This window comes from Hylemonella gracilis str. Niagara R, assembly GCF_000600295.1.
GTDB lineage: Bacteria > Pseudomonadota > Gammaproteobacteria > Burkholderiales > Burkholderiaceae_C > Hylemonella > Hylemonella gracilis_A.
Genome location: NZ_JEMG01000001.1, coordinates 194,882 through 251,104, shown reverse-complemented (window position 1 = coordinate 251,104; position 56,223 = coordinate 194,882). Strand labels below are relative to the sequence as shown.

At 66.3% G+C, this 56,223-nt stretch carries 52 protein-coding genes, 1 pseudogene and 2 riboswitches (1 of these 55 running past the window's edge); of the genes and pseudogenes, 38 read left to right on the top strand and 15 right to left on the bottom strand.

From position 1 onward, the window contains the following. Positions 1-565, bottom strand: partial view of a LysR family transcriptional regulator gene (locus AZ34_RS01225; RefSeq protein ID WP_035603923.1) — the 5' portion only. It extends 413 nt beyond the left edge of the window; 565 of the gene's 978 nt are visible here — the first part of the coding sequence; it begins with the start codon at positions 563-565; its stop codon lies off the left edge, out of view. 134 nt (positions 566-699) lie between these two features. Here AZ34_RS01225 and AZ34_RS18490 point away from each other — a divergent pair, with 134 nt between their 5' ends. Both AZ34_RS18490 and AZ34_RS01215 read left to right on the top strand, forming a co-directional pair. Continuing rightward, a complete protein-coding gene (locus AZ34_RS18490) occupies positions 700-1,359 on the top strand; it encodes a hypothetical protein (protein WP_051509433.1) in 660 nt (219 codons plus the stop codon). Positions 1,360-1,642: 283 nt separating this feature from the next. After that, positions 1,643-2,308 (top strand): hypothetical protein, encoded by a 666-nt coding sequence (locus AZ34_RS01215; protein WP_155831688.1) that lies wholly within the window; start codon positions 1,643-1,645, stop codon positions 2,306-2,308. 107 nt (positions 2,309-2,415) lie between these two features. Here AZ34_RS01215 and AZ34_RS18860 read toward each other — a convergent pair whose 3' ends face one another. Further along, positions 2,416-2,547 (bottom strand): hypothetical protein, encoded by a 132-nt coding sequence (locus tag AZ34_RS18860; protein WP_269320436.1) that lies wholly within the window; start codon positions 2,545-2,547, stop codon positions 2,416-2,418. Between the two features lie 161 nt (positions 2,548-2,708). Beyond that, complete coding sequence (recQ, locus tag AZ34_RS01210; RefSeq protein WP_419670187.1) at positions 2,709-4,649, bottom strand: DNA helicase RecQ; 1,941 nt, start codon at positions 4,647-4,649, stop codon at positions 2,709-2,711. On the opposite strand from recQ, the gene AZ34_RS01205 reads away from it, so the two are divergent. The 17 genes from AZ34_RS01205 (at position 4,648) to hutG (ending at position 25,276) form a co-directional block, all read left to right on the top strand. Next, positions 4,648-5,721 carry a homocysteine S-methyltransferase family protein gene (locus AZ34_RS01205; protein ID WP_035610554.1) on the top strand — a complete coding sequence of 358 codons (1,074 nt, stop codon included), beginning with the start codon at positions 4,648-4,650 and terminating at the stop codon, positions 5,719-5,721. The two genes, recQ and AZ34_RS01205, sit on opposite strands and share 2 nt — an antisense overlap. A 214-nt stretch (positions 5,722-5,935) precedes the next feature. Beyond that, complete coding sequence (locus tag AZ34_RS01200; protein ID WP_035603913.1) at positions 5,936-6,907, top strand: TerC family protein; 972 nt, start codon at positions 5,936-5,938, stop codon at positions 6,905-6,907. Positions 6,908-6,943: 36 nt separating this feature from the next. After that, positions 6,944-8,017 (top strand): RNA methyltransferase, encoded by a 1,074-nt coding sequence (locus tag AZ34_RS01195; protein ID WP_035603910.1) that lies wholly within the window; start codon positions 6,944-6,946, stop codon positions 8,015-8,017. A gap of 19 nt (positions 8,018-8,036) precedes the next feature. Continuing rightward, positions 8,037-8,459: a PACE efflux transporter gene (locus tag AZ34_RS01190; protein ID WP_035603907.1), complete on the top strand. Its 423-nt coding sequence runs from the start codon at positions 8,037-8,039 to the stop codon at positions 8,457-8,459. A 9-nt stretch (positions 8,460-8,468) separates the two neighbouring features. After that, positions 8,469-8,544, top strand: a riboswitch (S-adenosyl-L-homocysteine riboswitch). A 22-nt stretch (positions 8,545-8,566) separates the two neighbouring features. Further along, positions 8,567-11,290, top strand: coding sequence for a methionine synthase (gene metH, locus AZ34_RS01185; RefSeq protein ID WP_081767022.1), 2,724 nt, complete (start codon positions 8,567-8,569; stop codon positions 11,288-11,290). Between the two features lie 344 nt (positions 11,291-11,634). Further along, complete coding sequence (locus AZ34_RS01180; protein WP_035603904.1) at positions 11,635-12,591, top strand: ABC transporter substrate-binding protein; 957 nt, start codon at positions 11,635-11,637, stop codon at positions 12,589-12,591. Between the two features lie 4 nt (positions 12,592-12,595). After that, a complete protein-coding gene (locus AZ34_RS01175) occupies positions 12,596-13,423 on the top strand; it encodes an ABC transporter permease (protein ID WP_051509432.1) in 828 nt (275 codons plus the stop codon). A 5-nt stretch (positions 13,424-13,428) separates the two neighbouring features. Next, on the top strand, positions 13,429-14,232 hold the full coding sequence (locus AZ34_RS01170) for an ABC transporter ATP-binding protein (protein ID WP_231495563.1): 804 nt from the start codon (positions 13,429-13,431) through the stop codon (positions 14,230-14,232). Positions 14,233-14,244: 12 nt separating this feature from the next. Further along, entirely contained in the window at positions 14,245-15,015 is a 771-nt protein-coding gene (gene hutC / locus AZ34_RS01165) for a histidine utilization repressor (protein ID WP_035603901.1), read from the top strand. A gap of 56 nt (positions 15,016-15,071) precedes the next feature. After that, a complete protein-coding gene (hutH, locus tag AZ34_RS01160) occupies positions 15,072-16,628 on the top strand; it encodes a histidine ammonia-lyase (protein ID WP_035603897.1) in 1,557 nt (518 codons plus the stop codon). 62 nt (positions 16,629-16,690) lie between these two features. Continuing rightward, a complete protein-coding gene (gene hutU / locus AZ34_RS01155; RefSeq protein ID WP_035603894.1) occupies positions 16,691-18,397 on the top strand; it encodes a urocanate hydratase in 1,707 nt (568 codons plus the stop codon). A 79-nt stretch (positions 18,398-18,476) separates the two neighbouring features. Next, entirely contained in the window at positions 18,477-19,124 is a 648-nt protein-coding gene (locus AZ34_RS01150; protein WP_035603891.1) for a HutD family protein, read from the top strand. Then, positions 19,121-20,368, top strand: coding sequence for an imidazolonepropionase (gene hutI / locus AZ34_RS01145; RefSeq protein WP_035603888.1), 1,248 nt, complete (start codon positions 19,121-19,123; stop codon positions 20,366-20,368). The genes AZ34_RS01150 and hutI overlap by 4 nt, the downstream gene beginning before the upstream one ends. 31 nt (positions 20,369-20,399) lie before the next feature. Next, positions 20,400-21,788, top strand: a complete 1,389-nt coding sequence (locus AZ34_RS01140) for an FAD-binding oxidoreductase (RefSeq protein WP_035603886.1) — start codon at positions 20,400-20,402, stop codon at positions 21,786-21,788. After that, the gene (locus AZ34_RS01135; protein WP_051509431.1) at positions 21,785-23,029 is read left to right on the top strand and encodes an aminotransferase class I/II-fold pyridoxal phosphate-dependent enzyme; all 1,245 of its coding nucleotides are present in this window, start codon (positions 21,785-21,787) and stop codon (positions 23,027-23,029) included. Before AZ34_RS01140 ends, AZ34_RS01135 begins: the two co-directional genes overlap by 4 nt. Beyond that, positions 23,007-24,458 (top strand): formimidoylglutamate deiminase, encoded by a 1,452-nt coding sequence (locus AZ34_RS01130; RefSeq protein WP_051509430.1) that lies wholly within the window; start codon positions 23,007-23,009, stop codon positions 24,456-24,458. The genes AZ34_RS01135 and AZ34_RS01130 overlap by 23 nt, the downstream gene beginning before the upstream one ends. Next, the gene (gene hutG / locus AZ34_RS01125) at positions 24,455-25,276 is read left to right on the top strand and encodes an N-formylglutamate deformylase (protein WP_035603883.1); all 822 of its coding nucleotides are present in this window, start codon (positions 24,455-24,457) and stop codon (positions 25,274-25,276) included. Before AZ34_RS01130 ends, hutG begins: the two co-directional genes overlap by 4 nt. A gap of 16 nt (positions 25,277-25,292) precedes the next feature. Here hutG and AZ34_RS01120 read toward each other — a convergent pair whose 3' ends face one another. The 4 genes from AZ34_RS01120 to AZ34_RS01110 all read right to left on the bottom strand — a co-directional run bounded on the left by AZ34_RS01120 (position 25,293) and on the right by AZ34_RS01110 (position 28,369). Continuing rightward, positions 25,293-25,829, bottom strand: a complete 537-nt coding sequence (locus AZ34_RS01120; protein ID WP_035603881.1) for a 6,7-dimethyl-8-ribityllumazine synthase — start codon at positions 25,827-25,829, stop codon at positions 25,293-25,295. 83 nt (positions 25,830-25,912) lie between these two features. Further along, positions 25,913-26,071, bottom strand: a riboswitch (FMN riboswitch). Between the two features lie 38 nt (positions 26,072-26,109). Further along, entirely contained in the window at positions 26,110-26,517 is a 408-nt protein-coding gene (locus AZ34_RS01115) for a hypothetical protein (RefSeq protein ID WP_035603878.1), read from the bottom strand. Between the two features lie 317 nt (positions 26,518-26,834). Beyond that, positions 26,835-26,981 carry a hypothetical protein gene (locus AZ34_RS18485; protein WP_006299124.1) on the bottom strand — a complete coding sequence of 49 codons (147 nt, stop codon included), beginning with the start codon at positions 26,979-26,981 and terminating at the stop codon, positions 26,835-26,837. 59 nt (positions 26,982-27,040) lie between these two features. Continuing rightward, complete coding sequence (locus AZ34_RS01110; protein WP_231495431.1) at positions 27,041-28,369, bottom strand: MFS transporter; 1,329 nt, start codon at positions 28,367-28,369, stop codon at positions 27,041-27,043. 109 nt (positions 28,370-28,478) lie between these two features. Between AZ34_RS01110 and AZ34_RS01105 the strand changes: the two genes are divergently transcribed. Then, positions 28,479-29,702, top strand: coding sequence for an MFS transporter (locus AZ34_RS01105; RefSeq protein WP_035610541.1), 1,224 nt, complete (start codon positions 28,479-28,481; stop codon positions 29,700-29,702). A 148-nt stretch (positions 29,703-29,850) separates the two neighbouring features. After that, positions 29,851-31,098, top strand: coding sequence for an ammonium transporter (locus tag AZ34_RS01100; RefSeq protein ID WP_035603870.1), 1,248 nt, complete (start codon positions 29,851-29,853; stop codon positions 31,096-31,098). A gap of 186 nt (positions 31,099-31,284) precedes the next feature. Here AZ34_RS01100 and AZ34_RS01095 read toward each other — a convergent pair whose 3' ends face one another. Next, on the bottom strand, positions 31,285-32,811 hold the full coding sequence (locus AZ34_RS01095) for a YifB family Mg chelatase-like AAA ATPase (protein WP_035603867.1): 1,527 nt from the start codon (positions 32,809-32,811) through the stop codon (positions 31,285-31,287). Positions 32,812-33,175: 364 nt separating this feature from the next. On the opposite strand from AZ34_RS01095, the gene glnK reads away from it, so the two are divergent. From glnK to glcF, 4 genes are all read left to right on the top strand, one after another. Beyond that, positions 33,176-33,514 carry a P-II family nitrogen regulator gene (gene glnK, locus AZ34_RS01090; RefSeq protein WP_006298241.1) on the top strand — a complete coding sequence of 113 codons (339 nt, stop codon included), beginning with the start codon at positions 33,176-33,178 and terminating at the stop codon, positions 33,512-33,514. Positions 33,515-33,548: 34 nt separating this feature from the next. Further along, complete coding sequence (locus AZ34_RS01085) at positions 33,549-35,012, top strand: ammonium transporter (RefSeq protein ID WP_051509429.1); 1,464 nt, start codon at positions 33,549-33,551, stop codon at positions 35,010-35,012. A 188-nt stretch (positions 35,013-35,200) separates the two neighbouring features. Beyond that, on the top strand, positions 35,201-36,313 hold the full coding sequence (gene glcE / locus AZ34_RS01080; RefSeq protein WP_035603864.1) for a glycolate oxidase subunit GlcE: 1,113 nt from the start codon (positions 35,201-35,203) through the stop codon (positions 36,311-36,313). An 8-nt stretch (positions 36,314-36,321) separates the two neighbouring features. Then, positions 36,322-37,590: a glycolate oxidase subunit GlcF gene (glcF, locus tag AZ34_RS01075; RefSeq protein ID WP_035603862.1), complete on the top strand. Its 1,269-nt coding sequence runs from the start codon at positions 36,322-36,324 to the stop codon at positions 37,588-37,590. 27 nt (positions 37,591-37,617) lie between these two features. Here glcF and AZ34_RS01070 read toward each other — a convergent pair whose 3' ends face one another. Then, a complete protein-coding gene (locus AZ34_RS01070; RefSeq protein WP_035603860.1) occupies positions 37,618-38,511 on the bottom strand; it encodes a LytTR family DNA-binding domain-containing protein in 894 nt (297 codons plus the stop codon). 144 nt (positions 38,512-38,655) lie between these two features. On the opposite strand from AZ34_RS01070, the gene AZ34_RS01065 reads away from it, so the two are divergent. From AZ34_RS01065 to AZ34_RS01055, 3 genes are all read left to right on the top strand, one after another. Then, entirely contained in the window at positions 38,656-39,852 is a 1,197-nt protein-coding gene (locus AZ34_RS01065) for an acyltransferase family protein (protein ID WP_035603857.1), read from the top strand. 16 nt (positions 39,853-39,868) lie between these two features. Beyond that, positions 39,869-40,771 carry a hypothetical protein gene (locus AZ34_RS17450; RefSeq protein ID WP_155831687.1) on the top strand — a complete coding sequence of 301 codons (903 nt, stop codon included), beginning with the start codon at positions 39,869-39,871 and terminating at the stop codon, positions 40,769-40,771. A 78-nt stretch (positions 40,772-40,849) separates the two neighbouring features. Next, complete coding sequence (locus AZ34_RS01055; protein WP_081767021.1) at positions 40,850-41,479, top strand: acyloxyacyl hydrolase; 630 nt, start codon at positions 40,850-40,852, stop codon at positions 41,477-41,479. 57 nt (positions 41,480-41,536) lie between these two features. Here the strand turns inward: AZ34_RS01055 and AZ34_RS01050 are convergent, their stop codons facing one another. Both AZ34_RS01050 and AZ34_RS01045 read right to left on the bottom strand, forming a co-directional pair. Further along, positions 41,537-42,529, bottom strand: coding sequence for a Bug family tripartite tricarboxylate transporter substrate binding protein (locus AZ34_RS01050; protein ID WP_035603851.1), 993 nt, complete (start codon positions 42,527-42,529; stop codon positions 41,537-41,539). A 53-nt stretch (positions 42,530-42,582) separates the two neighbouring features. Continuing rightward, on the bottom strand, positions 42,583-43,047 hold the full coding sequence (locus AZ34_RS01045; RefSeq protein WP_035603848.1) for a DUF3237 domain-containing protein: 465 nt from the start codon (positions 43,045-43,047) through the stop codon (positions 42,583-42,585). Between the two features lie 80 nt (positions 43,048-43,127). Here AZ34_RS01045 and AZ34_RS01040 point away from each other — a divergent pair, with 80 nt between their 5' ends. Then, on the top strand, positions 43,128-43,934 hold the full coding sequence (locus AZ34_RS01040) for a helix-turn-helix transcriptional regulator (RefSeq protein ID WP_081767020.1): 807 nt from the start codon (positions 43,128-43,130) through the stop codon (positions 43,932-43,934). An 81-nt stretch (positions 43,935-44,015) separates the two neighbouring features. On the opposite strand, the gene AZ34_RS01035 is transcribed toward AZ34_RS01040, so the two are convergent. Together AZ34_RS01035 and AZ34_RS01030 are read right to left on the bottom strand one after the other, a co-directional pair. Continuing rightward, a complete protein-coding gene (locus AZ34_RS01035) occupies positions 44,016-44,918 on the bottom strand; it encodes a DMT family transporter (RefSeq protein WP_035603845.1) in 903 nt (300 codons plus the stop codon). Beyond that, entirely contained in the window at positions 44,915-45,511 is a 597-nt protein-coding gene (locus AZ34_RS01030; protein ID WP_231495430.1) for a DedA family protein, read from the bottom strand. Before AZ34_RS01030 ends, AZ34_RS01035 begins: the two co-directional genes overlap by 4 nt. 129 nt (positions 45,512-45,640) lie before the next feature. Here AZ34_RS01030 and alr point away from each other — a divergent pair, with 129 nt between their 5' ends. Continuing rightward, on the top strand, positions 45,641-46,750 hold the full coding sequence (alr, locus tag AZ34_RS01025; RefSeq protein WP_035603839.1) for an alanine racemase: 1,110 nt from the start codon (positions 45,641-45,643) through the stop codon (positions 46,748-46,750). Positions 46,751-46,794: 44 nt separating this feature from the next. Here alr and AZ34_RS01020 read toward each other — a convergent pair whose 3' ends face one another. Further along, positions 46,795-47,778 (bottom strand): 2-dehydropantoate 2-reductase, encoded by a 984-nt coding sequence (locus AZ34_RS01020; protein WP_035603836.1) that lies wholly within the window; start codon positions 47,776-47,778, stop codon positions 46,795-46,797. Between the two features lie 51 nt (positions 47,779-47,829). Between AZ34_RS01020 and radA the strand changes: the two genes are divergently transcribed. The 8 genes and pseudogenes from radA (at position 47,830) to AZ34_RS00980 (ending at position 54,481) form a co-directional block, all read left to right on the top strand. After that, on the top strand, positions 47,830-49,311 hold the full coding sequence (gene radA, locus AZ34_RS01015; RefSeq protein ID WP_035603833.1) for a DNA repair protein RadA: 1,482 nt from the start codon (positions 47,830-47,832) through the stop codon (positions 49,309-49,311). A 130-nt stretch (positions 49,312-49,441) separates the two neighbouring features. Further along, entirely contained in the window at positions 49,442-49,744 is a 303-nt protein-coding gene (locus AZ34_RS01010) for a FeoA family protein (protein ID WP_197026478.1), read from the top strand. Continuing rightward, positions 49,741-51,600 (top strand): ferrous iron transporter B, encoded by a 1,860-nt coding sequence (gene feoB / locus AZ34_RS01005; protein WP_035603830.1) that lies wholly within the window; start codon positions 49,741-49,743, stop codon positions 51,598-51,600. The genes AZ34_RS01010 and feoB overlap by 4 nt, the downstream gene beginning before the upstream one ends. A 16-nt stretch (positions 51,601-51,616) precedes the next feature. Then, a complete protein-coding gene (locus AZ34_RS01000) occupies positions 51,617-51,880 on the top strand; it encodes a DUF6587 family protein (protein ID WP_035603827.1) in 264 nt (87 codons plus the stop codon). After that, positions 51,877-52,710, top strand: a pseudogene (locus tag AZ34_RS00995) (aldo/keto reductase). The gene AZ34_RS01000 and the pseudogene AZ34_RS00995 overlap by 4 nt, the downstream one beginning before the upstream one ends. A gap of 20 nt (positions 52,711-52,730) precedes the next feature. Beyond that, entirely contained in the window at positions 52,731-53,171 is a 441-nt protein-coding gene (locus AZ34_RS00990) for a hypothetical protein (protein ID WP_035603824.1), read from the top strand. An 87-nt stretch (positions 53,172-53,258) separates the two neighbouring features. Beyond that, positions 53,259-54,197: a branched-chain amino acid transaminase gene (locus AZ34_RS00985; protein WP_035603821.1), complete on the top strand. Its 939-nt coding sequence runs from the start codon at positions 53,259-53,261 to the stop codon at positions 54,195-54,197. A 77-nt stretch (positions 54,198-54,274) separates the two neighbouring features. After that, entirely contained in the window at positions 54,275-54,481 is a 207-nt protein-coding gene (locus AZ34_RS00980; protein ID WP_035603818.1) for a zinc-finger domain-containing protein, read from the top strand. A gap of 313 nt (positions 54,482-54,794) precedes the next feature. Here the strand turns inward: AZ34_RS00980 and AZ34_RS00975 are convergent, their stop codons facing one another. After that, entirely contained in the window at positions 54,795-56,192 is a 1,398-nt protein-coding gene (locus AZ34_RS00975; protein WP_051510021.1) for an ATP-binding protein, read from the bottom strand. Between the last annotated feature and the right edge of the window lie 31 nt (positions 56,193-56,223).

Below are 56,223 nucleotides of genomic sequence, written 5' to 3'. Positions count from 1 at the left end.
CGCAGACGTAGTGGCTGAGGTAGAGGCGCCGATGTTCGTAGGGCACGGTTTCGCCAGCCTGGGCTTGCGCCGTGAGCCCGGCCATCACGGCGGGGAAATACCCGACTGCCAGGTCGGCGGCCTCTTCGTCTAGCAGCCGGCGTGGGTCGCGCGTGGTCAGTGGCACCACGCGGATGGAGACGCCAGGCGCTTCCTGGTCCAGGATCTGGACCAGTCCGGGAATCAATTCGGCGGCGGTCGCGTCAGCCATCGCCAGGACGAAGCTGGTGTTGGCCTCGGCCGGATCGAAATGGCCCGGGGCAAGGGTTTCCTGTAGCTGGCGCAAAGCCTGTTGCACCGTGGGCCACAAGGCCATGGCGCGTGGTGTGGGCTCCAAACCCTGGCCGCTGCGACGCAGCAGCTCATCCCCCAAAGCCTCGCGCAGGCGACGCAGTGCATTGCTCACGGCTGGCTGAGTGAGCGCTAGCTTGGCGGCAGCTTTTGTGAGGCTGCGCTCCGTCATGACTTCGTTGAACACGCGCAGCAGATTGAGATCCAGTGTGCGGAAGTTGAGTTGTTCAGGCATTTGGGGGCAGAACGAATACATCACGAAAATCAATATCCAATATCAACAATATAAAGTTGAGTCGCATCAGAGAAAACCCTAGTATTGCGGCCATACCAGCACAAGCCATACCCAGTTACCACCAAGGAACCACCATGACCACCAACAGCTTCATCCATCTGGACTATCCCCGCAGCCATCCGGGTGCAGACCGTCTTGAGCGCACGGTGGAAGTCGCAGGCCGTTTGGTCACCCGCGTGCGCAAGAACCTGAGCGCATCGCGCGGTCTGGCCGCGGTGCTGTTGGCTGCCATGGTGGCCACCTTGCTGGTGGTGATGGACCAATGGGTGGATATCTGGACCGACGGCCACCTGCTTGCCACGTGGACCCTGACCTGGGCCATCGGTTTCTTCACCCTGGCCCTGCTGGCGCCCGCCGCCCGCAGCTTGGCAGCGCGCACCGTCCAGGGGCTGGACAGCTGGTCGCGCAACGTCGCGCGCCGTCAGGCCGATGAACGGCTGCTGGCCTTGGCGCGCAAGGATCCGCGCGTGCTGGCCGACATTCGTGCGGCGATGCTGCGCGAGGAAATCGCATTGGACGCTGGCAAGGGCCAGATCAACCTGGCGAATCCCGCCAGCGGTACCGGTTTTGGTGGCGGCCAAGGCCCCGAATTGGGGCAAGGCACCAAGAACAGCCATGCCGGCATGGACATCAACGCGGCGGAGTTTGTTTCCGCACTGGCCGCCAGCCGTGGCCTGCGCCCCGAAGTGGCGGCCCGCCTGTCGCGTCTGAGCCGCCGCATCTGGAACGAGTGAACGCCTAGGGGCGGATGCCCCGTGGGGTCCGCCGCCAGAAAGCCCTTGGGGTATGAACCGTGAGGGCGGGCTGTCGCCGGACAGCCGGCCGTCAGCTGGAGCCACCGCGAGTCGGTGGCTTTTGTTTTTTACGCTTGTTTACTAGACCTCACGACCTTCTCTGCGTGAGAATAAGGGCGTCGTTGGATTCAGGGGTCGAATTGTCTTGGGCTTACCCCCCGGCGCCAAAACTATCAATGTATGAATCCGGCGGACGAGCCCAGCCATCGAAAGTTTCAACAGCGTGTCTTCTTCATCCAAGCGCACCATTTTTTCCGAGATGACGCCTAGCATCGTCATCACAGACCCCATTCCGCTCTGGAAAGCCTGGGCCAAGTCTGCCTTCAAGCTTGGTCTTGTCGCGGCGCTGTGTGCCGCCAGTTTTTATGCAGGGCGCTACTACCAGCCTGGCTTGGCGGGCGGCGGTGAACTGGCCTACTCTACCCAACTCGAAGTCGATGGCGTGCCGCAAGCAGTTGCTGCACCGGACAAGCCTGTTGCTGCCACCGCAACGCCGCAGGCTCGGGAGGCCGATGGCACTCAGCCCCTGGCCGACGTGCTGGCTTCGCATTCTCTGGAAGGCTTGCAGGTTCAGTCCCTGCAGGTTGCCCGCAATGGCGCGGTGCCTGGGCAGCTGAATTACACCTTCGAACTGGCCAACAATGGGCGGCTGTTTGAGGGGCGTTACGAGTTTCTGGTGCTGGGGCTCAAGGACGGGCGGCCCGAGCAGCAGGTCATCACCTCTGAAAATGCGTCCGATCCCAACTATCGCCTGCGGGTGGCGCGGTACATCAAGATGGACGGGAAGTTGATCCTGCCCGCCGGCTTGCAGGCGCAAGCCGTGGTGCTCAGCTTGCACGAATCCACAGGCGTGCGCGCCAGCCGGGGCATGGAACTGGCGGCTCGCTGACCATTCCGCCAGGAAAAACAAAGGGGACCCGCAGGTCCCCTTTTCCATTTCATCGGTCCGCCATGGCTGCTGGTGGACAGATCCGTGCCCAGGTCACGGACGCTTGCTCAGGCCATGAACACGGCAATGAAAGCCAGCAAGAAGATCAGCAGGCCGCCCAGCAGGGGAATGACCACCGGCGCTGTGTGCGCGATTTGCTCGATCGGATCGTTGGTGGCAGGGGACTGATGCTCGGACATGTGTTTCCTCGTGTTTACTCGTAGGGTACGCGAAACATTCTACCCGAGCAAAAAAGCACGGAGCCAGTCCGCAAGAACCCGCAAGCCGTGGGTGCGGATCGGGTGGATCGGCCCCCTGGGCCGGGCCCGTGTCACTCATCCGCCGCGTCATGTCACCACACTCAGCCCTCGGCGCAGACTCGCAGCACTTCAGCGCCGTAAGCCTCGAGCTTGCGCGCGCCGATGCCTCCAATGTCCTGTAAGGCATCCAGGTTGCGGGGTTGGCGGCGGGCGATTTCCGCCAGTGTGGCGTCGTGGAAGATCACGTAGGCTGGCAAGTTGTGTGCGCGCGCCACTTCGGCTCGCCATGCCTTGAGGTTGATGAAACGTGCTTGCGCGTCCACGTCCAGATCCTGCGCCACCGGGGCCGTGACGGCCGCACGCCGGCGGTTGCGCGACGGTGCCGGGTCTGACGCCGATTCACGCAGTCGCACCGGCACTTCGCCCTTGAGAACCGCGCGCGAGGCCTCGGTCAGGCGCAGGGTGTTGTAGGCCTGTGCATCCACGGCCACCGCGCCGATGGCGATCAACTGGCGCAGCACGGCGCGCAACTCGCTCTCGCTGGCGTCCCGTGCGATGCCATAGGTGCTCAGGTGTTCGTGGCCGTATTGCCGCACCTTGTCCGTGTCTTTCCCGCGCAGAATGTCCATCAGGTGACCGGCGCCGAAGCTGATGCCGTTGGCTTGCTGGACACGGTAGATGCAGGACAGCAGCTTGCGCGCCAGCTCCGTGCCGTCACGCACGGCCGGCGGGTTCAGGCAGTTGTCGCAATTTCCGCAAGGTTCGGAGTGCTCGCCAAAATAATGCAGCAGCCGCACGCGCCGACAGTCGGTGGCCTCTGCCAGGGCCAGCAGGGCATCGAGCTTGCCGCGCAAGACCTGCTTGAATTCCTCGGCGGCCGGGCTTTCGTCGATCATGCGGCGCTGGTTCACCACGTCCTGCAGGCCGTAGACCATCCAGGCGTCGGCGCGCTCACCATCACGGCCCGCGCGACCCGTCTCCTGGTAGTAGCCCTCGATGTTCTTGGGCATGTCCAGGTGAGCGACAAAACGCACGTCGGGCTTGTCGATGCCCATGCCGAAGGCGATGGTCGCCACCATCACCAGACCTTCCTCGCGCAGGAAACGGTCTTGATGGCGCTGGCGCACCGAGGCATCCAGGCCCGCGTGGTAGGGCAGGGCATGGACGCCTGCGTCCACCAACTGCCGTGCCACTTCCTCCACGCGCTTGCGCGATTGGCAGTAGACGATGCCCGCGTCGCCCTCGTGTTCGCGTTCGATGAAGCGAAGCAGCTGCGTCAGACCGTCCTTCTTTTCGACGATGGTGTAGCGGATGTTGGGGCGATCGAAGCTGCTGACGAATTGCCGCGCCTCCTGCAACTGCAGGCGCTCCACGATGTCCTCGCGCGTCAGAGCATCGGCCGTGGCGGTCAATGCGATGCGCGGCACGTTGGCAAAGCGTTCGTGCAGCACGCTCAGCGCGCGGTACTCGGGGCGGAAATCGTGGCCCCACTGGCTGACGCAATGCGCCTCGTCGATGGCGAACAAGGCCAACTGCCCGCGTTCGCGCAGTGCATCCAACAGGGCCAGGAAGCGTGGCGTGGTCAGGCGCTCGGGTGCTGCGTAGAGCAGGGTGAACTCGCCGCGCAAGAGCTGTTTTTCCACCTGCGCGGCCTCGTCGCCGCCCAGGCTGGAGTTCAGGAATGCCGCCTCGACGCCTGCTTCGTGCAGCGCGCCCACCTGGTCGTGCATCAGGGCGATCAGGGGCGAGACCACGATGGTCACGCCCAGCCCGGCCTGCTGGCGCGCGATGGCGGGGATCTGGTAACAAAGCGACTTGCCGCCACCCGTGGGCATGAGCACCAAGGCGTCGCCCCCGCGGGTGACGTGGTCCACGATGGCCTGCTGCGGGCCGCGGAAAGCCGGGTAGCCGAACACATCGTGCAGGATGCGCCTGGCAGGCGTGTCGTTCAAGGGAGGATGCGGTGCGTTCAAGAGGGGTCCAGGGCTGTGGCCCGATTGTCGCCTGCTCGCAAATGACTGCTTCCCTACAATGCGTGCCATGAAACCGCTCGCCTACACCCGCGCCCGTGAACTGCCAGCCACGCTCAAGCAGCGCATCGCCATCCTTGATGGCGCCATGGGCACCATGATCCAGCGGTTCAAGCTGAGCGAGATGCAGTACCGCGGCGAGGGCGGTCCTGCCGAGGCGCTGGCACGTTTCCGCGACTTTCCACGTGATCTCAAGGGCAATAATGAGCTGCTATCGCTTACCCGGCCGGACGTGATTTCCGCCATCCACGAAAAATACCTTGCCGCCGGCGCCGACCTGGTCGAGACCAACACCTTCGGCGCAACGCGCATCGCCCAGTCCGATTACGACATGGCCGGCTTGGCACGTGAGATGAACCTGGTATCCGCTCGGCTGGCGCGCGCGGCCTGCGACAAGTTCAGTAATCCGGAGCAGCCGCGTTATGTCGCGGGTGCCCTGGGCCCCACGCCACGCACCGCCAGCATCAGCCCGGATGTGAACGATCCCGGCGCGCGCAACGTCGACTTCGAAGAACTGCGCGCGGCGTACTTTGAACAAACTGTCGCCTTGATCGAGGGTGGCTCGGACGTGCTGCTGGTGGAGACCATCTTCGACACGCTCAATGCCAAGGCCGCGCTGTTCGCCATCGACGAGGCTTTCGAGGCCACGGGGGAATGCCTGCCCATCCTCATCAGCGGCACGGTGACCGATGCTTCGGGTCGCATCCTCAGCGGCCAGACCGTCACCGCCTTCTGGCACAGCGTGCGCCACGCCCGCCCCTTGGCCGTGGGCCTGAACTGTGCGCTCGGCGCGACGCTGATGCGGCCTTACATCCAGGAACTGGCCAAGGCCGCGCCCGACACCTTCATCAGCTGCTACCCGAACGCCGGCTTGCCCAACCCCATGAGCGACACTGGCTTCGACGAAACCCCCGACGTGACCAGCCGCCTGCTGCACGAGTTCGCGGCCGAGGGGCTGGTCAACATCGTGGGCGGCTGTTGCGGCACCACACCCGAGCACATCGGCGCGATCCGTGAGGCCGTGCTGCCCGTGGCCACGCGCGCACTGGGTGCCGCCAGCCCCTTCTATCGGGAAGCTGCCTGACCCCAAGAAAATTAGGGGTATGTGGGCGCCGGCATAATGGCCACTCCCATCAAGGGGAGTAGTCGAGTGACAGGTCCGGCGCCACGCCGGTTCAGGTCAACGGAATTCCGTCAGTACGCCGCTTCATCGCGGTCGGGATTCCGGCCCGGGCACCACGCCCGGGTCCGGCAAGACCTTGCGGGTGTTCTTCAACACTGCAAGCGAGGTTTATCTCATGCAAAGCATTGCGCCACTTTGGCTGTGGATGGTTTTTGTCGCCTTCGTTTTGGCGGCGCTCTTCGTCGATTTCGTCGTTCTCAGAAAGCAGGGCGCCCATGAGGTGAGCGTCAAGGAAGCCCTGAACTGGTCCTTGATCTGGATCGCCCTGAGCTTTCTTTTCAACGCCCTGCTCTGGTGGGCTGTGTTCGACACCTCGGGCTCACACGCACTGGCCCATGAGAAATCGCTGGAGTTCCTCACGGGTTACCTGATCGAGAAGAGCCTGGCGGTCGACAATATCTTTGTCTTCCTGATGATCTTCACCTACTTCGCGGTGCCTCCGGCCTACCAGAAGCGGGTGCTGATGATCGGCATCATTGGCGCCATCGTGCTGCGCACCGTGATGATCCTTGCCGGCAGCTGGCTGCTGTCGCAGTTCCACTGGATTCTGTACGTCTTCGGTGGTTTCCTCGTGCTGACCGGCCTCAAGATGTGGTGGGCCGCAGGCAAGGAGGGCAGTCTGGAGGGCAACCCCGCCTTGAAGTTGCTGCGCCGCGTGATGCCGGTGAGCCAGGGCTTTGACGGCGAGAAGTTCTGGACCGTCGAAAACGGCAAACGCATCGCCACGCCACTGCTCATGGTGGTGGCCTTGGTCGGCCTGACGGACGTGATCTTTGCGGTTGACTCGATTCCCGCCATCTTCGCGATCACCCAGGACCCTTTCATCGTGCTCACCAGCAATGTGTTCGCCATCCTGGGTCTGCGCGCCATGTTCTTCCTGCTCCAGGCTGTGGCCAGCCGCTTCCATCTGCTGAACTACGGGCTGGCCGTGATCCTGGTCTTCATCGGCACGAAGATGATGCTGATCGACATCTACAAGATCCCTGTCGCCGTTTCCCTGGCGGTGGTGGTGGGCATCCTGGCCGTGACCATGTTCTGGAGCGTGCGCACTTCGTCCAGCCGGTCGAGCGCTAAAAGGGTAAGCTAAGGGGCCGGGCTCCCTTTGGGGCCCTGTTTCCTTCCCATGCAGATTGACACCCTGCGCAAGCGCCTGCGGGCGCTGGGCGCTCATCCTCGTCACGAACACCGCGTCCTTCGCCTTTGGTCCCAGGCCAAGCCTCAGGACGATGGTCCGCGCCCGATCGAGAATTTCCTGCCGGCCACCCTGCGTGCAGCCTTGCCCGAGATCACGCGCGATCTGGCCGCCCTGGCGACCTTGCATGCCGAGCATCCCGGCGAGGATGGGTCGCGGCGCCTGGTTGTGGCCCTGGTCGACGGGCAGCTGGTGGAAAGCGTGCTCATGCCCACAGGCGCGTCGCGCCAACGCATGCCCACCCTCTGCGTATCCACCCAGGTCGGTTGCGCCGTGGGCTGCGTCTTCTGCATGACGGGGCGCACGGGCCTGATCCGTCAGCTCGGCAGCGCCGAGATCGTCGCCCAGGTGGCCCTGGCCCGTGCGTCCGCCACCGTGCGCCGCGTGGTTTTCATGGGCATGGGCGAGCCGGCCCACAACCTGGACAACGTGCTCGAGTCCATCGACCTGTTGGGCACGGCGGGTGACATCGGGCACAAGAACCTGGTGTTTTCCACGGTCGGTGACCCGAGGGTGTTCGAGGCCTTGCAAAGCCGGGGCGCGGACCAGGTGCGCCCCGCCCTGGCCTTGTCCCTGCATACCACGCGGGCCGATCTGCGCGCGCAGCTGCTGCCGCGCGCGCCACGCATGACGCCCGAGGAACTGGTGGAAGCAGGGGAACGTTACGCGCGTCTCACCGCCTACCCCATCCAGTACCAATGGACCTTGCTCGAGGGCATCAATGACACGGACGAGGAAATTGACGGTCTGGTGCGCCTGCTCCATGGCAAGTACGCCATACTCAATTTCATTCCCTACAACGCGGTGGACGACCTGCCGTATCGACGGCCCGCGCACGAGGCTGCGGTGGCCATGGCGCGTCGCTTGCACCAGCGGGGCATCCTGACCAAGCTGCGGCAATCGGCCGGCCAGGACGTGGACGGCGGCTGCGGGCAACTGCGCGCGCGAGCCGTCCAGGCGCTGCCGCGTGACGGTCGCCGCGTGATCGCGGTTGCCGCCGCCTGAACCGAACCAGAGAGCATCCATGCAAGGCATCCGACGCAAGATCGTCTACGTCACCCTTTACGAGGCCATCGCCATCGCCATCTGCACCGTGGGTTTTGCCCTCGCATCGGGTCAGGGGCTGGGTCTGGCCAGTGCACTCTCGGTGATCTGTTCGCTCACGGCCGTGCTCTGGAATCTGGTCTTCAACCACGCTTTCGAGCGTTGGGAAGCCCGTCAGCCTGTGCGCGGTCGCAATTTCAAGCGACGCGCGGCCCATGCGCTGATGTTCGAAGGCGGTCTGGTGCTGCTGCTGGTGCCGCTGATCGCCTGGTGGTTGGACGTGGGTCTGTGGCACGCGCTGGTGATGGACTTGGGATTGGTGTTGTTCTTCCTGATTTACACCTTCGCTTTCACCTGGGCCTTCGACAAATTGTTTGGCCTGCCGACCACCGCTACCCCTTAAAATCGCGCCGGTTCCAAGGAGCGTTGCAGCGCACGGCCGTGCGTCAGGCTTGGGACTCTCTTTTTTGCAACGACGCTCACCTGACTCCGTTTTCTTGCAGGTGAGCCGTGTCTGAAGTCTCTCTTCCCCCTCTGAAGCTGTCCGGCCTGGAACCCTTGGCCATCGGGCCGGGTTCGCTGTTCGTCAACATCGGTGAGCGCACCAACGTCACGGGCTCCAAGGCTTTTGCTCGCATGATCCTGAATGGCCAGTTCGAGGAGGCCTTGGCCGTGGCGCGCCAGCAGGTCGAGAACGGCGCCCAGGTCATTGACGTCAACATGGACGAGGCCATGCTCGATAGCCAGGCCGCCATGGTGCGTTTCCTGAACCTGATTGCCAGCGAACCCGACATCGCCCGCGTGCCGGTGATGATCGACAGCTCGAAGTGGAGCGTGATCGAGGCCGGCCTGCGCTGCATCCAGGGCAAGGGCATCGTCAACTCGATTTCCATGAAGGAAGGCGTGGACGAGTTCAAGCGCCAGGCTCGGCTGATCAAGCGTTATGGGGCCGCCACCGTGGTGATGGCTTTCGACGAAAAAGGGCAGGCCGACACCTACGAACGCAAGGTCGAGATCTGCGAGCGGGCGTACCGCATCCTGGTGGACGAGGTCGATTTCCCGGCCGAGGACATCATCTTCGACCCCAACATCTTCGCCATCGCCACCGGCATCGAGGAACACAACAACTACGCGGTGGATTTCATCGAGGCCACGCGCTGGATCAAACACCACTTGCCGGGCGCCAAGGTCAGCGGGGGCGTGTCCAATGTGTCTTTCAGTTTCCGAGGCAACGAGCCGGTGCGCGAGGCCATCCACACGGTGTTCCTCTACCATGCCATCAAGGCCGGCATGGACATGGGCATCGTCAACGCGGGCATGGTGGGTGTCTACGATGACCTGGACCCGGTCCTGCGCGAGCGGGTGGAAGACGTGGTCCTCAACCGCCGCGAGGACGCCGGCGAGCGCTTGGTTGAGATCGCCGAGAGTGCCAAGGGCGCGGCCAAGGACGAAGGCAAGAAGAACGAATGGCGTGCCTTGCCCGTGGCGCAGCGTCTGAGCCACGCCCTGGTGCACGGCATCACGGAGCACATCACCGAGGACACCGAGGAGGTCTACCGCGAAATCCTGGCCAAGGGTGGCCGGCCGCTGCACGTGATCGAAGGGCCGCTGATGGACGGCATGAACATCGTGGGCGACCTGTTTGGTGCCGGAAAGATGTTCCTGCCCCAGGTGGTCAAGAGCGCGCGTGTGATGAAGCAAGCCGTGGCGCACCTGGTGCCCTACATCGAGGAAGAAAAGCGCCAACAGGAGGCCGCGGGCCAGGACGTGACTGCACGCGGCAAGATCGTGATCGCCACGGTCAAGGGCGACGTGCACGACATCGGCAAGAACATCGTCACCGTCGTGCTCCAGTGCAACAACTACGATGTGGTCAACATGGGCGTGATGGTGCCCGCGCATGAAATCCTGGCCAAGGCCAAGGCCGAGTCGGCGGACATCATCGGTCTGTCGGGCCTGATCACACCCAGCCTGGAGGAAATGCAATACGTCGCGGCCGAGATGCAGAAGGACGAGCATTTCCGCAGCCGCAAGACGCCGTTGCTGATCGGTGGCGCCACCACCAGCCGTGTGCACACCGCCGTCAAGATCGCGCCGCACTACGAAGGCCCGGTGGTCTATGTGCCAGACGCCTCGCGCAGCGTGAGCGTTGCCCAAGGGCTGCTGGGCGAGCAAGCCGCGCACTACATCGCCGAAGTGCAAGCCGACTATGAACAGGTGCGACGACTGCACGCTGGCAAGAAGCAAACACCGCTGTGGCCGCTGGAGCAGGCCCGAGCCAACAAAACCCCCATCGCCTGGAGCGACTACAAGCCGATGAAGCCCAAGTTCATTGGTCGCCGTGTCTTCAAGAACTTCGACTTGGCCGAGTTGGCGCGCTACATCGACTGGGGGCCTTTCTTCCAGACCTGGGATCTGGCGGGCGCCTACCCGGCCATCCTGGACGACGAGGTGGTGGGTGAGCAGGCCCGCAAGGTCTACGCCGACGGGCAGGCCATGCTGCAGAAGATCATCACGGGCCATTGGCTGACCGCCAGCGCGGTGTTGGGCTTGTACCCCGCGCAGAGCGTCAACGAAGACGACATCGCGCTCTACACCGATGAAAGCCGCGCACACGAGGCGCTGGTCTGGTACGGCCTGCGTCAGCAGACCGAGAAGCAGGAAGTCGACGGGGTGATGCGTCCCAGCCGCGCATTGGCCGACTTCGTCGCGCCGCGTGACAGCGGCGTGGCCGACTACGTGGGCCTGTTCGCCGTCACGGCCGGCCTGAACATCGAAAAGAAGGAGCAGGCCTTCATGGCCGCCCACGACGATTACAGCGCCATCATGCTCAAGGCCCTGGCCGACCGCTTGGCCGAGGCCTTCGCCGAATGCCTGCACCAGCGCGTGCGCACCGACCTCTGGGGTTATGCCGCGCAGGAGACGCTGAGCAACGAGGACATGATCGCCGAGAAGTACCAGGGCATCCGCCCCGCGCCGGGTTATCCAGCCTGCCCGGACCACAGCGTCAAGCGCGAGATGTTCGAGCTGCTTCAATGCGAGGAGATTGGCATGGGCCTGACCGAAAGCTTGGCCATGACGCCCGCCGCCAGCGTGTCGGGCTTTTACCTCGCGCACCCCGAGGCCCAATACTTCAACGTGGGACGCATCGGCGAGGACCAGCTGCAGGATCAGGCTCGCCGACGGGGCCTGAGCGAGCAGACCTTGCAAAGGCTGCTGGCCCCGAATCTCTGAGCCCGAGGCTTGCCCGCTTGCACGAGCCCGCACGCAAGGTGGCCAGGTCCGCGCCAGGGTCTGAAGCCCTGAGCCTGGCACGGCTTGTGCTGAATTGAGCGCACCTTTCCTAGCACAGGCTTGTCTATACAGCAAGATGGTGCAGGTCCGCATGGAAACCGCCCCAGGCTGGGGCAACATACACCGGACCGGTGCTAAGTCCTGACGTATGAGCGTCTGGGGACGATGGGGTGAACGTTGCAGTACGCCCCATCTTGTATAGACAGGTTGGGTCGGCGTGACCTCTGGGCCGGGTTTCCGTGCCGCGCAAGCGGTCCTTCATTTCTTTGGCAAAGGAAGTTTGTATGCGCAAGTCCCTCGTGAAATCCGCGGCCCTGCTGGCCTCAACCCTGTTGGTCGCTGGCGCCGTCCAGGCGCAGGACACCAAGATCGCCCTCGGCATGTCGGGCTGGACGGGTTTTGCCCCGCTGACCCTGGCCGACAAGGCAGGCATCTTCAAGAAGAACGGCTTGGACGTGGAAATCAAGATGATTCCGCAGAAGGACCGTCACCTGGCCCTGGCCGCCAAGGCCATCCAGTGCGCAGCCACCACCGTGGAAACCCACGTGGCCTGGAACACCAATGGCGTGCCCATCGTGCAAATCTTCCAGATGGACAAGTCCTACGGCGCCGACGGTCTGGCCGTGCGCAACGACATCAAGAGCATTGCCGACCTCAAGGGCAAGACCGTGGGTGTCGACGCACCCGGCACCGCGCCGTACTTCGGCCTGGCTTGGATGTTGAGCAAGAACGGCATGACCATGAAGGACGTGAAAACCGTGACGCTGTCGCCCCAGGCTTCGGCGCAGGCTTTTGTCACCGGCCAGAACGATGCCGCGATGACCTACGAGCCCTACCTCTCGACGGTGCGCGCCAACCCGCAGGCCGGCAAGATCCTCGCCACCACGCTGGACTACCCCATGGTGATGGACACGGTCGGCTGCGCTCCGGACTGGCTCAAGGCCAACCCCAAGGCTGCCCAGGCCCTGACCAACTCCTACTTCGAAGCGCTGGAGATGATCAAGGCCGACCCGGCCAAGGCCAACGAGATCATGGGCTCGGCCGTCAAGCAGACTGGCGAGGCCTTCGCCAACTCCTCCAAGTACCTGCGCTGGCAGGACAAGGCGGCGAACCAGAAGTTCTTCGCGGGTGAATTGCAGGCCTTCATGAAGGACGCCGCAGCCATCCTGCTGGAAGCGGGCGTGATCCGCAAGCTGCCGGACAACTACGACGCCATGGTCGACACCCGTTTCATCAAGTAAAGCCATGACCCTGCCTCCCGTCATGCCCGCCTTGCCCACGCGGCCCCAGCGCAGTGGCCTGGCTCCCTTGCAGCCCGTCAGCGCGCGCGCGCGCTGGCTGCTGGGCCTGGGTTTCTTCGTCGTGTTCTTCGGTGTCTGGGCGTTCTTCACGCTCGGCGGTTATGTCTCGTCCACCTTCCTGGCCAGTCCTCTGACCATGGTGCGAGAAGGTTGGTTGCTGTTCACCGAGTTCAACTTCATCCACGACATCGGCATGACGGTGTGGCGGGTCTTCGGCGGCTTCTTGATGGCCGCCGTGGTCGCCGTGCCGCTGGGCATCGCGATGGGCGCGCACAAGGGGGTCGAGGCCTTTCTCGAACCCTTTGTCTCCTTCTGCCGATACCTGCCGGCCTCGGCCTTCATTCCGCTGTTGATACTCTGGGCGGGCATCGGCGAGCTGCAGAAGGTGCTGGTCATCTTCATCGGCTCGGTGTTCCAGATCGTGCTCATGGTCGCGGTCACGGTGGGCGCGGCCCGCAAGGACCTGGTCGAGGCGGCCTACACCCTGGGTGCCAGCAACAGCGGCGTCGTTAAACGCGTGCTGATCCCGGGCGCCGCACCCGAGATCGCCGAGACCCTGCGCCTGGTGCTGGGCTGGGCCTGGACCTACGTCATCGTCGCCGAGCTGATCGGCTCGTCTTCAGGCATCGGCCACATGATCACCGACAGCCAGGCCTTGCTCAACACCGGCCAGATCATCTTCGGCATCATCGTCATCGGCCTGATCGGGCTGGTTTCCGATTTCGCCTTCAAGGCGCTCAACCGCCGCCTGTTCGCCTGGAGTTCGCTGTGAGTGTCTTGGCCCCTGCATCCCACAAGCCGTCGCTGAAGCTGTCCATCCAGGGCGTCTCGCGCGTCTTCACCAGCCCCAAGGGCCACCAGACCCAGGCGCTCACGCCCATCCAATTCGAGGTGCGCGAGAACGACTTCGTCACCATCCTCGGCCCCTCGGGCTGCGGCAAGTCCACATTGCTGCGCATCGTCGCGGGACTGGACCAGCCGAGCACCGGTCAGGTCTTGCTGGACGGCCAACCGGTCGAAGGGCCGGGCGCCGATCGTGGCATGGTGTTCCAGAGCTACACCCTGTTCCCCTGGCTCACCATCGAGCAGAACATCCGTTTTGGCCTGCGCGAGCGCGGTCTGCCCGAGGCGCAGCAGAAGGAGCGCTCGGACTACTTCATCGCCAAGGTCGGCCTGCGCGGTTTCGAACAGCATTTCCCCAAGCAGCTCTCGGGTGGCATGCAGCAACGCACGGCCATCGCGCGCGCGTTGGCCAATGACCCCAAGATCTTGCTGCTGGACGAACCCTTCGGCGCGCTGGACAACCAGACCCGGGTGCTGATGCAGGAGCTGCTGCTCGGCATCTGGGAGTCGGCCCAGAAGACCGTGCTGTTCGTGACCCACGACATCGACGAAGCCATCTTCATGGCCAACCGCGTGGCCGTGTTCAGCGCGCGGCCTGGCCGCATCAAGGCCGAGATCGCGGTGAACTTTCCGCACCCGCGCCACTACACGGTCAAGACCTCGCCCGAGTTCATGGCCATCAAGGCGCGGCTGACCGAGGAAATCCGCGCTGAATCCATGGCCGCCGCCGAGCACTGAACCCTCCACTCCATGACACGCAACGCCGCTCCCGTCCGTTCCCGCGCCGCCGCCACCTCCAACTCGGTTGCGCTCTACCAGCAGGTCAAGGACTACATCGCCCGCAAGATCCAGGACGGCAGCCTGCGTCCGGGCGACCGCCTGCCCTCGGAACACGAGCTGGTGGCGCATTTCGGCATCGCGCGCATGACCGTCAACCGCGCCCTGCGCGAGTTGACCGAACAAGGCCGCATCGTGCGCGTGGCGGGTGTGGGCAGCTTCGTGGCCGAGGCCAAGCCCCAATCCACCTTGCTGCAGATCGCCAACCTGGGCAGCGAAATCCGCGCGCGCGGGCACGACTACCGATGCGACATGCTGGTGGTCGAGCGCGTCGCGGCCGCGCTCGACATCGCCGCCGCGCTGGATGTGCGCACCGGCGAGTCGGTGTTCCACTCGGTCTGCGTGCACTTCGAGGACGGCCTGCCCATCCAGCTCGAAGACCGTTACGTCAACCCGCGTGTGGTACCCGATTACGGGCAGCAGGATTTCCGCCAGCAGCAGCCCTCGGAGTACCTGGTGCGCAACGTCCCCTTCGACGAGATCGAGCATGTGGTGGACGCGGTGCTGCCCACGGCCGAGCAGGCCGTGCACCTGCAGATGCCCGCCACCCAGCCCTGCCTGCTGCTGACGCGCCGCACCTGGACCCGCAGCACGCCCGTGACCCTGGTGCGTTGCCTGCACCCGGCCAACCGCTACCGGCTGGGCAGCCGTTACCACGCCGACGGCAACCCCGTTTTCACCTGAAGCGACAGACCCATGCTTCGCTCATTTGCGCCCGTACTTGTCTAGACAGGAATGCCATGACTGCTGACTCAACCCCATCTACCGTGACGCTCACCCCCGGTGACGTGCCGCTCGCACACTGGCGCACCATCTACCGGGGCGCTGCGTTGCGGTTGGACGCCGCTTGCATGGCGGCCGTGGCCGCCAGCGCCGAGACCGTGGCGCGCATCGTCGCGCGCGGAGAGCCTGTGTATGGCATCAACACCGGCTTCGGCAAACTGGCCAGCGTGCGCATTCCCGCCGAGGATTTGGAAACCCTGCAACGCAACATCGTGCTCTCGCACGCGGCCGGTGTGGGTGAAGCCACGCCGCTGCCGATCACGCGGCTGATGATGGCGCTCAAGCTGGTCAGCCTGGCCCAGGGCGCCTCGGGCATCCGCCCCGCCACCCTGGCCCTGCTGGAAGCCATGCTGGCGCGCGGCGTGATCCCGGTGGTGCCGGCCCAGGGTTCGGTGGGTGCCTCGGGTGACCTGGCGCCGCTGTCGCACATGACGGCGGTGATGATCGGCGTCGGCGAGGCCGACACGCCCACCGGCCGCCTGCCGGCCGTGCAGGCCCTGGCCAGCGTGGGGCTGGCCCCCGTCACGCTCGGGCCCAAGGAGGGACTGGCCCTGCTCAACGGCACCCAGTTCTCCACGGCCAATGCGCTGGCGGGGCTGTTCGAGGCCGAGCGCCTGTTCCAGTCGGCGCTGTTGACTGGGGCCCTGGCCACCGACGCGGCCAAGGGCTCCGACGCGCCCTTCGACCCGCGCATCCATGCGCTGCGCAAGCACCGCGGCCAGATCGCCACCGCCGAGGCGCTGCGCCAACTGCTGGCGGGCAGCGCCATCCGTGCCTCGCACCTGCAAGGCGACGAGCGTGTGCAAGACCCGTACTGCCTGCGCTGCCAGCCGCAGGTGATGGGGGCCTGCCTGGACCTGCTGCACCACGCGGCCTCCTTGCTCGGGACCGAGGCCAACGGCGTCTCGGACAACCCGCTGATCTTCAGCAATGACCAGGGCGGCGAGGCGCTGTCGGGCGGCAACTTCCACGCCGAGCCCGTGGCCTTCGCGGCCGACATGATCGCCATGGCCATCTGCGAAATCGGTTCCTTGGCCGAGCGCCGCATCGCCATGCTGGTGGATCCGGCGCTGTCGGGCCTGCCGGCCTTCCTCACGCCCAAGCCAGGGCTGAACTCGGGTTTCATGATCCCGCAGGTCACGGCCGCCGCGCTGGTCTCGGAGAACAAGCAGCGCGCCTACCCGGCCAGCGTGGATTCCATCCCCACGTCGGCCAACCAGGAAGACCATGTGTCCATGGCCGCGCACGGCGCGCGCCGCTTGCTGCCCATGGCCGAGAACGCCATGGCCGTGATCGCCATCGAGTGGCTGTGCGCGGCCCAGGGCTGCGACTTCCATGCGCCGCTGAACACCAGCGCGCCGCTGACGGCCGTGCGTCAGCTGCTGCGCCAGCAGGTGCCGCACCTCGACGACGACCGCCACATCACGCCCGACCTGGAGGCCGCCATCGCTCTGGTGCGCAGCGGCGCCTTGGCGCAGTCGGTGCCGGCGATGCCCTTGCCGGCGCTGGCCTGAACTGCTTCTCTTCCGACTTTCTCATTTCCGTTCTGTTCCAAGATCTGCCCCAGGAGTTCGCCATGACCACCACCACCGACCCCCGCCTGGACCCGACCCGCGTGATCCGTGCACCTCGCGGCAACACCTTGCACTGCAAGAACTGGATCACCGAAGCGGCCTACCGCATGATCCAGAACAACCTCGACCCCGACGTGGCCGAGAACCCGCAGGCCCTGGTGGTCTATGGCGGCATCGGCCGCGCCGCGCGCAACTGGGAATGTTTTGACCAGATCCTGGCCTCGCTCAAGGACCTGAACGACGACGAATCCTTGCTGGTGCAGTCGGGCAAGCCGGTGGGCGTGTTCAAGACCCACGCCCACGCGCCGCGCGTGCTGATCGCCAATTCCAACCTCGTGCCCAAGTGGGCCAACTGGGAGCACTTCAACGAGCTGGACCGCAAGGGCCTGTTCATGTACGGCCAGATGACCGCCGGCAGCTGGATCTACATCGGCGGCCAGGGCATCGTGCAGGGCACCTTCGAGACCTTCGTCGAAGCCGGCCGCCAGCACTACAACAACGACCTGGCGGGCAAGTGGATCCTGACCGCCGGCCTGGGCGGCATGGGCGGCGCGCAAACCCTGGCCGGCGTGCTGGCGGGCGCCTGCGTGCTGGCCATCGAGTGCCAGCAGAGCAGCATCGACTTCCGCCTGCGCACCCGCTACGTGGACAAGCAGGCCAAGGACATCGACGACGCCCTCGCGTTGATCCAGCACCACACGGCCAAGAAGGAAGCGGTTTCCATCGCTTTGCTGGGCAATGCCGCCGAGGTGTTGCCCGAGCTGGTGCGCCGCGCCAAAGCCGGTGGTGCGAACGCCATCAAGCCGGACATCGTGACCGACCAGACCTCGGCCCATGATCTGATCAACGGATACCTGCCCCCAGGCTGGACCGTGGCGCAGTGGAAGACAGCCCAGCGCGACCCGGCCCAGCACGCCACGCTCAAGGCCGCCGCCGCCAAGGGCTGCGCGGTGCATGTGCAAGCCATGCTGGATTTCCAAGCCATGGGCATTCCGACCGTGGACTACGGCAACAACATCCGCCAGGTTGCCTACGACGAGGGCGTGAAGAACGCCTTCGACTTCCCTGGTTTCGTGCCTGCCTACATCCGACCGCTGTTCTGCGAGGGCAAGGGGCCGTTCCGCTGGGTCGCGCTTTCGGGTGACCCGGAAGACATCTACAAGACCGACGCCAAGCTGAAAGAACTGTTCCCACACAACAAGCACATGGTGCGATGGCTGGACATGGCGCGCGAGCGCATTGCTTTCCAGGGCCTGCCCGCGCGCATTTGTTGGCTGGGCCTGGGCGAGCGCCACATCGCGGGCTTGGCCTTCAACGAGATGGTGAAGAAGGGCGAGCTCAAGGCCCCCATCGTGATCGGCCGGGACCACCTGGACACCGGCTCGGTGGCCAGCCCGAACCGCGAGACCGAAGGCATGAAGGACGGCACCGACGCCGTGAGCGACTGGCCGCTGCTCAATGCCTTGCTCAATACTGCGGGCGGCGCCAGCTGGGTCAGCCTGCACCACGGCGGCGGCGTGGGCATGGGCTACTCGCAGCACGCGGGCATGGTGATCGTGGCCGACGGCAGCGATGCGGCAGCCGAGCGCCTGGCGCGCGTGCTGGTCAACGACTGCGGCTCGGGCGTGATGCGCCATGCCGACGCCGGCTACGAACTGGCGATCGAGACCGCGAAGAAGTTTGGCCTGAAACTGCCCATGCTGCGCTGAGGCGCTACATACGAACAGCGCACTTGAACGCTTCGCGTCTGAGCGATCCCATCTCTACGGTTCTCACCCCGCCCGCGCCATGCCCGTCCACTTGTTCGACCGCCAGCAATTGCCCGCCATGCCCTGGAAGAACGGCGGCGGTGTGACGCGTGAGATCGTCTGCCAACCGCCGGGCGCGGGCATGGACGCTTTCGACTGGCGGGTCAGCATCGCCCACATTGCCAGCAATGGCCCCTTCTCGCGCTTCGCGCAGGTGGACCGTGTCATCACCCTGCTCGAGGGCGCAGGGGTGCACTTGCACAGCAGCGACGGCGCCGTGGATCACCGACTGGACCGGCCCTGGGTGCCGTTCGCGTTTTCCGGCGAAGCGCCGGTGCAAGGGGATCTGATCGCCGAGGACTGCCATGACTTCAACGTGATGACCCGACGCGGGCGTTGCCGCGCACGCGTGGTGGTGGTCCGTGAAGGCGGGTCCTTGCCGCACACGGTCGAGGGCTTGGTCATGGCCCTGGCGGGGCGTTGGCAGCTGACGAGCGCTTCAAGCGCCCTGAGTGATTCTTCGGGGTTGCGGGCCGGGGTTGGCACCGACCTCGACACCTTCTGGGCGCTCACTGCCAACCAAGGCCTGTGGTGGCAGGATGGCGGCGGGCCTGTGGAGTTGCGGCCCGACGCGCAGCACGGCCCGGGCGCCTTGCTGGCCGTGTCCATCGAACGGGAGCACGCATGAACGTCCAGGAACTTCCCAGCGCTGACGGCGTCTGGACCGATCTGACCTTGGCGCCCGAAGCCTGCGGGCCAAGCTCGGCCGCGCTGCCCGATGCCGCGCTGGTGGTGGCGCATGGCCACATCGCCTGGCTGGGCCCACGGACCGACCTGCCAGCTGCGTACGCCGATCTGCGGCGCCACGAAGGGCAGGGCGCCTTGGTCACGCCGGGCCTGGTGGATTGCCACACCCATCTGGTCTATGGCGGCCAGCGCGCCAACGAATTTGCCATGCGCCTGGCCGGTGCGAGTTACGAAGACGTGGCGCGTGCCGGGGGCGGCATCGTCTCCAGCGTGCGCGCCACGCGCGCCGCGAGCGAGGACGAGTTGCTGGCGCAGACCGTGCCGCGTCTGCAGGCGCTGTTGGACGAAGGTGTCTGCGCCATTGAGATCAAATCGGGCTACGGCCTGAGTCTCGAACATGAGCGTACCCAGCTGCGCGTCGCGCGTCGCTTGGGCGAACAGTTCGGCGTCACCGTGCGCACCACCTTTCTGGGCGCGCACGCCTTGCCGCCCGACTACGCGGGCCGCAGCCAGGCCTACATCGACCTGGTCTGCCAGGAGATGATGCCGGCGCTGGCCGCCGAGGGTCTGATCGACGCGGTGGACGTGTTCTGCGAGCGCATCGCCTTCACGCTGGCCGAGACCGAGCAGGTGTTCCAAGCGGCCCAGGCCCTGGGCCTGCCGGTCAAGCTGCATGCCGAGCAACTCTCGGACATGGGGGGCGCGGCGCTGGCCGCTCGCTACGGAGCTCTGTCTTGTGATCACATCGAACACCTGAGCGCCGAAGGCATCGCGGCCATGCAGCGCGCCGGCACCGTGGCCGTGCTGCTGCCCGGCGCGTACTACTTTTTGCGCGACACGCACCTGCCGCCCATCGCCGCACTGCGCGCAGCCGGCGTGCCCATGGCTGTGTCCACCGACCACAACCCTGGCACCTCGCCCACGCTGAGTCTGCTGCTGATGATGAACATGGCTTGCACCCTGTTCCGCCTGACCGTGCCCGAGGTGCTGGCCGGCGTGACCCGCCACGCGGCCCAGGCTCTGGGCCTGCAGCAGAGCCACGGCAGCTTGGCGGCGGGGCGACCAGCGAACTTCGTGCTCTGGCCCGTGCAGGACGCGGCCGAGCTGGCGTACTGGCTGGGCCACAAACCCGACTGCACCATCGTGCGTCAGGGTCGCGTGGTCCGCACGGCTCGGCAGGACTGAGGCCCTGGCCATCGACCGCGAAAGACCCCCGATGTCCCCTACCCGCTTTCTCGAAGAACTGACGGCCACCCTGGGCCCCGACCTCGTGCTGCCCGGCCCCGAGGTGCCCGAGAGTTACCACACGGATTGGAGCGGCGCGCCACCCGTGCGCCCGCAGGCATTGGTACGGCCGCGCAACACGGCGCAGGTCAGCGCGTTGATGCGTCTGTGCAGCGCGCACCGCGTACCCGTGGTGCCCCAGGGCGGGCGCACCGGCCTGGCCGGCGGGGCCGTTCCCGTGCCTGGCTGCGTGGTGCTGTCGCTCGAACGCATGCAGGCCATCGAGCAGGTCGACGCCCGCACCGCGGTACTCAAGGCCCAGGCCGGCGCCACCTTGCAGAGCGTGCAGGAAGCGGCGCGGTCCGTGGGCCTGCAGTTCGGTGTGGACCTGGGCGCGCGCGGCAGTTGTCAGATCGGTGGCAACGTCGCCACCAATGCTGGGGGCAACGGTGTGCTGCAGTTCGGCATGCTGCGTGAGCAGGTGCTGGGGTTGGAGGTGGTGCTGGCCGATGGCACGGTGCTGCCCATGCTGCGGCCCATGATCAAGAACAACACGGGCTACGATCTCAAGCAGTTCTTCATCGGCGCCGAAGGCACGTTGGGCATCGTCACGCGCGTGCTGCTGCGCCTGCATCCGCAACCCGGCGCGCGGACCACGGCCCTGCTGGCGCTGCCGCACTTCGACGCCGCGCTGGATCTGCTGGCCCGCCTGCAAGCGCGCTTCGGTAACAGCGTGGCGGCCTTTGAATTGATGTGGAACGATTTCGTGCAGACCTCGCTGGCCTGGCAGCAGTTACAGCCACCCTTCGCGCCGCCCCATCCCTTGCTGGCCCTGGTTGACCTCGACGGCAGCGACCAAGACAGTCTGCGCGCCGCGGTGGAAGCCGTGTTGGACGAAGCCCTGCAGTCCGGCGAGGTGGTTGACGCCGTGCTAGCCCAGTCGGACGCGCAGGCGCGCACGCTGTGGAAACTGCGCGAAGCGCCGGCGGAGTTCCCGACTCGCCTGCACCCGCCCATCAATTTCGACGTCAGCCTGCCGCAGGCCGACATCGGCCGCTTCGCCGAGGCCTGCCGTGCGACTCTGGACGCGCGTTGGCCCGCTCACCACACGCTCTTTTTCGGCCACGTGGGCGACAGCAATTTGCACGTCACCACCGACGGCGCCAGCATCGGCCAGCAAGGCGAGGTGTTGGAGGAGCTGCTGTACGAACTGGTCGCCCGTTTCCAGGGCAGTGTCTCGGCCGAGCACGGCATCGGCCTGCACAAGAAAGCCTATCTCGCGATCAGCCGCACGCCGCAGGAGCTGGCGACCATGCGTGCCATCAAGCAGGCGCTGGACCCGCTGAATCTGCTCAACCCCGGAAAAATCTTCGGCCTATGAATTCCTCGTTCAACGCCTCGACCCAAGCCTCGTCCGAGCTGCTCATGTCCCTGGCCCGACCACAGGCGCGCGGCTTGCCGGACTACAACGCGGGCCTTGCACCAGCCGTCGTGCGCCAGCGTTACCACTTGCCGCCCGAGCAGCCCTTGGCCTGCCTGGCCAGCAACGAAAACCCCTTCGGCGCCAGCCCGGCCGTGGCCCGGGTGCTGGCCGAGCTGGCCCTGAGCGGCGAACTCAGCCGTTACCCCGACGCGCGTTGCACGGCGCTGCGTGCAGCCATCGCCGCAGGCCTGAGCGTGGCGCCCGAGCGTCTGGTGTTCGGCAATGGCTCGGAAGACCTGCTCAAGCTGCTGTGCGAGGTGTTTCTGCAACCGGGTGACCGCGTGCTGACCCAGCGTCCGGCCTTCGGTCTGCACGAGATCTACCCGCGTTTGATGGGCGCCGAAGTCGAATTGCTCGACCTCACCGAGGCCATGACTTTTGATGTGGAGGCCTGGTGCACGGCGTTGGCGCGCGGCCCCAAGCTGGCCTTTGTGCCCAACCCGTCCAACCCGGTGGGTTGCGCCTTCGACCGCGCGGCCATGACGCGCTTGCTGGCTGCCACGCCGGCCCACACCCTGCTGGTGCTGGACGAGGCCTACTATGAATACGCCCGCCTGAAGCCGGGCTACCCCGAGGTGCTGGAGTTGCTGCACGCGCGCAGCGGCCCGTGGATCGTGCTGCGCACTTTCTCCAAGGCCTGGGGCCTGGCCGGCCTGCGCGTGGGTTACGGCGTGGCGAGTGACGCCGCGATGGTGGCGCTGCTCGACAAGGTGCGCTCGCCCTTCAACGTCAACCATGCTGCCCAAAGCGCGGCGCTGGCCGCCTGGAACGACCCCGCGCACATGCAGGCCAATGTGGCCCGCACCGTGCGGCTGCGTGAGGCCTTGGCCGCGCGCCTGCGTGCGCTCGCGCAGCTGGGCCAGCCTGGACATCCGTTCGCGGGCCTGCGCATCGCGCCCTCGGCGGCCAACTTCCTCTTCCTGGATTTGGGCCAACCCAGCGCGCCGGTGGCCGAGGCCTTGCTGGCCCGGGGCGTGATCGTCAAGCCCTGGAAGGAGCCGGGGTTCACCCACTGCCTGCGCGTGTCCATCGGCAGCGAAGACGACAACCTGCGTTTTGTCCAGGCGCTGATGCAGGTCATCACGCAGGCCCTGGACGCCACTGTGGAGCCCACCCATGGCCATGCCCAAGTCGCCTGAAGCCCAGGCCTCTGCGACCCAACCCGGGGACGCGTTGTTCGCCGCCCATGCGCTCTTGCCCGGGGGCTGGGCGCGCGACGTGCTGCTGCAGTGGAACGCAGCCGGTGCGTTCACCGCCGTGCTCCCGGGCAACCGCCCGCCGCCGGGTGTGACGCAGGCCAGCGGCCCCGTGTTGCCCGGCCTGCCCAATCTGCATTCGCATGCCTTCCAGCGTGCCATGGGCGGTCTGACCGAATACCGCGGCACCGCGCAAGACAGTTTCTGGAGCTGGCGCGAGTTGATGTACCGCCTGGCTGGTGCCATCACGCCCGAGCAGCTAGAGGCCGTGGCCACCGGCCTCTACGTGGAGATGCTGGAAGCGGGCTACACCCAGGTCTGCGAGTTCCATTACGTGCACCACGACGCCAATGGCCAGGCTTACGCCGACGACGCCACGCTGTCGCTCTGCCTGCTGCGCGCAGCGCAGACGGCCGGCATCGGCCTGACCCTGCTGCCGGTGCTCTACCAGACCAGCGGTTTCGGCGGCACGCCGCCCAGCGACGGTCAGCGGCGTTTCATCCGCCGCACCGACGACATGCTGGCGCTGCTGGACCGCCTGCGTCCGCTCTGCGCGGTGCAAGGCGCACGCCTGGGCCTGGCGCCACACTCGCTGCGCGCCGTGCCGCCGGATGCCTTGCGCGCGGCGCTTGAAGGACTGCGTGCCCAGGACCCGACCGCCCCCATCCACATCCACATCGCCGAGCAGACCGGCGAGGTTGACGCTTGTCTGGCCTGGAGCGGCCAGCGCCCCGTGCAGTGGCTGCTGGACCACGCGTCGGTGGACGCGCACTGGTGCCTGGTGCACGCCACCCACATGGACGCGGACGAATACCGCCGCGCGGCCGCGACGGGCGCGGTCGCGGGCCTGTGTCCGACGACCGAGGCCAATCTGGGCGACGGCATCTTCGACCTGTCGCGTTGGCTGGCTGCGGGTGGCCGCTGGGGCGTGGGCTCGGACAGCCATGCCACCGTGAACGCCGCCGAGGAACTGCTGATGCTCGAATACAGCCAGCGCCTGGCCACCCGCCAGCGCAATGTGCTGGCCACAACCATGCAGCCGCATGTGGCCACGGCCATGACCCTGGCCGCCGTGTCGGGAGGAGCCCAAGCCAGCGGTACCCTGAACGCGGGTGCGGGTGCGGGCTTGTGTGTGGGTCAGCGCGCCGACCTGGTGGAACTGGACGCCGCGCATCCGCTGCTGCAGGGATTGAACACACCCGAAGACATGCTCTCGGCCCATGTCTTCGCCAGCCACCGCCAGTCGGCCGTCGCCCGCGTCTGGGCCGGTGGCCGACTGCGCGTGCAACACGGACAGCATGCCGAAAGCGCTAGCGCGCGCGCTGCTTTCATCCACGCACGCCGTCAACTTCTGGAGAACACCCGTCCATGAACTTCACCACGAACGAGCCGCCTTTCCGCTTTCGCCAGGGCAAGCGCCCGCTGCTGATCTCCATGCCGCATGTGGGCACCCATGTGCCGCCCGCGCTGGCGCAGCGCCTGACCGAGGAAGCGCGTGGTGTGCCTGACACCGACTGGCACCTGGAGCGGCTCTACGACTTCGCCGACGAGTTGGGCGCCTCCGTGCTCGTGGCCACGCATTCGCGCTACGTCGTTGACCTCAACCGCCCGCCGGATGGCAGCAGCCTCTACCCCGGCCAGAGCGTGACCGGCCTGTGTCCGATCGACACCTTCGACGACACCCCGCTGTACCAGAACCCGGCCGATCAACCCGACGCCGCCGAGATTGCCGCGCGCCGCGAGGCGATCTGGCGGCCCTACCACGCGCAGCTCAGCGCCGAACTCGCGCGCCTCAAGGCCGTGCACGGCGTAACCGCCCTGTGGGACGCGCATTCCATCCGCTCGGTCGTGCCGCGTTTCTTCGAGGGACGTCTGCCCGACCTCAACCTGGGCACCGCCGACGGCGCCAGCTGCACCCCGGCCCTGGCCGAGCAACTGCTCGCCATCGGCCGAGAGGCGGGGCAGAGCGGCTACAGCGCCGTGCTCAATGGCCGCTTCAAGGGCGGCCACATCACCCGCCAGCACGGCCAGCCCGCGCAGGGCGTGCACGCCATCCAGCTGGAAATGACGCAGGCCAGCTACATGATGGAACAACCGCCTTTTGACTACCTGCCTGAAGAGGCCGTGGGTATCCAGCCCTACGTCAGGCGGATGTTGGAGGCGGTGTTGGCGTACGTCGAGCGGCGGTGAGGCCGCAGCCCTGAGTTCAGAGGCTTTGCGCGCGATGCCGTGCTGACGCCGAGTGCCTGAGTTTGGCGAGGCTGCCCAAGGTCTCCACGCAAGCGCGCGCCACTTCGGTTCCTTTCTTGACGAAGTGCTCACGGAAGAAGCGCTGGTGCTCTTCGTGCTCGTGAAAGTCTCGGGGCGTGAGCACGGCCGAGAAAACGGGCACGGCCGTCTGCAGTTGGACCTGCATCAAACCGTTGATCACCGCGGCGGCGACGAAATCATGGCGGTAGATGCCGCCGTTGACCACCAGGCCGCAGGCGATGATGGCGTCGTAGTCCCCTGACGCGGCGAGCTGGAGGGCGTGCAGCGGAATCTCAAAGGCGCCAGGTACCTGGAAGTGTTCGACACGCGGGGGCGTGCTCCAACTTCGCAACAGTTCCGCGCGTGCGGCTGCCACGGCATGGGCGACGATGTCCTCGTGCCAGCTCGCGCTGAGGATGGCGACGCGGCGCGCATGCAAGCCTGCTGGCTCGGGCGCATCGAAAGTGGGGGTGTTGGTGAGGATCTGATTCATGGATGAACTCGCAAAGAGTGATGGCCAGAATCAGGGCGCACGCGCAACGGCCGGGCACACCATGCGGCGCTCCCGGCCTGAGCACGCGATCTCTTTCATCCGGACTGTCACCGTCGGCTCTGGCATCGCACCAGATCTGCTGACCCCGGCTTCCACAAGGGCGGAGGCCGGGCGCTCGCGGGCTTTTGCAGTTGCCTGCAATTACCGCCGGTGGGGAATTGCACCCCGCCCTGAGAACGCTGCCGATCACGAGGATCGGCGGGTGCATTCTAGTGAGGTGTCACTGGCGCAGCATCAAATAGCCGACTGCAGCGAGCAGCAAGAGCCCTGCGCCAGCGAGCGTCCAGCCCAGGCGCCGCAGGCGGACCCGGTTCAGTTCGATGCGCTGAACGAGTTGGGTGTTCTGGTCGGCGAGCGCCTTGATCAGTTCAGACGAAGCACGCATCTGTTCCTCGAGGCTCATCATCGACGCTTCCAACACCAGCAGCTGGGACCGCAGTGCTTCGGTTTCCGTCGGCGCATTCGTGGAAGCGGAGCCACCGAGCCCTTGCGCTGACCCCGTCGATTTCTGGGAGCCCGTGACCTTGCCCCACAACTTCGCCGCGCCGTCCGCGACCTTCGGGGCGTTCTCCATGACCTGACCCCAGGGGATATTCGACAGAACAGTGAGGATGGCGCCAGTGGACATGCGAAGCTCCGTATGCAGATGGAGGGGGCATCAGTGGGTGGTTTGCCTGCGTGAGGGCTGAGCGCCCCTCGGCGTTTGCTGTGCATGCATCATGGCACGCCATGCCCTCTCGGACGGAAGTCCCTCCATGGGCCAAGGACCGGGCGTCACGCATTCCCGTCGGTACCTGAACTGCAAGGGGTTGCGCTAGATGGGAAAGTGGTTGGTCAGGTGCGAGGGCTGGATGCCTATGTTCATGCAACCCTCGGGATGATGCGAGATGGTTTGGGTTCCGGGAGCCCGGCAAAGTTCGCGAGGCGCCATGGCCGGCCCAGAACCTACTTGTTCTTCATCTTCCCCTTGGGCATCACCGCCGTGGTGGGCGGGACGGGGCGGGTGGACACGGACGAGGATTCCGGCGGAGGACTGGTGTCCTTCTTGGGTTTCTTCGCCATCTTGTCGTTGCGTTGTACACCTTTGGGCATGAGGGGCTCCTGTTGGGTTGGGTTGGGTTGGCGCGATCTTAATTCCCGCGCCTGCGGAATCAAGCCGGCTTATGTAATTCACTGCCCTGTCGACCCGCATGGTGTTGCGCCCACACCAAGGCCGCCAGTCCCAGCAGGCACAGGCCCAGCATCAGCCACAAGCCATTCCGGTAGGCGGCGGTGGGGGTCCACATCACGCCCAGCAGCCAAGGCATGGCGGCGCGGCTCAGGGCCTGGGGCAGGCCGAGCGCGCCGTTGAGGCTGGCGGCTTGGCTGCGGTCCACGTATTCGGCCACGGCCGTGCCTTTGACGATGGTGAGCATGCCGTTGCCCAAGCCGTAGAGGGCCACAAAGAGCAGCACCAGCCCGATCTGCACCGACAGCGCGTGGCCCGCGAAGGGCGCGGCCAGCAGGGGGGCGAGCAGCAGCGTCAGCAAGGCCAGCGGCACGAGGGTGGGGATGATGCGGTTGACGGTGTGCAGGCTCCAGCGCGCCTCGAAGAAAAAGAGCAGGGCACGCCCCGCCACCTGCACCACGCCGATCAGGGCAGGCGCCAGGATGGCCCAGGTTTCGGGCAGACCGTGGCCGCGCAGCAGGCTGACCAGGTGCGGCGGGATGGCGGCGGACACACCCATGAAGAGCACGATGAACAGGCCCACCAGCAGGTAGGGTGCGCTCAGCAGGTGCTGACGCAGCGGGGTGGGCCGTCTTGTGCCCTGGGGTTTCATGTCGGCTGACCGCGACGTGGCGCGTTCAGGCCGTGGCGCACCACGCAGCACGCGCCAGTGGATGGGCACGCAGATCAGCAGGTGCAGGGCGGCCAGCGGCCAGAGGGCGTGGCGCCAGCCCAAGGCGTGGATGAGCCCGGCGCTGAGCGGGATGAAGACCGTGCTGGCCAGGCCGCCCAGGAAGGTGATGACGATGATGGCGCGGCGGAAGTCCTGCGGGTAGCGGCGGATGATGACCGCGAAGGCCGGTGGGTACAACGCCCCGGCCAGTCCTACACCCAGCAGCAGCCAGACCGCGTAAAAAGCCGCGAGGCCGTCGATCTGGCTGTGCAGCAGCAGGCCCAGGGCCAGCAGCAGGGAGCCGCCGACCATCACCGCGCGTTCATGCCCTCGGTCGATCCAGCGGCCCACGGGCCAGGCCATCAAGCCTTCAGCCAGCAGCGCCAGGCTGAAGCCCAGCGAGGTCTGGGCGCGCGTCAGACCCAGCTCCTGTTCCACCGGCTCCAGCAGCAGGCCGAAGAGGTAAAACACGCTGCCCCAGCTGATCAACTGGGCCAGCGACAGCCAGCCGATGAAGCGGCCTGGGGGCGGAGGTTCTGAGGGGGCCGAGGGCTTGAGCGGAGAGTCAGGGTATGGCGGCGGGGCGCTGCGCGTGGGCATGGGGCTCATTATGATGAGCGCCACCGCCGAACAGCCGCGAGCCGCGCGCATGGCTTGCGTCGCGCACGGCCTGCACGCTCACGCCGCCTCTTTCTTCACACCTCCCCCCATGTCCCAACTCAGTGCTTCCACGCGTCGCAGCGTTCTGCTCTTGTCCTGCGCCACGTATTCCAGCATGGCCGTGCAGCGCCTGTGTGATGCCATGCTGCCTGAGCTGTCGCGTGAATTCAATGTGGGTCTGGCCGAGGCGGCGCGCACCATTTCTTTCTTCGCCGTTGTCTACGGCCTGTGCCAGTTGTTCTACGGGCCGCTGGGTGATCGGCTGGGCAAATTCCGCGTGGTCACCTGGGCCACGCTGGGCTGCAGTGTGGGCTGCGTGCTGGCCGTATTCGCTTTGGGGCTGGACATGCTGGTGGTCGCGCGCATGCTCACCGCGCTGGGCGCGGCCGCCATCATTCCGCTGTCCATGGCCTGGATAGGCGACAACGTGCCCTATGCGCAGCGCCAGGAAACGTTGGCCAAGCTGGCCCTGGGCACGACCCTGGGCCTGACCAGCGGGCAGGTGTTCGGCGGCTTGTTCACCGACACCCTGGGCTGGCGCTGGGCCTTTGTGCTGATGACGTTGCTGTTCGGTGCTGCGGGTGTGCTGCTCTGGCGCGAGGGTCGGCGCATGGCGCGCCAGCACGCAGGCGCCGTCCACACGGATCAAGCCGAAACGCCCAGGCTGGGCTTCGTCCGGCAGGCTTGGGCCATCGTCACCGGGCGCTGGTCGCGCGTGGTGCTCATCGTGGCCTTGATCGAAGGGGCCACGGGGTTTGGCGCGCTGGCCATCTGGGCCACCCACCTGCACGCGGAACTGGGCCTGAGCCTGAGCGCGGCGGGCGTGGTGGTGGCGCTGTTCGGCGCGGGCGGCGTGGTCTACATGGTGACGGCGCGTTGGCTGATTCCCCGCCTGGGCGAGGCTGGCCTGGTGCGCTCGGGCGTGTCCTTGCTGGGGGCTGGTGCCGTCGTCGTCGCCTACTCGCCCCTGGCCTGGCCGGCGGCGCCGGCCTGCTTGGTGGCGGGCTTCGGCTTCTTCATGCTGCACAACACCATGCAGACCAACGCGACGCAGATGGCCCCGGCCGCGCGGGGCACAGCCGTGTCTCTGTTCGCGGCTTTTCTGTTCATTGGGCAATCCATCGGCGTGCTGCTGGCGGCGGCGCTCGCCGCGCGCCTGGGTTCGGCCCCGACCATCGCGGGGGCTGGTCTCATACTTTGCGCCCTGGGCTGGGGCTTCGCTGCCCTGCTGCGCCGCCGCCATCTGCCGACGGAACCGGTCGAACCCTTTTGACCGACAGCCCACCCGGGCAAGGTTTTTGCATATACCCCGCCGTCTGTAAGACAGTCTCTCTCTGTACAGGCGTTTGCGGCCCCGCTCGCACGAGCGAGAACGGGTGGCTGACGACCAGCCCATCAACCCAAAACCAAAGGTGGTTTCAATGTCGATAGAACTTGCGTGGCTGTTGCTTTGCGCGGCTCTCGTTATTTTCATGACCCCTGGTCTGGCCTTCTTTTATGGAGGTCTGGTCAAGTCCAAGTCCGTGGTGTCCATGATGATGTTGAGCTTCGGCTCCATCATCGTGGTGGCCATTCTTTATGTGCTGATCGGCGCTGGTATTGCCTCGCAGGTGGGCCAAACGTCGTCCTGGTTCGCGGGCAATCCTCTCGCCGACTTTGGTCTTTCCGCCATTGCTGATGGCATTGGCAAGTCGGATGCAGCCGGTTACGGCGCGTTCGCGGGTCACGCCTTCCTGGTCGCTTTCTGCATCATCACTGTCGCGCTGGCTTCCGGCGCCGTGGCGGATCGCGCGCGCTTCTGGCCCTGGATTTTGTTTGCTGCCCTGTTTGCCGCGTTCGTCGTGTTCCCGACTTTCCGCTGGCTCTGGGGCATGAACGCCGAAGGCAAGTTCGACGGCTGGCTGGCGAATGATGTGTACGGCTTCGGTGCTTCCATTGACTGGGCCGGCGGCACGGTGATCCACCAATCCGCGGGCGCTGCCGCGATGGCCCTGGCCCTGGTTCTGGGCAAGCGCACGGGCTTCGGCAAGCAACTGGCCACCAGCCACAACGTTCCCCTGGTGCTGATCGGCACGGCCGTCCTGTGGTTTGGCTGGTTTGGCTTCAACACCGGCGTGCATGGTGCCAACGTGGACCAGACCGGCCTGATCTTCCTCAACACATTGATTGCTCCGGCGGCGGCTGCTCTGGGCTGGATCATTGTGGAGAAGTTCAAGCTCGGCAAGTCCACGGCCGTGGGCGCAGCTTCCGGCATCGTGGCCGGCCTGGTGGCCATCACCCCGGCCTGCGCCTCCTTGACGCCCATTTGGGCGATCTTGCTCGGCTTGGTGGCGGGTGCGGTCTGCGCCTTGGCCGTTGAGCTCAAGTTCAAGCTCGGCTACGACGACTCCCTGGACGTTGTGGGCATCCACCTGGTGGCCGGCTTCATCGGCTGCATCTGGATTGGTCTGTTCGCCAGCGTCGGCGGTGCCGAGAGCCTGCTCTCCGCTGGCAGTGCCACGCTGCTGATCGCCCAGGTGCTGTCGTCCTTGACGGTGATCGTTTATTCCTTCGTCGTGACCTACATCCTGGCGTTCCTGGTTGAGAAGACCGTGGGCTTCCGCGTCAACGCGGACGCGGAAACCGCTGGCCTCGACAATGTCCTGCACGAGGAAGGCTACGGCATCTGATTCCTGCCTGTCTGGGGAAATAAGTTCCCCGCTTGGATCTGAATGACGCCCCAGACCGTGGACAGTGTTCCAAGGTCTGGGGCGTTTTTCATGGCGCCATGCAATTGGGTTCCATGCCGAGCCGAGCCGAGCCGAGCCGAGTCCTAGCCCGCGCACGCCGTCATTGAAGGATGAGCGCAAGCCTACCTAGGCGTTCTGCGCCGGGCGGTACTGCAAGGCTTCGGCCACATGCTCCGTCGTCATGTGTTCAGACCCAGCCAGATCGGCGATGGTGCGGGCGACTTTGAGCGTGCGATGCAGGCCGCGCCCGCTCCAGCCCAGGCGTTGCGCCGCCTGGCGCAGAAAATCCAGCGCGCTGTCCTCGACCTGGATCGCATGCTCGATGTCCTGCCCATCCAGGGCATGGTTGACCTTGCCCTGGCGCGCCAGCGCGCGTTGCCGCGCCGCCGTGCAACGTGCCCGCACGACGGCGGAGCTTTCCCCTGCGGGGGCACCCAGCAGTTCACCGGGTGCTTGGGCGTTGACGTGCACATGCAGATCGATGCGGTCCAGCAGGGGGCCGCTGAGCCGGGCCTGGTAACGCCGAATCTGGTCGGGTGTGCAGCGGCAGACCCGGTGCGTTGCGCCGAGGTAACCGCAGGGGCAGGGGTTCATGGCGGCCACGAGCTGGAAGCGCGCGGGAAACTCGGCCTGCTGCGCCGCACGCACGATGCGGATGCGGCCGGTCTCCAGAGGCTCGCGCAGGGCTTCCAGCGCCGCCCGCGGCAGTTCTGGCAGTTCGTCCAGGTAGAGCACGCCGTGATGCGCGAGTGAAATTTCACCGGGTCGCGGCGGCGAACCCCCGCCGACCAGCGCCACGGCGCTGGCCGTGTGGTGCGGGCTGAGCGTCGGGCGCTGCATCCAGCGCGCGGGTGTGAAGCGCCCGGCCAGGCTCAGCAGGGCCGCGCTCTCCAGTGCTTCCTCGGTGCTCATGGGTGGCAGCAGACCGCTCAGGCGTTCGGCCAGCATGGACTTGCCGGTGCCGGGCGGGCCACTCATCAGCAGGCTGTGCCCGCCTGCGGCGGCGATTTCCAGGGCACGTTTCGCCCCGGTCTGGCCCTTCACGTCGGCCAGATCGGGGGGGCTGACCACCTGAGCTGGTAAGGTGGGCATGGTCTGGCGGGTCCAGCCCGCGTCGTTCGGATCTGCCGGCTGCGAGTCGGCGGGCAGGAACTGCCGCACCACGTCCAGCAGGTGCGCGGCGCGGTAAATCTCGGCATCGGGAGCGAGCGCGGCTTCCTCCGCGCTGCCGGGCGGCAGCACCAGCCGGGTGGCCTGCCCGTGCAAGGCCAGGGCCATGGCCAGCGCGCCGCGCACCGGACGCAGCTCGCCCGAGAGCGACAGTTCGCCCGCGAATTCGTAGGCCGCCAAGGCCGCGCTGTCGATCTGCCCGCTGGCGGCCAGCAGGCCCAGGGCGATGGGCAGGTCGAAGCGCCCGGAATCCTTGGGCAGGTCCGCTGGGGCCAGGTTGACCGTGATGCGGCGGTCGTGCGGGAACACCAGGTCACTGTGCAGCAGGGCGGCACGCACCCGCTCGCGGGCTTCCTTGACCTCGGTTTCCGCCAGTCCCACGAGGGTGAAGCTGGGCAGTCCAGGCGCCAGATGCACTTCCACGGTGACAGCCGCTGCCTCCAGTCCGCGCAGGGCGCGGCTGCGCACCAGGGACAGGCTCACGCAAACCTCCTTAAAACGGTGCGACCTAGCGGTGCCGTGAGAAAGAGCGGTGCGCAACTGGTACAGAAAGTGGCATTGAAATGGGGCGCGAACCGAAGAGTGCACTTAGTTGGTGCAATCCGTGAAAAATCAACTGACATGGCTGGGCGTGCGCTAGGGTGGGTTGACAGGATGGATGGAAGGGAAATGATCGGGGCCGCTCGTCGAAATCCGGACAGGGTGATGAGGGTAAAAATCACCCCGTCGGACGCGAGCTGACCAGGGAACCCAGGCCCCGGCAAGGTGGCACGTTCCTTGCAAATCCGCACTACCTGTCTGGCGTTTGCCGCGTGCAGCCGGGCTTGATTTCAAACCAGGAGAACGCATGAAACTCGTTACCGCCATCATCAAACCCTTCAAGCTCGACGAGGTGCGTGAAGGCCTCTCGGCGATCGGGGTGCAGGGCATCACCGTGACCGAGGTCAAGGGCTTCGGCCGCCAGAAGGGGCATACCGAGCTGTACCGCGGCGCGGAGTACGTCGTCGACTTCCTCCCCAAGGTCAAGATCGAGGCCGCCGTCGCGGACGAGCTGGTCGAGCGCGTGATCGAAGCCATCGAAGGCTCGGCCCGCACCGGCAAGATCGGTGACGGCAAGATTTTCGTGTACGACTTGGAGCAGGTTGTCCGTATCCGTACTGGTGAGACCGGTAAGGAAGCGCTCTGAGATCCATCCACCCAAGAGACCAAGAGAAACTCCCATGAAAAAACTACTCCTCTCACTCGTCGTGGGGCTGGGCCTGTTGGCTGGCTCCGCGAGCTGGGCGCAGACGGCCCCCGCTGCCGAAGCCGCTCCTGCCGCCGCCGCTGCGCCTGCCGCAGCCGAGCCTGCTGCTGCGGCAGCGCCCGCACCTACCGTCAACAAGGGTGACACTGCCTGGATGACGGTTGCCACGGCGCTTGTGATCTTCATGACCATTCCCGGTCTGGCGCTGTTCTACGGCGGCCTGGTGCGCAGCAAGAACATGCTGTCGGTGCTGATGCAGGTCTTCGTCGTGACCAGCATGATCTATGTGCTGTGGGTGATTTACGGCTACACCCTGGCCTTCGGTGGTGATGGTGCGTTCTATGGCACCTTTGACAAGCTCTTCCTCAAGGGCGTGACGACTGAATCCCTGGCCGCCACGTTCAGCAAGGGCGTCTACATTCCCGAACTGACCTTCATCGGCTTCCAGGCCACCTTCGCGGCCATCACCTGCGCGCTGATCGTGGGTGCCTTCGCCGAGCGCATCAAGTTCTCCGCCGTGCTGCTGTTCTGCGCGCTGTGGTTCACCTTCTGCTACCTGCCCATGGCGCACATGGTCTGGTACTGGGCGGGTCCGGACGCGATCACCGATGCTGCTTCCCTGGAGAAGGTGGTTGCCGGTGCCGGGATGCTGTGGGCCAAGGGCGCGCTCGACTTCGCGGGCGGCACGGTGGTGCACATCAACGCCGGCGTCGCTGGCTTGGTGGGTGCTTACGTGTTGGGCAAGCGTCTGGGTTTTGGCAAGGAAGCCATGGCCCCGCACAGCCTCACGCTGACCATGGTGGGCGCCGCCATGCTGTGGGTGGGCTGGTTCGGCTTCAACGCCGGCTCCAACCTGGAAGCCAACGGCCTGACCGCCCTGGCTTTCGTCAACACCCTTGTTGCCACGGCGGCTGCAACCCTGTCCTGGATCACCGCTGAAGCGCTGATCAAAGGCAAGGCCTCCATGCTGGGCGCCGCCTCGGGTGCCGTCGCGGGCCTGGTGGCCATCACTCCGGCTTGCGGTTTCGTGGGCGTCATGGGCGCGCTGGTCATCGGTCTGCTGTCCGGTGTGATCTGCCTGTGGGGTGTCACCGGTCTCAAGAAGCTGCTGGGTGCCGACGACGCGCTGGACGTGTTCGGCGTGCACGGCGTGGGTGGCATCGTTGGCGCGTTGCTGACCGGTGTCTTCGCTGCACCTTCCCTCGGTGGCACGGGTGTGTACGACTATGTGGCCAACAAGGTGGCTGACGGCTACTCGATCGGCGCTCAAGTCTGGATTCAATTCCAAGGCGTCATCATCACGGTCATCCTGTCGGCTGTGGTTTCCTATATTGCCTACAAGATCGTTGACCTGACCATCGGCCTGCGCGTGAGCGAAGAAGACGAGCGTCAAGGTCTGGACATCACGTCCCACGGCGAGAGCGCTTACAACCGCTGATCCAGCGCGTAAGCCCGGCCAGGGACTACAAAGAGCAAAGGCGGGCAGCCTCACCCCGGTGGTGGCTGTCGGCCGGAGCAAGCGAGAGTCTCCTCTGGTTCAGCCCGCAAGAGCTACGGCTCTGGCGGGCTTTTTTTATGGGTCGCGCGTCCGGCAAACCACCGCGATCCCTGGATTAACATCGCGCGATGCAAGTTGAACCGGCCCTGCAAGAACTCGTGGCGCGCGTGCGCGCCGCTCTCGATGACCAGACACCCTTGCGCATCCGGGGCGGAGGCAGCAAGGACTTCTACGGCCAGGAACTGCAGGGCGAGATCCTCGACACACGCGGCTACACCGGCATCGTGAGCCACGAGCCGAGTGAACTGGTCGTGACCGTGCGCGCGGGCACGCCATTGGCCGAGCTGGAGGCCGCGCTGGCCGAACACCAGCAGTACCTGTCTTTCGAGCCGCCGCACTTCAAAGGCGACACCGCAGGAGGCGGGCCGAGCCTGGCGACCGTGGGCGGCATGGTGGCCAGCGGGCTCAACGGTCCGGCGCGCGCCAGCGTCGGCGCGGTGCGTGACTACGTGCTGGGCGCGCAACTGCTCAACGGCAAGGCCGAGCTGCTGACCTTCGGCGGCCAGGTCATGAAGAACGTGGCGGGTTACGACGTGTCGCGCCTGCTGGCGGGCTCACTCGGCACCCTGGGGGTGATCACGCAGGTGAGCCTCAAGGTCTTGCCGCGCGCCGTGGCCGAAGCCACGCTGACTTTTGAACTGGACGAAGCCCAGGCCCTGGCCCGACTCAACGCCTGGGCCGGTCAGGCCTTGCCGCTCAACGCCTCTTGCTGGCATGGCGGCGCGTTGATGCTGCGCCTGCGCGGTGCCCGTGCTGCGGTGGACTCCGCCTGCGCCAAGCTGGGTGGCCAGCGCTTGGACGATGCCCAGGCCATGCGCCTGTGGCAGGCTCTGCGCGACCAAACCGCGCCCTTCTTCCGACTGGAGGATGGCGAGGCCTTGCTGCGCCTGAGCGTGCCCGACACCGCGCCTGCCTTGAACCTCGGGCCCACGCTGATCGAATGGCATGGCGCGCAGCGTTGGATCAAATTCGGTCCGGGGCAAGCTTTCCCCGGTGACGCCGACCGCCTGAGCGAGATCGCCGGTCATGCCACGCTCTTTCGAGTCACGCGCGCGCAGGACAAGGCGCGGGGCGTGTTCACCCCACTGGCCGCGCCATTGGGGCGCATCCACCGCGAGCTGAAGCGGCAATTCGATCCCGCAGCCCTCTTCAACCGGGGTCGGATGTACCCGGACTTCTGAGTCTTTCCATGCAAACCCATCTCGCCCCTGAATTCGCAGGCACGGCCGATGGCCGGGCCGCCGAAGCCATCCTGCGCAAATGCGTGCACTGTGGCTTCTGCACCGCGACCTGTCCGACGTACCAACTGCTGGGCGACGAGCTGGACGGCCCACGTGGCCGCATCTACCTCATCAAGCAGGTGCTCGAAGGCGAGACGCCTACGCGCAGCACCCAGCTGCACCTGGACCGCTGCCTGACTTGTCGCAACTGCGAAAGCACCTGTCCCAGCGGCGTGCAGTACGGCCAGCTGGTGGACATCGGACGCAAGATCGTCGAGGCCAAGGTGCCGCGCCCGGCGGCGGAGCGTGCCCTGCGCTGGACCTTGAAGCAAGGTCTGAATTCACCGCTGTTCGCACCCGCGATGAAGCTGGGCCAGGCCGTGCGCGGCATGCTGCCCAAGGCGCTCCAGGCCAAGGTGCCGGCGAAGCAGGTGGCGGGCGCCTGGCCCACGCAAACACATGGCCGCAAGGTGTTGATGCTGGCCGGCTGCGTGCAGCCCGCCATGATGCCCAACATCAACAGCGCCACCGCCCGCGTGCTGGACGCGGCGGGTATTCAAACCGTGGTAGCGGAGAACGTGGGCTGCTGCGGTGCGCTGAAGTTCCATCTCAATGACCAGGACGCGGCGAAAGCGCAGATGCGGGCCAACATCGACGCCTGGTGGCCGTTTGTCGAACCGGGCGAAGGAAAAGGCGTGGAGGCCATCGTGATGAACGCCTCTGGCTGCGGCGTGACGGTCAAGGACTACGGCCACCTGCTGCACGACGACCCGGCCTATGCGGCCAAGGCCCGGCGCATCAGCGAGCTGACCCGGGACCTGAGCGAGCTGCTGCCCGAGATCGTGGCCGCATTGCGTTCCGCTCGCCCTGAGTGGGTCGAAGGGCTGCGGCAAAAGACGCCGACCCTGGCCTATCACCCGCCCTGCACCCTGCAGCATGGGCAGAAGCTGCGCGGCGGCGTGGAGCAGCACCTGGGCGAGCTGGGTTTCAAGATCAACACCGCGCGCGTGGAGCCCCACCTGTGCTGCGGTTCCGCGGGCACCTACTCCGTGCTTAACCCCAAGATCGCCTATGAGCTGCGCGACCGCAAGCTCGGTAACCTGGCTGAATTGCAGCCCCAGGCCATCGTCTCGGCCAACATCGGGTGTATCTCCCATCTGCAAAGCGGCACCGAGACGCCGGTGCGGCATTGGGTGGAGGTACTGGACGAGGCACTGGCCTGCGCGCAAAGTGCCTGAGTCTGCCGCGCTTGGGATGCCGCTGCGTCAGCCCGCGCGCAGCACCTCGCGGTAGCGGCGGCTGCAGGGCACGGTGCTGCCGTCTTTCATCTTGAGCCTGGCGTCGCCGCCATCGGTGGGTTCGATCTCGGCGATGCGGTCCAGGTTGACCGCATGGCTGCGGTGGACCCGCACGAACTTCGCCGGGTCCAGGCGTTCCAGAAAGTCATTGAGCGTCGAGCGCAGCAGGTAGTCGTGGCCGTGCACTCGCAGGCCGACGTAGTTGCCTTGGGCTTGCAATGATTCAATGTCCGTGGCCAGGATCAGGAACTCCTTGCGCAGCTTGCGCACGAGGAACCGTTCGGGCCGCGTGGCGCTTTCGGCCGTGGCAGAGGTGATGGATGGGGGCGCGGTTTCCGAGGTCCCGGTGGCAGGCGGATCGGGCGCATCCAGCACACGGGCTTCGCCCTGCAGGCGCAGCAGCAGCAAGCGGTAGCTCAGCACGGCGGCGAGGATGAGCACGTAGCTGCGCACGTCCTTCAGATACTCATAGCTGAACACGGTGAGCCAGGAACCCCGGTCATAGGGCCGCTCCAACGCGGCATAGACCAGCTCACGCAGGGCCATCATGCCGATCAAGTGGAGCGCGCAGAAGACGATCGTGCCTGCCACGTGCCAGGGCAGGTGGGCGCGCAGCCGGTCCCAGCGCAGGGGGAAACGGCGTTCGAAGGCGATCAGGGCCGGGATCAACAGCCCCACCATGAGGTTGCTCGTGGCCTCCCACAGCAGGGGTTCCCAGTAGGGCGAGGTTCGCAGGTCAATCCAAGTGGTGAGGCTGTTGAAGAGCAGCTGCAGGGCCAGTACCAACACCCAGAAACCCGGTTCGGCGATCCGCCGCCAGGGCTGGTAACGCGCGAGCCAGAGGGTAGGTGTATCGGACATGGCGGCAAGTCTAGAACAAGGGTGTGTATTTTTGTCCCGGCCCAGCGCCACTCGTCACAAAACGCCGTGCGTCCATCCCGGACAGGGCCGGGCGCGGTCGCTGGGCTCGCACCATCGTGGTTGTCCACCACTTCGGGAGCCGGCATGTACCAACGCCGCCACGACATCGACGCCTTGCGCGCCCTGGCCTTTGCCCTGGTCATTCTTTACCACGTCGGCATGTACTACGTGGCCGATTGGCACTGGCATCTCAAAAGTGCCGAACCCGTGGCCTGGCTGCAGCTGCCCATGCGTGCGCTCAACCTGTGGCGGCTGGACTTGGTGTTCTTGATTTCCGGCCTGTCCATCGGTCTGCTGTGCCATGGAGCCCGGCAAGGTCAGGAGGCCGGCGCACTCCTGAAGCAGCGCAGTCGCTTGCTGCTCCTGCCGCTGGCCTTCGGCATGGCCGTGGTCGTGCCCTACCAGCCTTATGCGCAGGCCGTGGCCAACGGCTCCATCGCGCCGGGCTTCATGGAATTCCTGTTGCGTTATGTCCAGGGTGGACCCTGGCCGCCTCGGGCCTTTGATGGATGGGAAGTGGGCGTGACCTGGAACCATCTCTGGTATCTGGCTTACCTCTGGGTCTACACGCTTGTGCTGGTCCTGCTGCTGCCATGGCTCCGCAGCGGGCCGGGCCAGACCCTCGCGCATGCCTTTCGCGGTCTGAGGGGCTTGCGCCTGATGGTGTTCCCTGTTTTGCCCTTGCTCCTCTACACCGGACTGCTGTGGCCGCATTTTCCGGTCACGCATGACTTGCTGCGTGATGCCTGGGCTCATGCCGTGTACTTCACGTTCTTTCTCTACGGCTACTGGATCGGCGTGGATGCGGACTGGTGGGCCGAAGTCAGGCGCCTGCGCGGGCGCCTTCTGGTCGGAGCGCTGCTGATGCTCGTGGTGTACTTCGTGCTGCGCGCGCAACTTTCCCCCGCGACGTCCCTGTCCTTCCGCCACGCCGTTCGCTTCGTGGGGGATATTTACCTGTGGTGGATGGTGCTGGCCATCCTGGGCTGGGCGCACCACCTGCTGAATCGACCTTGGCGATGGCTGCCTTGGGCCAACGAGCAGGTGTATCCCTGGTATGTGCTGCACCAGACTTTGCTCATCGTGCTGATCGTGCAGCTCGCACCCCTGCGGCTTGCGCCAGCGCTGGAGGCAGTGCTGTTGCTGGCCGGAACCCTCGTGGCCTGCGCGGGCCTGACGGCGCTGATCCGTCGTGTGCATGGGTTGCGTCTCTGCTTCGGTCTCAAGCCGCGTGCCCTGGGCTTGCCCCGATCGCCGCTCTCCGGTCTTTCGTCGTCTTGAGGTCCTCAGCATGTGCATGTCCAAACCGGTTGCCATCCGTCTGCAGTGGATGCGCATGGGCGTGGTTCTCAGTCTGTTCCTGGCCGGGCCCGTTGAGGCGGGTCTTGAGTTGTCGGTCTCCCAGGTCGAACTGCGCAAGGCGGGGCTGGGGGAAGGCGGCTGGATCAACGCGGAGCGCACGACGCTGCTGCTTGAGCAGGCTTGGAACCTTCCGGAGGGAGGAGGGCTGGGGTTCAAGCTGACACTGGAGCGCGAGGCCTGGGACTTTGGCGGGGACCATCGTTTCGGCGCTGCCCCTTGGCAGTCCGTCGAGCAGGTTGTGGTCAGCATGCCAATGCGCGCGCGCCTCAGCGAAGGCGTTATGCTGGTGCTGCTGCCGCGCCTGGGCTGGGCGGGAGAAGACGGGGCCCGTGCCGGTGACGCGCGAACCGAGGGATTCATCGGAGCCGTGCTCAAGATGTTCAACCCCCATCGCCGCCTGGGACTGGGCATAGAAACGGTCCACACGCTGGCACATGCATGGGAGCTGGCGCCGATCCTGATCGTGGACTGGCGCTTTGATGAACGCTGGCGCCTTTTCAATCCGCCCGAGCTGGGTCCGGCCGGATCGGCGGGACTGGAACTGGCCTGTCTGCTGGGTCCTGGTGTGGAGCTGGGCCTGGGCGTGGCCGAACGTGAGCGCAACTTCCGTCTGGCCATCGACCACGCGCGTGCCGCGGGGGGCACCGGCAAGGTGAGGCAAATTCAGGGATTTCTGCACCTGTCCTGGACGGCATCACCCCAGGTCACATGGTCCGCGTATGCTGGCGCCGTGCTCGGCGGCGAACTCGCCCTGCGCGACCGTGCCGATCATCGCCTCGGCCGCGACACAATCAACAGCGCGCCGGTGCTGGGCATCAGCGGGCGTCTGCGCTTCTGAGCATGGGCATGGGCCTACGGCCACGGAGAGCAAGACAAACCCGAACTGGTGCCAGGTCTGTCTGACGAAGGTGACACGATGACAATGTCCTTGAAACCGATCGCGGTGCATCTGGTTGTCCTCATCGCCGCCGTTGTGTCTGTCCCAACGCGCGCCCATGCGCAGGCCTGGCCACTCATCGGCGAAATGACGCAGCGCGCCTGGACCTATGAGCTGCATGGCTTCACCCCGCGTGGCGCCTTCCATGAGCGGTTTCGTGACATCCACGCCCTGTCCCTCGAATCCGGTCTGGCCTGGCGGTTTTTGAGCGGGCTGGAGCTGCGCATGAACGGCGGTTATTTCCATGCCTGGGGCGAAACCAGCGAACCCTTGTCCAGTGACCCGCCGCGACGCAGTGATGCGGATGGTCTGACGCTGAGCTACGGTGCGCGTTACTACTTCATTGAATTGGGTCGCGCCCATCTCTATGGTGAGGCGGTGGCGGGTTTTGTGTGGACGCCCGGCAGTCCTTTTCCGGCCGGCGGTACCGCGGTCAACGGCATGACCCGCTGGGGCGCGGGTGGGGCCTGGCGCCTGGATGGGCTTTGGAGCGTGGAGCTGGGCTACCGGCGCACGCACCTGTCGAATGGCGGTGGCATCACCGCCTACAACCCCGCCTGGGAAGCCCACAACCTGTCCCTGGGCCTGCGCCGCAGTCTGGGCCCCTGACACGCGCGAGGTCCCCGCCGCAGAGGCCCGCTTGAACTCAGACCTGCGGCCTGGGCGTCAGTCCGCCTTGAAGCCCGTGGCCTCGACGGTTTTGCGCCAGGCCACGGTGTCGGCGGCAATGATCTTGGCGAACGTGGCGGCGTCGGTGCCGGTCACGCGAAAACCGGCCTCTTCCAGCTTGGCGCGGGCCTCGGGGGCGGTGACAGCCTTGCGCACGTCGGTGCTGAGCCGTGCCAGGATCGCTGGCGGGGTCTGCGCCGGCGCCACGATGCCGAACCAGGCGCTGAATTCCAGGCTGGGGTAACCCTGTTCCTTCAGCGTGGGCACGTCGGGCAGGGCGGCGGCGCGGGCGGGACCGGTGGTGCCCAAGGCCCGCAGTTTGCCGGCCTTAACCTGGGGAGCGGACAAGCCGACGCTGGCGAAGACGCCGTCGACGTCACCGTTGTAGAGGCCGCCCAGCGCGTCCGCCGTGGTCTTGTAGTGCACGGCCTCGGGTTTGACTTGGGCCACATCGCCCAGCTTGAACGCGCCGAAGTGGCCCAAGGTACCCGCGCCGAAGGTCGCCATGAAGAGACCCTTCTGTTGTTGCAGCCGGCTGATGAACTCGCTGACATTCGTCACCGGCACCTTCTGCGGATTGACCAGGAGTGCGAAGTCGGCCCCCACGATCTGGCTCACCGGCGCGAAGTCCTTCACGGGGTCGTAGGGCAGCTTGCGGTAGGTGCTGGGCGCGATGCTGAGCATGCCAATCTCGCTCAGCAGCAAGGTGTAGCCGTCCGGCGTGGCGCGTGCGGCCTCACTGGCGGCGATCAGGCCGGCGGCACCCGGTTTGTTGTCCACGATCACGCCCTGACCGCCCCAGCCCTCGGACAGTTTTTGCGCCAGGAGGCGCGCCACGATGTCGGGGCCTGTGCCGGCCGCGAAGCCCACGATGATGCGCACGGGGCGGGTGGGGAAGGTGTCTTGGGCCTGGACGCTGGCGCTGCTCAGGCCAGCGAGCAGGATGGCGCTGGCGAGCAAGGCACGGCGCAGGGTAGAAGTGATGTGCATGGTCTGTCTCCTGTAGTGGTATATCGGCGGTGGTTACCGACGGTCTTCGGTCTTCAGTTCACGGTGAAAAACCGCACTTCCACCAGTTCAGGCCGGCGCACGCCCGTGCCCACGAACAGGCGCTCGGTGATCCAGGCCAAGGCGGGCGAGGCGGTTTCAAAACTGGGGGTGCAGCGGAAATAGACCTGTGCCGGGTCCACCGCCTCGCCCCGCAGCAGGCGCGCGGTGACTTCTGGTGCGGCGGCACGCAGCGCGCGGTTGTGGACGTAGATCCGGTCGCCGCCATCGGTTTCGAGCACGTAACGCGCGTCCAGTTCGGTCAGGCGCGGGCTCACGGTGACTTGGAAGTCGGCACCACCGGGCAGCACCCGTGCCGTCCAGCCGACACCGCGCGCCTCACCGCCGAGGATAGGGATGAGACGGCGCTGTCCGTGTTGGGTGGCGCCAACTTCCTGCGGCGCGCCCACGCGCACGGACAGGTCGGCGAAGAAATCCAGAGAGGGCGTGGCGAGTGACATTCCCTCAGCTTAGGGCGCCATCTGGGCGCCCGCTGTCATCCCTTAAGATGACAGCACAAAACAAGCAAGCGAGGAGACGCATGCGCAAATGGACCTGCAGCGACAGCGCTGGCGGCGCGGCGCGCCATGCCCAGGTGCTGGCAGGGTTGATTCACCAGCTGGGCCAGCCCCGTTTTCGCTCGCTGTTGCTCGAATCCCTGCAACCCCTGGTGCCGGCTGCTTCCTTCTCGGTCTACCGCACCGGCCACCAGAGCGTGCCCCAGCTGTACTTGTCCGGCAGTCTGGGTGTGCCCGATACCACGCTGGATTGTTGGCGGGCCTATCTGTCGGGGCCTTATCGGCATGACCGCACGCTGATGGGCGAGACAGCGGAAGAGGCGCAGTCCCTGTTGTGCCACCTGACGGCACGGGAAGTGCCGGCCGAGCACCGGGCGCGGGTCTACGAGGCCCATGGCGTGGCCGAGCGGGTGTCGGTGGTGCAGGCGGGTGAGGACGGCTTGTTCGCCGTCAATTTCTACCGCCACCAGCACCAACAGCCTTTCAGCGATGCGCAGGTCGCCGATTTCGAAGCGCTGGCGCCGGCCTTGCTGGCCTTGGCACGCAAGCATGTGGCCATGGCCCATGACCCGTCCGAATGCACGACGCCGGAATCGGCACCGTTCACCGTTCAGCGATTGCGCGCCCTGCAGCCCGCGCTCACGCCGCGTGAGCTGGACGTGTGCGTGCGCCTGTTGCGTGGCATGACCTACGACGGCATCGCCAGCGACCTGGGCCTGAGCGTGCCCAGCGTCAAGACCTACCGCAACCGCGCCTTCGACCGCCTGGGCATCCATTTCCGCAACGAGCTGTACGCGCTGGTCTTGCGCCCCAGCACGACCTTGCAATGAACATTTACTGAGCAAGGCCCATGAACCAGCGCCCGGGCAGGGTGCGGACCAGGGTGTTCAGACGGCGCGCACGGGGGGCCTTCAGGCGACCGCCTGTTGCGAGGTGCTAGCGCGCCGCTCCGGCCAGGCGGCCCAGGCCGCCGCCGCCAGAATCAGCGCGCCACCTGCCAGCGTGCGTGCCTGCAACTCGGCCGCGCCCAGCAGCACGGACGACACGCTGGCGAACACTACCTCAGTCAGCATGATCAAGGCCGTGACCGCGGCGGGCAGGTGGGCCGCGCCGTACTGCAGCCCGGCATTGGCCGCGAGAAAGGCCAGGCCGGTCAACAGCACCAGCACCATCCAGCCGAGCGCGGGCGCCGGGGGCGCGTAAGACAAGCCTTGGGATTGACCCAGCAGCGCTACCACCGCGGCGAGCAGCGCGCCACCGCCGAACATGGCGCTCATGCGGGAGACCTCGGGCAGTTCGCGCAAGCGGCGCAGCAGCACATTGGTCAGCGCGAAGGTGAATCCGCCCGCCAGGGCCAGCCAGTCCGGCAGGCTGGTGGGCAGGGGCCAGGCCGATTGCGGCGTCTTGAGCACGATCACCACGCCGGTCAACGCCAGCCCCAGGCGCAGCAAGGCGCCGAGCGCCGGCCGCTCGCGCAGCAGCAGCCAGGCCAGCAGCACCGACCAGGCCGGCATGAGGTAGAAGAGCAGCACCACGCGCACCACGTCGCCAATGGTGACAGCCCAGTTGAAGCTGACATTGGTCAGGCCGGAGGCGGCCATCAGCGCCCAGAGCCAGGGCGAGCTCATCAGGGGGCGCCAGGCGTTCGGACGCCAGGCGAGCAAGGCCGCCAGACAGAGCACGTAGATCAGGCTGGTGGCCCACAGTGGGTGCAGGCCAAGCGCTTCAAGATGCCGGAAGGGGTACCAGGAGCAGCCCCAGACCAAGGCGTTGAGCACCAGGGCCCAGGCGGCCCGTGGTGTAGTGACACTCACTGCTTGCCGCGGCCGGCGGCTCGGCGTTGCCACCAGTGGTAGGTCAACCAGATCGCTAGGATGCCCAGCAACGCGAAGATGGCGTGCTGGAACTGGTGCAGCACCTTGAACATCCAGTCCCAATTCTGGGCGCCGTAATACCCCAGGTAGACCCAGATCGGCACGCTGATGAGGGCAGCGAAACCATCCATGAGCAACCAGGTCGCGAAACTCACGCGGTGGCTCATGCCCGCCGAGAAGAACACAGGCGTGCGCAGCCCGGGCAGGAAGCGGGCGATGAACATGACCCACTTGCCGTATTTGTGGAAAGCGTCCTGCGCCCTGGCGAAGCGCTCGGGCGTGAGGATGCGCCGGAAACCGGGCAGGCGCTGGATGCGCTGTCCATAGACGCGGCCGAGGATGAACATCAGGCCGTCGCCGATCAGCACACCCGCCATGCCGACGGCGAACATGGTGTGCACATTGGCATGGCCCAGACCGGCGATCACGCCGCCGGTCACCAGCGTCACGTCCTCCGGAATGGGCACGCCGAAGCCGCAGATCAGCAGCATCACGAACACGGCCAGATAGCCGTATTCGGTGAAGATGGGCATGAGGAACTCGAAGACTTCCATGAACGAAGGGCAGACGCAAGGGCGGCCCGGAAATCCGGGCCGCGCACCAGTGTAAAGCATTTGTTTTCCTGGCCTGGAGGGGGTCTTAATGCTGGCAAACTCGCGTCCATGCCCCGCCCGATCCAAGCTTTCATCCATCTGGACGCCCTGCGTCACAACTTGGCGCGAGCGCGCGCCGCCGCACCGGACGCCAAGGTCTGGGCCATCGTCAAGGCCAATGCTTACGGGCATGGCATTGAACGGGTCTTCGAGGGTTTGCGCGGTGCCGACGGTTTTGCCTTGCTGGACTTGGGCGAGGCCGAGCGCGTGCGCGCCCTGGGTTGGCGCGGCCCCATCCTCTTGCTGGAGGGCGTGTTCGATCCACGCGACCTGGAGCTGTGTTCGCGCCTCGGTCTCTGGCATGTCGTTCACGAGGCACGGCAAATCGACTGGCTGGCCATGCACAAGACGCATGCCCCCCACCGGGTCTTTCTCAAGATGAACAGCGGCATGAACCGCCTGGGTTTCAGGCCCGAGGCTTACCGCGCCGCCTGGGCACGGCTGGATGCCCTGCCGCAGGTGGAAGAGATCACGCTGATCACCCACTTCAGTGACGCCGATGGCCCGCGCGGCATTGCGTCACAGCTCGCGCTCTTCAATGCGACCACGCGTGACCTGCCCGGCGAGCGCAGCGTGGCCAACAGCGCGGCGACCCTGCGCCACATCCGCGACGCGGGCCTGCGCTCGGACTGGGTGCGCCCCGGCATCGCCGTCTACGGCAGCGCGCCGGACTTTCCCGAGCACGACGCGGCGCACTGGGGTCTGCGCCCGACCATGACGCTGCGCAGCCACCTCATCGGTCTGCAGCAACTGCAAGCCGGCGACACCGTGGGTTACGGTTCGGCGTTCACGGCGGACCGAGCCATGCGCATCGGTGTCGTGGCCTGCGGTTACGCGGATGGTTACATGCGCCTCGCGCCCACGGGCACGCCCGTGCTGGTCGATGGCGTGCGCACCCGTTTGGTGGGTCGCGTGAGCATGGACATGCTGACGGTGGACCTGGAGCCCGTGCACCAAGCGGGCTTGGCTCCGGACCTGGGCAGCGAGGTCACGCTATGGGGTCAGGCTGGCAATGGCGCCATGCTGGGTATCGACGAGGTCGCGCGCGCAGCAGGCACCGTCGGCTATGAACTGATGTGCGCGTTGGCGCCGCGTGTGCCGGTGGAAGTCAGGGACTGAACCGCGGGCGTGGTAGCCGCGCTCAAGCGGCGGCCCGCGAGTGTTCAATACAGACTGCGGGTGCGTGCGTGCAGGCGCGCCAGGCCTAGCAGCGCATCCGTCGAGGGGGTGGTCACGCCGGTCATCTGCCCCAGTTCGCGCACGGCTGCCACCAGCGCGTCCAGCTCCACCGGGCGGCCCGCTTCCACGTCCTGCAGCATCGAAGTCTTGAAGGCGCCGAGCTTGCGCGTGACGGCGTGACGGTCCTGCGGGCTGTCGGTGATGGGGATGCCGATGCGCGCGCCGATCTCCTTGGCTTCCAGCATCACGGCAGTGATGAAGTTGCGCACCAGCTCATCGTCCAAGATGCGGTCGGTTGTCGCCCCGGTGAGCGCGCTGACCGGGTTGACCGTCATATTGCCCCAGAGCTTGTACCAGACGTCTTTCTGGATCTGCGGTGAGACCGGGGCCTCGAAACCGGCACGTGTCAGCAGCGCGGCCAAGGCCGTTAGCCGTTCGCTGTGCGTGCCCGAGGGTTCGCCCAGGATGAGCTTGTTGCCCGCATGCCGCCGTACATGACCCGGGCCGTCGAGGGTACAACTGGCGTGCACCACGCTGCCGATGACCTGCGAGGCGGGAATCGCTGTGGCGATCACGCCCTCGGGGTCGATGGTCCGCAGCTGCGTGCCCTGCCAACGTTCGCCGAAGCCATGGAAGAACCACCAGGGCACGCCGTTCATCGCGGTCAGCACCACGGTGTGGGGCCCCAGCAGCGGCGCGATGTGGCGCGCCACGTCCGGCAGGGCCGGTGCCTTGACGGCGATGACCACCAGGTCCTGCACGCCCAGCAGGGCCGGTTCGCTCTCCGCGCGCACGGCATGGGTGACCGTGCTGCCCTCGTGGCTCAGGCGCAGGCCGTCGCGGCGCAGCGCCTCCAGCGTCGCACCGCGCGCGATGACACCGAGCTCGCAGCCCGCGACGGCGAGGCCCGCGCCGACCCAGCCACCGATGGCGCCGGCCCCATAAATGCAGACTTTCCGGTATTCCATGGGGACATCATAGAACTGTGATTTCATACAGCCATCGGCTAAGATGAGCGCATGGCAAAAGAAAAGACGGTCTACAGCTGCGGCGAATGCGGCGGCACCAGCAGCAAATGGCTGGGCCAGTGCCCGCACTGCAAGGCCTGGAACACCCTGGTCGAAACGGTGGCCGAAACTATCGCGCCGACGAAAAATCGCTTTGCCGCGCTGGCCCGGACCGCCGAGGTGCAGGCCCTGGCCGACATCGAGGCAGCCGATGTGGAACGCACCCCCACGGGCCTGGACGAGCTGGACCGCGTGCTGGGTGGTGGCATCGTTGAAGGCGGTGTGGTCCTGATCGGGGGCGATCCGGGCATCGGCAAATCGACCCTGCTGCTGCAGGCCCTGGACAACTTGCAACGCGCGGGTGGGGGTGTGTCGAGCGTCGCTGGGCCGCCCCAAGACGGCGAACGCCCACCCTCAAGCGCAGCGCAAGGCCAGCCTGCAAGTGGGGGCAGAGCGCCACATCCGGTGCGCGCACGGGGGAGCGTTCTGTACGTCACCGGCGAGGAGAGCGGCGCGCAGGTGGCCCTGCGGGCGCGGCGCCTGGGCCTGGAAGGTTCGCGGGTACAGGTACTGGCCGAGATCCAGCTCGAAAAAATCCTGGCCACGCTGGAGGCGCAGCAGCCCGCAGTCGCCGTCATCGATTCCATCCAGACGGTCTATTCGGACCAGCTCACTTCCGCGCCCGGCTCGGTGGCCCAGGTGCGTGAATGCGCGGCCCACCTGACCCGTGCCGCGAAAGCCAGCGGCACCTGCATCGTGCTGGTGGGCCATGTCACCAAGGAAGGCGCGCTGGCTGGCCCGCGTGTGCTCGAGCACATGGTGGACACGGTGCTGTACTTCGAGGGCGACACGCACAGCAGCTTCCGCCTGATCCGCGCCATCAAGAACCGCTTCGGCGCGGTGAATGAGATCGGCGTGTTCGCGATGACGGAAAAAGGCCTGAAGGGCGTGAGCAATCCCAGCGCGATCTTCCTGAGCCAGCACGCCGAGCCTGTGCCCGGCAGTTGCGTGATGGTCACGCTGGAAGGCACCCGCCCTCTATTGGTGGAAATCCAGGCCCTGGTGGACAGCGGTGGTCCGAGCCCACGCCGCCTGTCCGTGGGCCTGGATCGAGATCGCCTGGCCATGCTGCTGGCCGTGCTGCACCGCCACGCGGGTGTGGCCTGCATGGATCAGGACGTGTTCGTCAACGCCGTCGGGGGCGTGCGCATCAGTGAACCGGCGGCCGACCTGGCGGTGTTGCTGTCCATCACCTCCAGCCTGCGCGGCAAGCCCCTGCCCAAGGGTTTCATCGCTTTTGGCGAAGTGGGTCTGGCCGGTGAGGTACGCCCGGCGCCGCGGGGGCAGGATCGGCTCAAGGAGGCGGCCAAACTGGGTTTCAGCGTCGCCATCGTGCCCAAGGCCAACGCGCCCAAGAAGGCCATCGAAGGGTTGACCATCCACCCGGTGGAGCGCGTCGAGGAAGCGATCCAGGCCCTGCGCGGGCTGGATTGATCCAGCGCAAACCTCTGCGTAAAGAGGGGCGCGGGAAGCGGATAAGCCAGTCGAGAGCCATTATCATTTGCATCGGGCGCCCATTGTTTCTGGTCGCCTTTTGCCTGCCTGATCTTCGTCAGGCCTTGCCATGTCTCCCGCTTCAAACACCTCCCCCATCCGACTGTCCGAGCTGCCCCAGGGCGCGCGCGGCACCGTCCTCGGCCTGAACCCCGCGGGGGTGCCGGACCCCCAACTCCTGCGTCGCTTGAGTGAACTCGGCTTCCTGCCGGGTGAACCGGTGCAACTGATGCGCCGTGGCCCGGGCGGCCGTGAACCGCTCGCGGTTCAGGTGGGCGAGACCTTCTTCGCCCTGCGGCAGATCGAGGCGCAGTGTGTCGAAGTCAGCGTCGAAGTGGCAGCTGATGCGCGCGCGCAAAGGCGGCCCGCATGAGCGCCGACACATTGCGCGTGGCCCTGGTCGGCAATCCCAATTGCGGCAAGACGGCGCTGTTCAACCTGCTCACTGGCGCGCGCCAGAAGGTGGCCAATTACGCGGGCGTCACCGTCGAGCGCAAGGTCGGCAGCACCACGCTGGCCAACGGGCGCACCGTCTCCGTCATCGACCTGCCCGGGGCCTACAGCCTGACGCCGTCCACACCGGACGAGGCCGTCACGCGCGAGATGGTGCTGGGCCAACGCGCTGGTGAACCCGCGCCAGACGCGCTGATCGCCGTGGTTGACGCCACCAATCTCGTCATGAATCTGCGCCTGGTGCTGGAGCTGCGCCGGCTCGGCCGACCCATGGTCGTCTCCGTGAACATGGCCGACGTGGCGCGTGCGCGTGGCCTGGCCATCGACATCCAGCGCCTCTCCACCGAACTGGGCGTGCCGGTGGTCGAGACCGTGGCGGTGCAGAGCCGTGGCCATGCGGCCCTGCTGGCCGAGCTGGAGCGGCAGGCCGAATGGCCTGTGCCGGCGGTGCCGCGGTCGGTGGTCGGCACGGATGTGCCGAGCCTGCCGGAGCTGCAGCGCGAGGTCCGCCGTATCCTGGCCGTGGCCGCGCCCGGTGCCACCCAGTTCAAGCGTTTCAACCATCGGCTCGACGCCATCGTCATGCACCCGGTCGGCGGCCTGGCCTTGCTGGCAGCACTGCTGTTCCTGATGTTCCAGGCGGTGTTCTCCTGGGCCGCCGTGCCCATGGACGCCATCAGCGAGGCCATGGCCTGGGCCGGTGAGGCGCTCAGCGCCCACATGGCCGACGGGCCTCTGCGCAGCCTGCTGGTCGATGGCGTGATTGCCGGTGTCGGCGGCGTGCTGGTGTTCCTGCCGCAGATCCTGATCCTCTTCCTGTTCATCCTGGTGCTGGAGGACTCGGGCTACCTGCCGCGCGCCGCTTTCCTGCTGGACACGCTGATGGGCAAGGTCGGCTTGTCGGGCCGTGCCTTCATTCCCTTGCTGTCGAGCTTTGCCTGCGCCATCCCCGGCATCATGGCCACGCGCACCATCCCGAATTGGCGTGACCGGCTGGCCACCATCATGGTCGCGCCGCTGATGACCTGCTCGGCGCGGCTCCCGGTGTACGCGCTGCTGATCGGCGCCTTCGTGCCTCGACAGACCGTGGGGGGCGTCAATCTGCAAGGCCTCACGCTGTTCGTGCTCTACCTGGCCGGCGTGATCTCGGCCATGCTGGTGGCTTGGCTGCTCAAGCGCGTCTGGATGAAGAGCAGCTACCAGCCGCTCATGCTGGAGCTGCCGCCCTACCGCCTGCCGAACCTGCGCAACCTGTTGATCGGCTTGTGGGAGCGGGCACGCATCTTCCTGCGCCGCGTGGGCACCATCATCTTCGCCCTGACCGTGGTGTTGTGGTTCCTGTCCAGCTTCCCCGCTCCGCCCGAGGGCGCGACGGGCCCGGCCATACAGTACAGCTTGGCCGGGTATCTGGGGCGTGCGCTGGAGGTTGTGTTCGCGCCCATCGGCTTCAACTGGCAGATTTCGATCGCCCTGGTTCCTGGCTTGGCCGCGCGCGAGGTTGCCGTGGGCGCCTTGGGCACGGTGTACGCGCTGTCGTCCACGGGGGAGGTGGCCGATGCGCTGGCGCCCGTGATCGCCCAGACCTGGTCGATGGCCACGGCCTACGCCCTGCTCGCCTGGTTCGTGTTCGCGCCGCAGTGCATGTCCACGCTGGCCGTGGTGCGGCGCGAGACCAATGCCTGGCGATATCCGCTGATCATGGCAGCCTACCTGTTCGCGTTGGCGTATGTCGCGGCTTTTCTGACCTACCGCATCGCCCTTGGGCTGGGTGCCTGAACCGCAAGGAGCCTTCATGCAGACCATCGTGGTGACGCTGATCGTGTTCGCGTGTTTTGCTTATGCGGCCCAGGCGCTGATGCCCGCGGCGTTGCGCCGCGCGCTGGCGCGGTGGTTGACTTCGTGGCCGCACTGGCCGGCACCGGTGGCGCGGCGCCTGCAGCGTGCCGCGCGCAGGTTTGAGTCGGGATGCGGCTGCGAGGGCTGTGATCGGCCTGCCAAGGCGGCTACCGCAGTCAACCAACCGCAGTCCATCCACATCCAGCGTCGCCGTCCATGAGCACCGTGCGCCTGCCCTCTGGCGTCCAGGTCGCCGCGCTCGGCCAGGGCACCTGGTACATGGGCGAGAACCCGGCTGCCCGCAAGGCGGAAGTCGCGGCGCTGCAGGCGGGACTGGACCTGGGGCTCACCTTGATCGACACCGCTGAGATGTACGCCGAGGGCGGGGCCGAGGAGGTGGTGGGCGAGGCCCTGGCTGGGCGGCGCGCCCAGGCCTTTCTGGTCAGCAAGGTCTACCCGCACAACGCCTCGCGCGCGGGGACCATCGCGGCTTGCGAGCGCAGTCTGAAGCGCCTGCGCACCGACTGCATCGATCTGTACCTGCTGCACTGGCGCGGCGCGTTTGCGCTGGCCGACACCGTGGCGGCCTTCGAAGCCTTGCAGGGCGCCGGCAAGATCTGACACTGGGGCGTGAGCAACCTCGACCTCGCTGACATGAAAGAACTGTGGCGTGTGCAAGGCGGCGCGAACTGTGCGGCCAACCAACTGCTCTACAACCTGGGCCGGCGCGGCATCGATTGGGACCTGCAGCCTTGGCTGCGCGAACGCGGCGTGCCAGTGATGGCCTACTCGCCCATCGAGCAGGCGCGCTTGCTGCGCCATGCGGGTCTGCGCGCTTTCGCGCAAGAGCATGGCTGCACCCCGGCCCAGGCCGCGCTGGCCTGGCTGCTCGGGCAGGAGGGCGTGATCGCGATCCCCAAGAGCGCGAACGCGGCGCACCTGCGCGAGAACGCGGCCGCGCGCGACATCCGTTTCACCCCGGCGCAACGCGCCGAACTGGACCAGCTTTTCCCGCCGCCACGACGGGCCTCGCCGCTGGAGATGCTCTGAGACAATCGCGCCCCATGAAAATGCATCTGCGCAAGATTCTGGTGGCGCTCGGCTTGGCCGTGCTGTTCGTGGGCGGGCACCGCGCCTGGGGTTGGGGTGGCGTGGCCCTGGTGTCGGGCGGCATCGTGATGTGGCTGCTGCTGCACTTCAACCGTTTCATGACCGTGATGCGTCGCGCCAGCGAGCGGCCGCTGGGGTATGTGGACAGCGCGGTGATGCTCAACGCCAAGCTGCGGCCTCGGGTCTCGCTGCTGCACGTCATGGCCCTCACCCGTGCCCTGGGTGAGTTGCGTTCGCCCCAGGGTCAGCAACCCGAGGTCTACCGCTGGACCGACCCAGGCGGTTCCTGGGTCGAAGCCGAATTCGCCGACGGCCAACTGATGCGCTGGACCCTGCAGCGACCCCAGCCCGAAGACGCGGGCGCCACCGAGGCCCAAGGCGATGCGCCGGCCGCCTCGTAAAATGGCCAGCTCGCGCCTTTTTTTGCTTGCCTTGAATGTGTCGGGGCAGGGCGTCTTGATGCAGTGCAATAGCAGAGGAAAAGTTTCATGAGTTCCCTACCGACCTCGATGGCCGACCGCGACGGAAAAATCTGGTTCGACGGCAAGCTGGTGGAATGGCGCGACGCCAAGATCCACGTCCTGACGCACACCCTGCACTACGGCTGTGGCGCATTCGAAGGTGTGCGGGCCTACAACACGGTCAACGGTACGGCCATCTTCCGTCTGCAGGAGCACACGGAGCGCCTGCTCAACAGCGCCAAGATCCTGCGCATGAACGTGCCCTTCACGGCCGAGCAGATCAACGAGGCTCAGAAGGAAGTGGTGCGCGTCAACCAGCTCAAGAGCTGCTACATCCGTCCGCTGACCTGGATCGGCGACAAGAAGCTGGGCGTCAGCCCCAAGGGCAACACCATCCACTTGATGGTCGCCGCCTGGGAGTGGGGTGCCTATCTGGGCGAGGAAGGCCTCAAGCGCGGCATCCGCGTCAAGACCAGCAGCTACGCGCGTCACCACGTCAACATCACCATGACGCAGGCCAAGGCCGTCAGCAACTACAGCAACTCCATCCTCGCCAACATGGAAGCGACGGAAGACGGGTATGACGAGGCCCTGCTGCTTGACACCGCCGGTTTCGTGGCCGAGGGCGCGGGCGAGAACATCTTCGTCATCAAGGGCGGCGTGATCTACACCCCCGACTTGTCGGCTGGCGCGCTCAACGGCATCACGCGCAACACCGTGCTGCACATCGCCAAGGACCTGGGCCTCGAGGTCGTGCAAAAGCGCATCACGCGCGACGAGGTCTACATCGCCGATGAAGCCTTCTTCACCGGCACGGCCGCGGAAGTCACCCCCATCCGCGAACTGGACCGCGTGCAGATCGGCGCCGGCACGCGCGGCCCGGTGACGGAAAAGATCCAGAGCGCCTTCTTCGACATCGTCAACGGCCGCAACGCCAAGTACGCGCACTGGCTGAGCAAGGTCTGATGAACCGAGCGGCGCGTCACCATCTTCCACGCGCCACGCCAACCAGAGACCACGGACTAGACACAAGGTGAGACACCATGAGCAAGCCCATCGTTGAACTGCTGGCCAAGGACCTGAACGCCCATGGTGGCGTGTACTGTCCCAGCCCCAAGGCGGACATGACATTGTGGGACAACCATCCCAAGGTCTACCTGGACGTGGCCCACACCGGGGAGGCCAAGTGCCCATACTGCGGCACCGTCTACCGCCTGAAGGCGGGCGAGCACGTCGCCTCGCACCACTGAGACCGATTGCAGTTCTGCCGCCGCGCTGAACTGAAATTCTCGCGCCCCAGCCATCCTTCGGACAGAAAAAAGCCGCCCTTGCGAGCGGCTTGTAAAGTCCTCGGAAGGACGTCGTTGGGAGTTCAGATTCTCCGGGTCTTGCAAAAGGTGAACTATCCCCCCTATGGGGGAAATCGCCTGCGTGCAAGTCCCATTCGGTCTGCCGGGCTGACGTGCACTGGTTAATCCGCATGCTGAACCCGACGTTGCCGTGCGAGGTCGGCATGGCCTGGGCCTGGCCCCGGGTACGGCCGAGGGTCTTCAGTATCGGTATTCAGTGGGACGATGGGCTGGTTGTGGGCACAGGCTCGGCCTGCAAGGGTAGGCGCAGGACGAAGCAGGCGCCCGGCGCCGAGGCAGGCGCCTGGCCTTCTGCATCTTGCGACGAGGCACGGGGTGCGTCCTCGCAATGCACGCTGCCGCCATGCCGTTGCGCGATGGTGCGTACCAGGGCCAGTCCCAGTCCCACGCCGCCTTCCCGCTCTGACGCGCCGGGCAGGCGGAAGAAGGGCTCGAAAATTCTCTCTCGCAGCGCGGGCGGCACACCCGGGCCCTGGTCGCAGACACGCAGTTCGACCATGGCCGGGCCTGTCGCGGTGGGCGCGTGAGCGCTTGCCGGTGCTGCCTCCGTCACCTTCAGCGTGAGGCTGACCAGTCCCGCGCCGTGGCGGCGAGCGTTTTCCAGCAGATTGCGCACGGCACGGCGCAACAGCCGGGGCTGGCCCCGGGCGTCATCGAGCAAGCGCAGGCTGCGCGCGTCGGTGGGCGGCTCCAGCTCGGCGTCCACTCGGGCGCATTCCTCCGCTGCCAGGCCCAGCAGGTCGATGGGCTCCAGCGGACCCAGTGCGTCAGGGCTGCCGTCCAGCCGACTGGCCAGCAGGATTTCGTCGATCAATTGATCCAGTTCGCGGATGTTGCGCGTGATTTCCTCGTAAGCTGCTGGATTGGGCTGCGCCGCCGTCCCGCGGCCAGCGGGTTTTTGCAGCAGCTCCAGGCTCATGCGGATGCGTGCCAGCGGCGAACGCAGCTCGTGCGAGGCATTGGCCAGCAAGGTTTTGTGCGCCACCAGCAAGGCCTGGACGCGCGAGGCCGCCACGTTGAAGCGCTGCGCGAGAAAAGCCACCTCGTCTTGCCCATCCTCGGGCAAGCGCCGTGCCAGATCACCTTCACCCCAGCGTTCCACGCCCTGCTGCAGGCGTTCGATGCGTTGGGTCAGCTGGCGTACCACCGGCCAGGCGCCCAGCGCCACGGCGGCGGCGATCAGCACCAACAAGACCAGCAGGCCGGCCAAGCTGTAGGGCGGCTCCCACCAGGCAGGTGGCGGGGGTATGCGCAGGTCTCCGCGCGGGGGGGCGGGCAGCCAGATGTGCATGATCTGGCCGTCGCGCATAGGCACCTCGAAGTTCAGCCCGGGGCCGAAGGTGCCGTGCAAGGGGCGCGGCGGCATGCGCGAGGGCCGCAGGGTCAGCGCGCGGCCCAGCACCTCGCCTTCGGCGTTGCGCACCACGATCTCACGCCCGGGACGCAGGGCGCGGTCGTTCTCACGTGCCCTCTCGGCCTGTATCCGTTCAATGTGCGTGATCCACGCGAAGATCAGCGTCAGCACACCGATGGCGCCGACCACGGCTAGCCAGAGGCGCAGATAGAGACGATGGAAGGGCGGGATATTCATGGCCGACGGGGAAGGCATGCCCAGGCGCGGA

Bases quoted from the DNA above. Each gene is read 5' to 3' on its own strand.
- AZ34_RS18490 (WP_051509433.1), top strand. From the start codon at position 700: ATGACCACCAACAGCTTCATCCATCTGGACTATCCCCGCAGCCATCCG.
- AZ34_RS18860 (WP_269320436.1), bottom strand. From the start codon at position 2,547: ATGTCCGAGCATCAGTCCCCTGCCACCAACGATCCGATCGAGCAAATC.
- AZ34_RS01205 (WP_035610554.1), top strand. From the start codon at position 4,648: ATGAAACCGCTCGCCTACACCCGCGCCCGTGAACTGCCAGCCACGCTC.
- recQ (WP_419670187.1), bottom strand. From the start codon at position 4,649: ATGGCACGCATTGTAGGGAAGCAGTCATTTGCGAGCAGGCGACAATCG.
- AZ34_RS01200 (WP_035603913.1), top strand. From the start codon at position 5,936: ATGCAAAGCATTGCGCCACTTTGGCTGTGGATGGTTTTTGTCGCCTTC.
- AZ34_RS01195 (WP_035603910.1), top strand. From the start codon at position 6,944: ATGCAGATTGACACCCTGCGCAAGCGCCTGCGGGCGCTGGGCGCTCAT.
- AZ34_RS01190 (WP_035603907.1), top strand. From the start codon at position 8,037: ATGCAAGGCATCCGACGCAAGATCGTCTACGTCACCCTTTACGAGGCC.
- AZ34_RS01180 (WP_035603904.1), top strand. From the start codon at position 11,635: ATGCGCAAGTCCCTCGTGAAATCCGCGGCCCTGCTGGCCTCAACCCTG.
- AZ34_RS01175 (WP_051509432.1), top strand. From the start codon at position 12,596: ATGACCCTGCCTCCCGTCATGCCCGCCTTGCCCACGCGGCCCCAGCGC.
- hutC (WP_035603901.1), top strand. From the start codon at position 14,245: ATGACACGCAACGCCGCTCCCGTCCGTTCCCGCGCCGCCGCCACCTCC.
- hutH (WP_035603897.1), top strand. From the start codon at position 15,072: ATGACTGCTGACTCAACCCCATCTACCGTGACGCTCACCCCCGGTGAC.
- hutU (WP_035603894.1), top strand. From the start codon at position 16,691: ATGACCACCACCACCGACCCCCGCCTGGACCCGACCCGCGTGATCCGT.
- AZ34_RS01150 (WP_035603891.1), top strand. From the start codon at position 18,477: ATGCCCGTCCACTTGTTCGACCGCCAGCAATTGCCCGCCATGCCCTGG.
- hutI (WP_035603888.1), top strand. From the start codon at position 19,121: ATGAACGTCCAGGAACTTCCCAGCGCTGACGGCGTCTGGACCGATCTG.
- AZ34_RS01140 (WP_035603886.1), top strand. From the start codon at position 20,400: ATGTCCCCTACCCGCTTTCTCGAAGAACTGACGGCCACCCTGGGCCCC.
- AZ34_RS01135 (WP_051509431.1), top strand. From the start codon at position 21,785: ATGAATTCCTCGTTCAACGCCTCGACCCAAGCCTCGTCCGAGCTGCTC.
- AZ34_RS01130 (WP_051509430.1), top strand. From the start codon at position 23,007: ATGGCCATGCCCAAGTCGCCTGAAGCCCAGGCCTCTGCGACCCAACCC.
- hutG (WP_035603883.1), top strand. From the start codon at position 24,455: ATGAACTTCACCACGAACGAGCCGCCTTTCCGCTTTCGCCAGGGCAAG.
- AZ34_RS01120 (WP_035603881.1), bottom strand. From the start codon at position 25,829: ATGAATCAGATCCTCACCAACACCCCCACTTTCGATGCGCCCGAGCCA.
- AZ34_RS01115 (WP_035603878.1), bottom strand. From the start codon at position 26,517: ATGTCCACTGGCGCCATCCTCACTGTTCTGTCGAATATCCCCTGGGGT.
- AZ34_RS18485 (WP_006299124.1), bottom strand. From the start codon at position 26,981: ATGCCCAAAGGTGTACAACGCAACGACAAGATGGCGAAGAAACCCAAG.
- AZ34_RS01110 (WP_231495431.1), bottom strand. From the start codon at position 28,369: ATGCCCACGCGCAGCGCCCCGCCGCCATACCCTGACTCTCCGCTCAAG.
- AZ34_RS01105 (WP_035610541.1), top strand. From the start codon at position 28,479: ATGTCCCAACTCAGTGCTTCCACGCGTCGCAGCGTTCTGCTCTTGTCC.
- AZ34_RS01100 (WP_035603870.1), top strand. From the start codon at position 29,851: ATGTCGATAGAACTTGCGTGGCTGTTGCTTTGCGCGGCTCTCGTTATT.
- glnK (WP_006298241.1), top strand. From the start codon at position 33,176: ATGAAACTCGTTACCGCCATCATCAAACCCTTCAAGCTCGACGAGGTG.
- AZ34_RS01085 (WP_051509429.1), top strand. From the start codon at position 33,549: ATGAAAAAACTACTCCTCTCACTCGTCGTGGGGCTGGGCCTGTTGGCT.
- glcE (WP_035603864.1), top strand. From the start codon at position 35,201: ATGCAAGTTGAACCGGCCCTGCAAGAACTCGTGGCGCGCGTGCGCGCC.
- glcF (WP_035603862.1), top strand. From the start codon at position 36,322: ATGCAAACCCATCTCGCCCCTGAATTCGCAGGCACGGCCGATGGCCGG.
- AZ34_RS01070 (WP_035603860.1), bottom strand. From the start codon at position 38,511: ATGTCCGATACACCTACCCTCTGGCTCGCGCGTTACCAGCCCTGGCGG.
- AZ34_RS01065 (WP_035603857.1), top strand. From the start codon at position 38,656: ATGTACCAACGCCGCCACGACATCGACGCCTTGCGCGCCCTGGCCTTT.
- AZ34_RS17450 (WP_155831687.1), top strand. From the start codon at position 39,869: ATGTCCAAACCGGTTGCCATCCGTCTGCAGTGGATGCGCATGGGCGTG.
- AZ34_RS01055 (WP_081767021.1), top strand. From the start codon at position 40,850: ATGACAATGTCCTTGAAACCGATCGCGGTGCATCTGGTTGTCCTCATC.
- AZ34_RS01050 (WP_035603851.1), bottom strand. From the start codon at position 42,529: ATGCACATCACTTCTACCCTGCGCCGTGCCTTGCTCGCCAGCGCCATC.
- AZ34_RS01045 (WP_035603848.1), bottom strand. From the start codon at position 43,047: ATGTCACTCGCCACGCCCTCTCTGGATTTCTTCGCCGACCTGTCCGTG.
- AZ34_RS01040 (WP_081767020.1), top strand. From the start codon at position 43,128: ATGCGCAAATGGACCTGCAGCGACAGCGCTGGCGGCGCGGCGCGCCAT.
- AZ34_RS01030 (WP_231495430.1), bottom strand. From the start codon at position 45,511: ATGCCCATCTTCACCGAATACGGCTATCTGGCCGTGTTCGTGATGCTG.
- alr (WP_035603839.1), top strand. From the start codon at position 45,641: ATGCCCCGCCCGATCCAAGCTTTCATCCATCTGGACGCCCTGCGTCAC.
- AZ34_RS01020 (WP_035603836.1), bottom strand. From the start codon at position 47,778: ATGGAATACCGGAAAGTCTGCATTTATGGGGCCGGCGCCATCGGTGGC.
- radA (WP_035603833.1), top strand. From the start codon at position 47,830: ATGGCAAAAGAAAAGACGGTCTACAGCTGCGGCGAATGCGGCGGCACC.
- AZ34_RS01010 (WP_197026478.1), top strand. From the start codon at position 49,442: ATGTCTCCCGCTTCAAACACCTCCCCCATCCGACTGTCCGAGCTGCCC.
- feoB (WP_035603830.1), top strand. From the start codon at position 49,741: ATGAGCGCCGACACATTGCGCGTGGCCCTGGTCGGCAATCCCAATTGC.
- AZ34_RS01000 (WP_035603827.1), top strand. From the start codon at position 51,617: ATGCAGACCATCGTGGTGACGCTGATCGTGTTCGCGTGTTTTGCTTAT.
- AZ34_RS00990 (WP_035603824.1), top strand. From the start codon at position 52,731: ATGCATCTGCGCAAGATTCTGGTGGCGCTCGGCTTGGCCGTGCTGTTC.
- AZ34_RS00985 (WP_035603821.1), top strand. From the start codon at position 53,259: ATGAGTTCCCTACCGACCTCGATGGCCGACCGCGACGGAAAAATCTGG.
- AZ34_RS00980 (WP_035603818.1), top strand. From the start codon at position 54,275: ATGAGCAAGCCCATCGTTGAACTGCTGGCCAAGGACCTGAACGCCCAT.
- AZ34_RS00975 (WP_051510021.1), bottom strand. From the start codon at position 56,192: ATGAATATCCCGCCCTTCCATCGTCTCTATCTGCGCCTCTGGCTAGCC.